The organism is Shewanella sp. SM23, from assembly GCF_025654295.1.
GTDB lineage: Bacteria > Pseudomonadota > Gammaproteobacteria > Enterobacterales > Shewanellaceae > Shewanella > Shewanella oncorhynchi.
Window position 1 is genome coordinate 288,358 of sequence record NZ_JAKKRM010000005.1, and the last position, 46,710, is coordinate 335,067.

General features: G+C 46.3%; 33 protein-coding genes, 8 tRNA genes, 1 pseudogene and 1 riboswitch (1 of these 43 only partly in view). Of the genes and pseudogenes, 24 read left to right on the forward strand and 18 right to left on the reverse strand.

The window, feature by feature from the left end; all coding sequences use genetic code 11:
• On the reverse strand, positions 1 to 2,348 hold the 5' portion of the coding sequence (mutS, locus tag L5L98_RS09340) for a DNA mismatch repair protein MutS (protein ID WP_263140255.1). 223 nt of this gene lie to the left of the window's left edge; the window shows 2,348 of its 2,571 coding nt (coding positions 1-2,348); its start codon is at positions 2,346 to 2,348; its stop codon lies beyond the left edge, outside the window.
• A 402-nt stretch (positions 2,349 to 2,750) separates the two neighbouring features.
• Here mutS and recA point away from each other — a divergent pair, with 402 nt between their 5' ends.
• The 13 genes from recA to L5L98_RS09405 all read left to right on the forward strand — a co-directional run bounded on the left by recA (position 2,751) and on the right by L5L98_RS09405 (position 10,078).
• Positions 2,751 to 3,818: a recombinase RecA gene (gene recA, locus L5L98_RS09345; RefSeq protein ID WP_263140258.1), complete on the forward strand. Its 1,068-nt coding sequence runs from the start codon at positions 2,751 to 2,753 to the stop codon at positions 3,816 to 3,818.
• A gap of 17 nt (positions 3,819 to 3,835) precedes the next feature.
• A complete protein-coding gene (locus L5L98_RS09350) occupies positions 3,836 to 4,306 on the forward strand; it encodes a regulatory protein RecX (protein ID WP_371135013.1) in 471 nt (156 codons plus the stop codon).
• 319 nt (positions 4,307 to 4,625) lie between these two features.
• Positions 4,626 to 7,250 (forward strand): alanine--tRNA ligase, encoded by a 2,625-nt coding sequence (alaS, locus tag L5L98_RS09355; RefSeq protein WP_263140261.1) that lies wholly within the window; start codon positions 4,626 to 4,628, stop codon positions 7,248 to 7,250.
• Positions 7,251 to 7,259: 9 nt separating this feature from the next.
• Positions 7,260 to 8,516 carry an aspartate kinase gene (locus L5L98_RS09360; protein ID WP_259540932.1) on the forward strand — a complete coding sequence of 419 codons (1,257 nt, stop codon included), beginning with the start codon at positions 7,260 to 7,262 and terminating at the stop codon, positions 8,514 to 8,516.
• A gap of 118 nt (positions 8,517 to 8,634) precedes the next feature.
• Positions 8,635 to 8,832, forward strand: a complete 198-nt coding sequence (gene csrA, locus L5L98_RS09365; RefSeq protein WP_006082602.1) for a carbon storage regulator CsrA — start codon at positions 8,635 to 8,637, stop codon at positions 8,830 to 8,832.
• Between the two features lie 205 nt (positions 8,833 to 9,037).
• Positions 9,038 to 9,129 (forward strand) — tRNA-Ser (locus L5L98_RS09370).
• 22 nt (positions 9,130 to 9,151) lie between these two features.
• Positions 9,152 to 9,228 (forward strand) — tRNA-Arg (locus tag L5L98_RS09375).
• 43 nt (positions 9,229 to 9,271) lie between these two features.
• Positions 9,272 to 9,348: transfer RNA gene (locus L5L98_RS09380), tRNA-Arg, on the forward strand.
• An 86-nt stretch (positions 9,349 to 9,434) separates the two neighbouring features.
• Positions 9,435 to 9,511, forward strand: a tRNA-Arg gene (locus L5L98_RS09385).
• Positions 9,512 to 9,560: 49 nt separating this feature from the next.
• Positions 9,561 to 9,637 (forward strand) — tRNA-Arg (locus tag L5L98_RS09390).
• Positions 9,638 to 9,686: 49 nt separating this feature from the next.
• Positions 9,687 to 9,763, forward strand: a tRNA-Arg gene (locus tag L5L98_RS09395).
• 45 nt (positions 9,764 to 9,808) lie between these two features.
• Positions 9,809 to 9,900 (forward strand) — tRNA-Ser (locus tag L5L98_RS09400).
• A 101-nt stretch (positions 9,901 to 10,001) separates the two neighbouring features.
• A tRNA-Arg gene (locus tag L5L98_RS09405) sits at positions 10,002 to 10,078 on the forward strand.
• 590 nt (positions 10,079 to 10,668) lie between these two features.
• Here L5L98_RS09405 and L5L98_RS09410 read toward each other — a convergent pair.
• The 3 genes from L5L98_RS09410 to pepA all read right to left on the reverse strand — a co-directional run bounded on the left by L5L98_RS09410 (position 10,669) and on the right by pepA (position 15,933).
• Complete coding sequence (locus L5L98_RS09410) at positions 10,669 to 13,557, reverse strand: valine--tRNA ligase (protein WP_263140267.1); 2,889 nt, start codon at positions 13,555 to 13,557, stop codon at positions 10,669 to 10,671.
• 20 nt (positions 13,558 to 13,577) lie between these two features.
• A complete protein-coding gene (locus L5L98_RS09415; protein WP_263140268.1) occupies positions 13,578 to 14,081 on the reverse strand; it encodes a DNA polymerase III subunit chi in 504 nt (167 codons plus the stop codon).
• 343 nt (positions 14,082 to 14,424) lie between these two features.
• A complete protein-coding gene (gene pepA / locus L5L98_RS09420) occupies positions 14,425 to 15,933 on the reverse strand; it encodes a leucyl aminopeptidase (protein ID WP_006082597.1) in 1,509 nt (502 codons plus the stop codon).
• Positions 15,934 to 16,176: 243 nt separating this feature from the next.
• Between pepA and lptF the strand changes: the two genes are divergently transcribed.
• Both lptF and lptG read left to right on the forward strand, forming a co-directional pair.
• Entirely contained in the window at positions 16,177 to 17,289 is a 1,113-nt protein-coding gene (gene lptF, locus L5L98_RS09425) for an LPS export ABC transporter permease LptF (RefSeq protein ID WP_113939369.1), read from the forward strand.
• The gene (gene lptG, locus L5L98_RS09430) at positions 17,286 to 18,344 is read left to right on the forward strand and encodes an LPS export ABC transporter permease LptG (RefSeq protein ID WP_105251819.1); all 1,059 of its coding nucleotides are present in this window, start codon (positions 17,286 to 17,288) and stop codon (positions 18,342 to 18,344) included. Before lptF ends, lptG begins: the two co-directional genes overlap by 4 nt.
• A gap of 119 nt (positions 18,345 to 18,463) precedes the next feature.
• Here the strand turns inward: lptG and L5L98_RS09435 are convergent, their stop codons facing one another.
• From L5L98_RS09435 to L5L98_RS09460, 6 genes are all read right to left on the reverse strand, one after another.
• Positions 18,464 to 18,973, reverse strand: coding sequence for an RDD family protein (locus L5L98_RS09435; RefSeq protein WP_263140270.1), 510 nt, complete (start codon positions 18,971 to 18,973; stop codon positions 18,464 to 18,466).
• Between the two features lie 54 nt (positions 18,974 to 19,027).
• Positions 19,028 to 19,285 (reverse strand): DUF2960 domain-containing protein, encoded by a 258-nt coding sequence (locus L5L98_RS09440; protein ID WP_259527021.1) that lies wholly within the window; start codon positions 19,283 to 19,285, stop codon positions 19,028 to 19,030.
• Positions 19,286 to 19,314: 29 nt separating this feature from the next.
• Positions 19,315 to 19,665 (reverse strand): DMT family protein, encoded by a 351-nt coding sequence (locus tag L5L98_RS09445; protein ID WP_006082592.1) that lies wholly within the window; start codon positions 19,663 to 19,665, stop codon positions 19,315 to 19,317.
• Positions 19,662 to 20,159 carry a GNAT family N-acetyltransferase gene (locus L5L98_RS09450; protein WP_006085767.1) on the reverse strand — a complete coding sequence of 166 codons (498 nt, stop codon included), beginning with the start codon at positions 20,157 to 20,159 and terminating at the stop codon, positions 19,662 to 19,664. The genes L5L98_RS09445 and L5L98_RS09450 overlap by 4 nt, the downstream gene beginning before the upstream one ends.
• A 506-nt stretch (positions 20,160 to 20,665) precedes the next feature.
• Positions 20,666 to 22,171, reverse strand: coding sequence for a carboxypeptidase M32 (locus L5L98_RS09455; protein ID WP_226059014.1), 1,506 nt, complete (start codon positions 22,169 to 22,171; stop codon positions 20,666 to 20,668).
• Positions 22,158 to 22,325, reverse strand: coding sequence for a hypothetical protein (locus tag L5L98_RS09460; protein ID WP_263140275.1), 168 nt, complete (start codon positions 22,323 to 22,325; stop codon positions 22,158 to 22,160). Before L5L98_RS09460 ends, L5L98_RS09455 begins: the two co-directional genes overlap by 14 nt.
• A gap of 284 nt (positions 22,326 to 22,609) precedes the next feature.
• On the opposite strand from L5L98_RS09460, the gene L5L98_RS09465 reads away from it, so the two are divergent.
• Both L5L98_RS09465 and L5L98_RS09470 read left to right on the forward strand, forming a co-directional pair.
• Positions 22,610 to 23,245, forward strand: coding sequence for a YqiJ family protein (locus tag L5L98_RS09465; RefSeq protein WP_028761348.1), 636 nt, complete (start codon positions 22,610 to 22,612; stop codon positions 23,243 to 23,245).
• Between the two features lie 36 nt (positions 23,246 to 23,281).
• On the forward strand, positions 23,282 to 25,060 hold the full coding sequence (locus L5L98_RS09470; protein ID WP_263140276.1) for a flotillin family protein: 1,779 nt from the start codon (positions 23,282 to 23,284) through the stop codon (positions 25,058 to 25,060).
• Between the two features lie 158 nt (positions 25,061 to 25,218).
• On the opposite strand, the gene L5L98_RS09475 is transcribed toward L5L98_RS09470, so the two are convergent.
• A complete protein-coding gene (locus L5L98_RS09475) occupies positions 25,219 to 27,588 on the reverse strand; it encodes an OmcA/MtrC family decaheme c-type cytochrome (RefSeq protein ID WP_263140278.1) in 2,370 nt (789 codons plus the stop codon).
• 355 nt (positions 27,589 to 27,943) lie between these two features.
• On the opposite strand from L5L98_RS09475, the gene L5L98_RS09480 reads away from it, so the two are divergent.
• Genes L5L98_RS09480 through L5L98_RS09490 form a run of 3 tightly spaced genes read left to right on the forward strand, consistent with a single transcriptional unit; the run spans position 27,944 to position 31,268 of the window.
• Complete coding sequence (locus L5L98_RS09480; RefSeq protein WP_105251824.1) at positions 27,944 to 28,588, forward strand: 4Fe-4S dicluster domain-containing protein; 645 nt, start codon at positions 27,944 to 27,946, stop codon at positions 28,586 to 28,588.
• A 16-nt stretch (positions 28,589 to 28,604) separates the two neighbouring features.
• The gene (locus L5L98_RS09485) at positions 28,605 to 30,728 is read left to right on the forward strand and encodes an aldehyde ferredoxin oxidoreductase (protein ID WP_105251825.1); all 2,124 of its coding nucleotides are present in this window, start codon (positions 28,605 to 28,607) and stop codon (positions 30,726 to 30,728) included.
• An 18-nt stretch (positions 30,729 to 30,746) separates the two neighbouring features.
• Entirely contained in the window at positions 30,747 to 31,268 is a 522-nt protein-coding gene (locus tag L5L98_RS09490; RefSeq protein WP_028761343.1) for a hypothetical protein, read from the forward strand.
• An 80-nt stretch (positions 31,269 to 31,348) separates the two neighbouring features.
• Here L5L98_RS09490 and L5L98_RS09495 read toward each other — a convergent pair whose 3' ends face one another.
• From L5L98_RS09495 to L5L98_RS09505, 3 genes are all read right to left on the reverse strand, one after another.
• Positions 31,349 to 32,101 carry a substrate-binding periplasmic protein gene (locus tag L5L98_RS09495; RefSeq protein ID WP_263140282.1) on the reverse strand — a complete coding sequence of 251 codons (753 nt, stop codon included), beginning with the start codon at positions 32,099 to 32,101 and terminating at the stop codon, positions 31,349 to 31,351.
• 145 nt (positions 32,102 to 32,246) lie between these two features.
• Positions 32,247 to 32,882 (reverse strand): DUF2913 family protein, encoded by a 636-nt coding sequence (locus L5L98_RS09500; protein ID WP_263140283.1) that lies wholly within the window; start codon positions 32,880 to 32,882, stop codon positions 32,247 to 32,249.
• 99 nt (positions 32,883 to 32,981) lie between these two features.
• Entirely contained in the window at positions 32,982 to 33,629 is a 648-nt protein-coding gene (locus L5L98_RS09505) for a peroxiredoxin-like family protein (protein ID WP_263140285.1), read from the reverse strand.
• Between the two features lie 361 nt (positions 33,630 to 33,990).
• Between L5L98_RS09505 and L5L98_RS09510 the strand changes: the two genes are divergently transcribed.
• Positions 33,991 to 34,881, forward strand: a complete 891-nt coding sequence (locus L5L98_RS09510) for a hypothetical protein (protein ID WP_219254073.1) — start codon at positions 33,991 to 33,993, stop codon at positions 34,879 to 34,881.
• Positions 34,882 to 35,082: 201 nt separating this feature from the next.
• Here L5L98_RS09510 and L5L98_RS09515 read toward each other — a convergent pair whose 3' ends face one another.
• Together L5L98_RS09515 and L5L98_RS09520 are read right to left on the reverse strand one after the other, a co-directional pair.
• The gene (locus tag L5L98_RS09515) at positions 35,083 to 36,384 is read right to left on the reverse strand and encodes a DEAD/DEAH box helicase (RefSeq protein ID WP_028761337.1); all 1,302 of its coding nucleotides are present in this window, start codon (positions 36,382 to 36,384) and stop codon (positions 35,083 to 35,085) included.
• A 361-nt stretch (positions 36,385 to 36,745) separates the two neighbouring features.
• The gene (locus tag L5L98_RS09520; RefSeq protein WP_263140287.1) at positions 36,746 to 38,314 is read right to left on the reverse strand and encodes a methyl-accepting chemotaxis protein; all 1,569 of its coding nucleotides are present in this window, start codon (positions 38,312 to 38,314) and stop codon (positions 36,746 to 36,748) included.
• A 531-nt stretch (positions 38,315 to 38,845) separates the two neighbouring features.
• On the opposite strand from L5L98_RS09520, the gene L5L98_RS09525 reads away from it, so the two are divergent.
• Complete coding sequence (locus L5L98_RS09525) at positions 38,846 to 40,111, forward strand: HD-GYP domain-containing protein (RefSeq protein WP_028761335.1); 1,266 nt, start codon at positions 38,846 to 38,848, stop codon at positions 40,109 to 40,111.
• A 173-nt stretch (positions 40,112 to 40,284) separates the two neighbouring features.
• On the opposite strand, the gene L5L98_RS09530 is transcribed toward L5L98_RS09525, so the two are convergent.
• On the reverse strand, positions 40,285 to 42,072 hold the full coding sequence (locus L5L98_RS09530) for an aminopeptidase P family protein (protein WP_263140291.1): 1,788 nt from the start codon (positions 42,070 to 42,072) through the stop codon (positions 40,285 to 40,287).
• 393 nt (positions 42,073 to 42,465) lie between these two features.
• Here L5L98_RS09530 and L5L98_RS09535 point away from each other — a divergent pair, with 393 nt between their 5' ends.
• Positions 42,466 to 43,251, forward strand: coding sequence for an ROK family protein (locus L5L98_RS09535; RefSeq protein WP_028761333.1), 786 nt, complete (start codon positions 42,466 to 42,468; stop codon positions 43,249 to 43,251).
• A 350-nt stretch (positions 43,252 to 43,601) separates the two neighbouring features.
• A riboswitch (cyclic di-GMP riboswitch) is annotated at positions 43,602 to 43,690 on the forward strand.
• Between the two features lie 113 nt (positions 43,691 to 43,803).
• A complete protein-coding gene (locus L5L98_RS09540; protein ID WP_263140293.1) occupies positions 43,804 to 46,410 on the forward strand; it encodes a glycosyl hydrolase family 18 protein in 2,607 nt (868 codons plus the stop codon).
• A 63-nt stretch (positions 46,411 to 46,473) separates the two neighbouring features.
• Here the strand turns inward: L5L98_RS09540 and L5L98_RS09545 are convergent.
• Positions 46,474 to 46,710, reverse strand: a pseudogene (locus L5L98_RS09545) (IS4 family transposase); the annotation flags it as partial.

Consider the following 46,710-nt stretch of genomic DNA (forward strand, 5'->3'; position numbering starts at 1 on the left):
GCAAGCGCCGCAACTTGTAAGCCGTAGCTTTTACTGGCGGCGCCTTCTTGTACTGCATGCATAAAGGCGATGGTATCATCGTGCTCTATGGCATCAAGGTGCACATTGTAAACACCTGCCATTAAGTCAGGTAATTGAGTTAGCTCAAAATAATGGGTGGCGAATAGGGTCATAGCCCCGACTTGCTGGGCTAAATACTCTGCTGCCGACCAAGCTAGCGATAAACCATCATAGGTGGATGTTCCACGGCCGATTTCATCCATTAACACTAAACTACTGGCAGTGGCATTGTGCAGAATGTTGGCAGTTTCAGTCATTTCTACCATAAAGGTTGAGCGGCCAGAGGCCAGATCGTCTGATGCGCCAATACGGGTAAATATACGATCAATCGGGCCAATCAGGGCGCGATCTGCTGGAACAAAACAACCAATATGGGCCATCAGCGTGATCAAGGCGACTTGGCGCATATAGGTCGATTTACCGCCCATGTTAGGTCCAGTCACAATCAACATATGTCTTTGATTGTGCAAGGTCACGGGGTTAGCGATAAACGGTGTTTGACTGACACGCTCCACCACTGGGTGACGACCAGCCTCTATCTGTACGCCGATATCTTGGCTCAGCTCTGGGCAAGTGTAGCCTAAGGTTTCGGCGCGCTCAGCAAAGTTACTCAACACATCAAGCTCAGCCGCCGCTCGAGCAAAAGCTTGTAATTCATGCAATTTTGGCAGAATAAGATCGAACAACTGTTCCCATAACTGCTTTTCGAGTGCCAGCGCTTTACCTTGGCTCGAGAGCACTTTTTCTTCGTACTCCTTAAGTTCGGGCGTGATATAACGCTCCATATTCTTAAGGGTTTGACGTCGTTGATAATTGAGCGGTACTTGTGAGGATTGCAGGCGGCTTACTTCGATGTAATAGCCGTGTACGCGGTTATAGCCGACTTTAAGTGTGTTAATACCAGTACGTTCTTTTTCCCTAGCTTCGAGTTGTACTAAGTAATCACTCGCTCCTTCGCTCAGACCGCGCCATTCATCTAGTTCGCTGTTGTAGCCTTCACGGATCACCCCGCCATCGCGGATAAGCATAGGTGGATTATCGACTATCGCGCGCTCAAGTAGGGCTTGCTCAGCGGGGAACTCACCTAAGTGTTGACGCAACTGGGTCGTGTGCGGTGCGCTCAGTGTACTTAAACTCAGTTGTAATTCAGGCAATAAGCCCAGTGCTTGACGTAAACGTGCAAAGTCCCTTGGACGGGCAGTGCGCAGGGCTAACCTTGCCATGATACGTTCGATATCGCCAAGTGCCTTTAACTGCTCATGCAAACCTTCGTGGGCTGCGGTATCGAGGAGTTCAGTCACCGCCTGTTGGCGCGCCTTGATTTGCTTAGGATCTCGCAGAGGCTGATGGATCCAGCGTTGTAACATACGGCTACCCATAGGCGTTGCCGTATTATCCAATACTGCCGCTAAGGTATTATCGCGGCCACCGGCTAGGTTTTGAGTTAATTCTAAATTTCGGCGAGTTGCCGCATCGAGTACTATGCTATCGGTTTGATTGAAGCGGATAATGGCATTGATATGGGGCAGTGCCGTGCGCTGTGTGTCTTTGACATATTGCATCAAGCAACCCGCAGCCTGCAGTGATAAACGTGCATCTGCGATGCCAAAACCATGTAAGTCTTTAGTGCCGAACTGGGCCAGTAGTAACTTGATACTCGTATCGTAATCAAATTCCCACTCGGGGCGACGGCGTTTGCCTTTAAAACCGTTAAGTAGACCTAGTTCGCCAAAGTCTTCACTGTAGAGAATTTCAACGGGATTAGTGCGTTGCAATTCTGCTTCTAATGACTCTCGGGTGTCTAGCTCAGCAATCACAAAACGTCCGGATGAAACATCTAATGTGGCATAACCAAAACCGACTTTACCTTGATAAACCGCGGCTAACAGATTGTCTTGGCGTTCTTGTAGCAACGCTTCGTCGGTTAAGGTGCCTGGTGTGACAATCCGCACCACTTTACGTTCTACGGGCCCTTTAGATGTCGCGGGATCGCCAATCTGTTCGCAAATCGCAACTGATTGACCAATTTGAACTAATTTTGCAAGATAGCCTTCCACAGCATGGTAAGGAAGTCCCGCCATCGGAATAGGATCGCCACCACTTTTACCGCGCGCAGTGAGTGAAATGCCTAACAGCTCAGAAGCGCGTTTAGCATCGTCATAAAACAACTCGTAGAAGTCACCCATGCGATAAAACAGCAACATATCGTGATGTTCTGCTTTCATCGTCAAGTACTGACGCATCATAGGAGTATGTTTTTCTAAATCATCGGTATCAATTACATTCATTAAATCGTTATCGTCCGTTGTGACTGCCTAAAGGCGATACAGTTTGTGTGGTTAAAGGTGATTAAGCGCTATGGAAGCGGAAGACTGCTGTACAATTTTCAGCTAAAAAGACCACGCAAAATTTGTTGCGCCAATCTTAGCAATAATTTAGTGAAAATTGAGCCCTTAACGATGGATATTGATCAAAGGGAGCTATTATCTGATTTGATATTCGCTAAAACCTTGGCCATATTAAAAATCCTATCAGCTAAAAATAATTCAGTCACAGGTCTTGATACTGTATGATTGTACAGTATACTAGTCAGCAGAATTAAGACAAAAAGCGCGGCTTTTTGAATTACCCGTTTGTAAATTGAATATCACTTTTGACAGCTTAATGCTTGTCTTGATGAGGGAACAGGAATGAAGGTCGATCCAAATAAAGAGAAAGCACTTGCTGCGGTATTGATCCAAATTGAGAAACAATTTGGTAAAGGCTCCATCATGAAGCTGGGCGAAGATCGCTCTATGGATGTTGAGACCATTTCTACCGGTTCTCTGTCTCTGGACGTTGCTTTAGGTGCTGGCGGTTTGCCAATGGGGCGTATCGTTGAGATCTATGGTCCTGAATCATCAGGTAAAACAACACTGACTTTAGAAGTGATTGCCGCAGCGCAACGTGAAGGCAAAACCTGTGCCTTTATCGATGCAGAGCATGCGTTAGACCCTATTTATGCTAAAAAATTGGGCGTAGATATTGATAACCTGCTGTGTTCACAACCGGATACTGGCGAGCAAGCGCTTGAGATTTGTGATGCTTTAACTCGCTCAGGCGCTGTTGACGTTATCGTAGTCGACTCAGTGGCGGCATTAACGCCTAAAGCTGAAATCGAAGGCGAAATTGGTGATTCTCACATGGGCCTAGCGGCGCGTATGATGAGCCAAGCCATGCGTAAACTTGCGGGTAACTTAAAGCAATCTAACACCTTACTTATCTTCATCAACCAAATTCGGATGAAGATTGGTGTGATGTTCGGTAACCCAGAAACTACAACCGGTGGTAACGCGCTGAAGTTTTATGCTTCTGTTCGTTTAGACATTCGCCGCACTGGTGCCATTAAAGACGGCGATGAAGTGGTCGGTAACGAAACTCGCGTTAAAGTGGTGAAAAACAAGGTTGCAGCGCCGTTTAAGCAGGCCGAATTCCAAATCCTTTATGGCCAAGGTATTAACCGTACTGGTGAGTTAGTTGACTTAGGCGTAGCCCATAAGTTGATTGAAAAAGCGGGCGCTTGGTACAGCTATAAAGGTGATAAAATCGGCCAAGGTCGTGCTAATGCTGGCAAATATCTGACTGAAAACCCAGCTATTGCTGCTGAAATTGACAAGATGCTACGTGAGTTGCTTTTGAGTAATCCGAGTGCCTTGGCTGCCAAAGCTGATGATAGTACTGAGGACAATATTGATTTAGAGACAGGCGAAGTATTCTGAGTCAGTCAGCCCATCAAATTGCGGTCGCGCTGTTAGCGCGCCGCGATTATTCCCGTTTACAAATCCGCGATAAATTGCTCGAAAAAGGTTTCGAACTTAACGATATCGAACCTGTACTCGATGCTTGCGAATCCTCCGGTTTTATTAATGATGCTCGTTATGCCGAACTGTTAGTGCGTAGCCACATCAGTCGAGGTCACGGTGCAATACGCATCCGCCAAGCAATCGCACAGAAAGGCTTATCTAAAGATTGTATTGAAGCCGCTTTGGTTAATTGTGATTGTGACTGGTTTGAGCTAGCAAAAGATAAAGCCACCAAAAAGTATGGCGTTCCCCGTGTGACAGAAGTGAAGGGCTCTAAAGCTCGGGATCTCATCGCAAAGGAAAAGGCCAAACGAGTGCGTTTTTTAATGGGCCAAGGCTTTAGCTACGATCAAATCACTTACGCACTAGATTCAGATCCCAATGATCTCGATGAAGATTATTAAATTTGAAGCTAATACTGTAAAAGCTCATCTAAATATCATCAATGAGTCTTGTCCATTTCGTACTCCACATTAGACTCACTTGCTTAAATATTGTCCGTGCCGCGATAAACTTACACCGTCTTTATTTGTGCTTTATCCTGTCGTTTTGCTTCTAGTGACTCTGGTGTGGGCGATTCACGCTAAAATATTAAATTCCTGATGTGTATATCACCAATCAAGACTGGTCGTCCTTCCTTAGTCTGCTTATAATGCTGGGCAAATAGAAATACGGCTAGCCTAAGGCGTAGCTGGTAATGCTTACCCAATTCAGGATGATTTCATGTATCAAACTACAGCAGAGCTCAGAAGCGCTTTCCTCGAATTTTTCCGCAGCAATGGTCATCAAGTTGTGGACAGTAGTTCATTAGTGCCAGGCAACGATCCCACACTTTTATTTACCAATGCAGGCATGAACCAGTTCAAGGACGTGTTTCTTGGCATGGACAAACGCAATTATACGCGTGCGACCACTGCTCAACGTTGTGTACGCGCCGGTGGTAAACATAACGATTTGGATAACGTTGGCTACACAGCACGTCATCACACCTTTTTCGAAATGCTAGGTAACTTCAGTTTTGGAGATTATTTCAAAGAAGAAGCGATTCGTTTGGGCTGGACTTTTTTAACTGAAACGTTAAAGCTGCCGAAGGAACGTCTGTGCGTCACTATTTATCAGACAGATGATGAAGCCTTTGAAATCTGGAATAAAAAAATTGGTGTCGCTGCCGAGAACATCATACGTATCGGTGACAATAAAGGTGCTGCCTTTGCGTCAGATAACTTCTGGCAAATGGGTGATACCGGTCCTTGTGGTCCATGTACTGAGATTTTTTATGACCATGGTGATCATATTTGGGGCGGACGTCCTGGCAGTCCTGAAGAGGATGGTGATCGTTTCATCGAAATCTGGAACATCGTTTTCATGCAGTACAACCGTCAAGCATCGGGTGAAATGTTACCTTTGCCTAAGCCCTCGGTTGATACAGGCATGGGGATTGAGCGTATTGCTGCGATTATGCAGGGCGTACATTCTAACTACGAAATCGATATTTTCCGTACTTTGATTGCTAAAGCCGCAGAGGTCATTGGTGTTAGTGACTTATCTGAAAAGTCGCTGCGAGTCATTGCCGATCATATCCGTTCATGTGCATTTTTAATTGCCGATGGCGTTATGCCGTCGAACGAAGGCCGTGGTTATGTGCTGCGCCGTATTATTCGCCGCGCAGTTCGCCATGGTAACAAGTTAGGTGCGACCGAAGCTTTCTTCTACAAGCTGGTTTCGTCTTTGATTGCGGTGATGGGCGATGCAGCAAAAGGGTTAGCTGAGACTCAAGCGATTGTTGAAAAGGCACTGAAAGCGGAAGAAGAGCAATTTGCCCGAACGCTTGAACGTGGTTTAGGTATTTTAGATACGGCCTTAAACGAGTTGAAAGGTGACACCTTAGACGGCGAAACTGTATTTAAGCTGTATGACACCTATGGCTTCCCAATGGATTTGACCGCTGACGTCTGCCGTGAGCGCAATATCATTGTCGATGAAGCAGGTTTTGAAGTCGCCATGGCTGAACAACGTAGCCGCGCACAAGCTGCCGGTAACTTTGGTGCAGATTATAACGCTGCGCTGAAAATTGATACTGAAACTGCATTCAGTGGTTACACCGAATTAGCGGGTCAAGCTAAGGTCACCGCGATTTATCAAAATGGTGAGTCAGTGACGGCGATCAAAGCGGGTGATGAAGCCGTTGTCGTGCTCGATGTAACACCTTTCTACGCGGAATCTGGCGGTCAAGTAGGCGATAAAGGCCAATTGGTTGCAAACGGTATTGAGTTTACGGTAAACGATACGCAAAAGTATGGTCAAGCAACGGGCCATCAAGGTGTTTTGGCTACAGGTAGCTTGAGCGTTGGCCAAGTTATTGAAGCGAAAGTTGACAAAAAACTGCGTCACCGTACTCAGTTAAACCATTCTGTTACGCATTTACTGCATGCCGCACTGCGTCAAGTGCTCGGTACTCATGTCTCGCAAAAAGGTTCTTTGGTTGATCCTGAGCGTTTACGTTTTGACTTCTCCCATTTCGAAGGTGTAAAAGCTGCTGAATTAAAAGAAGTTGAAGAATTAGTTAACACTCAAATTCGTCGTAACCATGAGCTGAAAACCGCTGAAATGGGCATAGATGAAGCTAAAGAGAAAGGCGCTATGGCACTCTTTGGTGAGAAATATGATTCACAAGTGCGTGTTGTGACTATGGGCGATTTTTCTATCGAATTGTGTGGCGGTACACATGTCGGTCGCACTGGCGATATCGGCTTGTTCAAAATCACCTCTGAAGCGGGTATTGCTGCGGGTGTACGTCGCATCGAAGCCGTGACTGGCGCTGCTGCTATGGCTTATGTGGCGCAGCAACAAGCTGAACTGGAAGAAGCCGCTGCCTTATTGAAAGGCGATGCCAACTCAGTGGTGGCTAAGTTAAAAGCGCAGCTCGATAAGATGAAGCAACTCGAAAAAGAAATGGCGCAGCTGAAAGATAAGCTAGCGGCCGCAGCGAGTGCAGACTTAGTGGGCGATGCCGTTGTAGTTAATGGCGTTAACGTACTGATCAAAAAATTAGACGGCGTTGAGGCAAGTTCATTACGTGGCTTGCAAGATGAATTAAAACAGAAATTGAAATCGGCCATTATCGTTCTTGGTACCGCGCAGGAAGGGAAAGTTAACCTGATCGCGGGTGTGAGTAACGATCTGATCGGTAAAGTCAAAGCGGGTGAGCTAGTCGCTATGGTCGCTGCACAAGTTGGCGGTAAAGGCGGTGGTCGTCCTGATATGGCTCAAGCGGGCGGTAGCCAGCCAGAAAATCTGGATGCGGCATTGGCTCAAGTATTACCTTGGATTACTGAGCGTCTAGCTTAAGAGGTTGCTGTGCCCCAAAAACGAAAGCTTAGTGGTAGCAAGCTTTTTGTGAAAAAGTTCGGCGGCACTTCGGTGGGTTCTATTGAACGTATCGAAGCGGTCGCTGAGCAGATTACAAAGTCAGCTCACAATGGTGAGCAGCAAGTTTTAGTCTTATCCGCGATGGCGGGTGAGACGAATCGCCTGTTTGCACTTGCAGCACAAATTAATCCGCGCGCCTCGGCGCGCGAGTTAGACATGCTAGTCTCGACGGGTGAGCAAGTGAGTATTGCTTTGATGTCGATGGCGCTACAACGTCGCGGCATAAAAGCGAAATCCCTTACGGGCGATCAAGTGCAAATTCATACAAATAGTCAATTTGGCCGCGCCAGTATCGAGCGCGTCGATACTGAGTATTTGCAATCCCTGTTAGCCGACGGTGTTGTGCCGATCGTTGCAGGGTTTCAGGGCATCGATCCTCAAGGTGAAGTGACCACCTTAGGACGCGGTGGTTCAGATACCACAGCAGTAGCTTTAGCTGCAGCGTTAGAAGCCGATGAATGCCAGATTTTTACCGATGTGGCAGGGGTATTTACCACAGATCCGAATATTGATAGCAGTGCACGTCGCCTCGATGTGATTGGGTTTGATGTGATGCTCGAAATGGCAAAGCTCGGCGCTAAAGTGCTGCATCCCGATTCTGTTGAATACGCCGAGCGTTTTCGCGTACCGCTGCGAGTATTGTCGAGCTTTGAAGCTGGGCAGGGGACGTTAATTCAATTTGGCGACGAGTCGGAATTAACGATTGCCTCGTTAGTGCAAGGTATCGCGATTAATAAGGCGCTGGCAACGCTGACGATTGAAGGGCTGTTTACCACCAGTGAACGCTATCAAGCGTTGTTAGGCTGTTTAACTCGATTGGAAATCGATGTGGAATTTATTTCTCCATTGAGGATCCATGAGGATGATCCTTCGGGTCGCGTCAGTTTTATGCTCGCAGAAGCTAAGGTTGATACTCTGCTTAATGAGCTCGAAGGCTTAAGTGAAAGCCTTGCTCTCGGGCCATTGATTATCGAACGTCAACGTGCAAAAGTATCTTTAGTTGGCAAAGGTTTACAGGCAAAAATGGGATTATTGACTAAGATGTTAGAAGTCTTGGGTAATGAAACTATTCATGCTAAGTTACTCACGATGTCAGAGAGTAAATTATCAACCGTTATCGATGAAAGGGACTTACACAAGGCGGTTCGGGCGTTACATCACGCTTTCGAGCTAAATAAGGTGTAATTAAATAACCGTTTGAGTATTGAATACTATTAATTTGTACTAAGCTGACCTTATAATAAGCCCATCTACCGGATGAGTGCCGTGTGTAAGCTGAATTAAGAAATAAAGGAGCTATCGAATGCTGATTTTGACTCGTCGTGTTGGCGAAACACTGATGATTGGTGATGAAGTCACAGTTACAGTGCTAGGGGTAAAAGGCAATCAAGTGCGTATTGGTGTGAATGCACCAAAAGAGGTTTCTGTTCATCGCGAAGAAATCTACCAACGCATTCAATCTGAAAAATCAGGTACACCATCGGAAGGTGGTAACTTTTAGTACCTTGTTTTGGCAAGCGTACTACGGCAACAGAAGAGTCAGTTTTTTAACTGGCTTTTTTATTTTTTAGACCGAAAGATTGGCGTAAATCAATACATTGGCTTGATATAACAGCAATGTGATTAAAAACAGTTCAAATGGAATCTGTTTCGGAAAAAGGGTTTGACTTATTTTCGTCAAACAGTAATATGTGCGCCAAGAAAACGGAGAGGTGGCCGAGTGGCCGAAGGCGCTCCCCTGCTAAGGGAGTATGGGCTTTAACTCCCATCGAGGGTTCGAATCCCTCCTTCTCCGCCATTTCTTACTGATAGAAAACAGTGCGCGTGTAGCTCAGCTGGATAGAGTACCTGGCTACGAACCAGGCGGTCGGAGGTTCGACTCCTTCCACGCGCACCATTTTTATTGGTGTTTGATGTAAAAGTAAATTTAGATACAAGTCGCGCGTGTAGCTCAGCTGGATAGAGTACCTGGCTACGAACCAGGCGGTCGGAGGTTCGACTCCTTCCACGCGCACCATCTCTGCATTAGTTAATCTTTAACTCATCAGTTTTGAATTTCATAAGAAATTTTGTAGATAATTGCTTATAGCAAAGAGTTAAAATGCGCGTGTAGCTCAGCTGGATAGAGTACCTGGCTACGAACCAGGCGGTCGGAGGTTCGACTCCTTCCACGCGCACCAATTTAGATTAATATGATTTAAATCGTATTAATGTTTTACCTTTTAACATGCGCGTGTAGCTCAGCTGGATAGAGTACCTGGCTACGAACCAGGCGGTCGGAGGTTCGACTCCTTCCACGCGCACCAATTTAAATTAATATGATTTAGGTCGTATTAGTGTTTTACCGTTTAACATGCGCGTGTAGCTCAGCTGGATAGAGTACCTGGCTACGAACCAGGCGGTCGGAGGTTCGACTCCTTCCACGCGCACCAATATAGTTAACGAGATACGTCTTGTTGATTTAAAGCGTTAAACGCGGAGAGGTGGCCGAGTGGCCGAAGGCGCTCCCCTGCTAAGGGAGTATGGGCTTTAACTCCCATCGAGGGTTCGAATCCCTCCTTCTCCGCCATTCTATTCTTTTAGTCGAGAAGAATAGAATAAATTTGCTAGATAAAAGTGCTTATCCTAGACTCAATCTTGATTGGATCTTAGAAGTACAAAAACGAGTTTGCGCGTGTAGCTCAGCTGGATAGAGTACCTGGCTACGAACCAGGCGGTCGGAGGTTCGACTCCTTCCACGCGCACCATATAGATAAGCCCTGCAAGCAATTGCAGGGCTTTTTTATTTTTTAATTTGTATGGTTTAACTCATTATATTTTTACCCGCTTAGGTTTAACCTTAACTTTGCATCATCATCTTTTGCCTTACCTTAGTATCTTCGGTGTCGCTATCTTTAGCCATTTCGCTTTAAACACTTCTCTTTCTTAGGTTCAACTCACTGAAGAATCTGCTTTTGCCTGTGTTGAGAGTCTAAGACGACATTGGATACCCATATCAGTCTCTCAGCGCTGTCTCTAGAGGTATTAGCTGTTCTTTAGCCTACATGTGTGCAGTTTACTCATGTAGGCAGCGATGGGCTACGTGTGAGCTCATGAGCGATAGATCACGGGGAATGATGAGGATGAATGGTGAGGTGGTTTCAATACTGTGCCGTAGGTTAAATGGCAGTGTTTAGAATTGACTCGGGTTCAATGCGGCATCTGGCCCAAGAGCGTAGATTAAGGCTCATAATTGCTCATAGATTGCAGTGATATAGATACAAGAAGGGCAGCCAAGTGGCTGCCCTTCATTCAGTTAGAACTAATCATAACAAGTGAATCAGAGTAAATGAGAAGCTTAAGCTTCTAACTTAGCAAACTCAGATTTTTGTTCATTGAGTTTGTCCATATCTCGCTTGAGATCGGCCATCTTGGCGCGCTCTTTGTCGATAACCTCGGCAGGGGCTTTTGCCACGAAGCCTTGGTTCGACAATTTGCCTTCGATGCGAGCGATCTCTTGGCCGAGCTTTTCAAGCTGTTTGTCGATACGGGCCATTTCGGCGGCGACATCAATTAAGCCTGCCATAGGGATCAGTAGCTCCATTTCGCCAATCAAACCTGTGGTCGACATAGGCGCAGTTTCGCCATCGGCTAAAATGGTCATGCTTTCTAAGCGGGCAAGCGTAGTGAAGAAGGTTTGGTTTGCTTCTACACGGGCTTTATCCTGCGCGCTAACACCACGAAGTAGGGCATTTAGCGGTTTAGATGGGGCAATGTTCAGTTCGGCACGAATGTTACGCACCGCGACGATTACTTGCTTAACCCATTCTAAATCGGCCATTGCTGCGCTATCGACTTTAGCGGCATCAAATGTTGGGAACGGTGCCAGCATAATGGTATCACCAGCGACACCGGCTAACGGTTTAACGCGCTGCCAAATGGTTTCAGTGATATACGGCATCATAGGGTGCATCAGGCGTTGCATCGCTTCGAGCACTGTCACTAAGGTGTGACGGGTGCCGCGCATTTGCGTTTCACTGCCGTTTTGCAATACCGGTTTGGTTAACTCTAAGTACCAGTCACAGAACTGGTTCCAAGTGAACTCATACAGGGTATTGGCCGCTAAGTCGAAACGGTAGGCTGTCATGTGATCGTCAAAGGTCTTAACGGTTTGATTGAACAAGCCAATAATCCAGCGATCGGCCAACGACAATTCCATCTCGCCGCCATTCTCTAAACCACAGTACTCTGGAGAACCAGGGCCGCAATCTTGATCTTCTGTGTTCATCAGCACGTAGCGTGAGGCGTTCCATAACTTGTTACAGAAGCTACGGTAACCGTCTAAGCGCTTCATGTCCCAGTTGATGTCACGACCCGTTGATGCCATTGCCGCAAGCGTAAAGCGCAGTGCATCTGTGCCGTGGGCTTCGATACCGTCGGCAAACTCTTTGCGAGTGCTCTTTTCAATCTTGGCGGCCAGTTGTGGCTGCATCATGTTGCCGGTACGTTTTTCAACTAAATCTTCAAGTCCGATACCGTCGATCATGTCTAATGGATCGAGTACGTTGCCCTTAGATTTTGACATCTTGTTACCCGCTTCATCGCGGATAAGACCGGTTACGTACACGGTTTTGAACGGAACTTGTGGTTTACCGTCTTCATCTTTGATGAAGTGCATGGTCATCATGATCATACGGGCAACCCAGAAGAAGATGATGTCAAAACCTGTCACCAACACGTCGGTTGGGTGGAAGGTTTTTAAATCTTCTAAATTGTCAGGCCAACCTAAGGTCGAGAAAGTCCACAGGGCTGAGCTGAACCAAGTGTCCAGTACGTCTTCGTCTTGGCGTAATGTCATCGAGTCGGCGATATTGTGCTTAGCACGTACATCGGCTTCGTTGCGGCCGACATAGACTTTGCCATTTTCGTCGTACCATGCAGGGATGCGGTGACCCCACCACAATTGACGTGAAATACACCAGTCTTGAATGTCACGCATCCACGAGAAGTACATGTTCTCATATTGCTGTGGTACAAATTTAATGCTGCCATTTTCAACGGCTTCGATAGCGGTTTTCGCCATTGGCGCAACAGCTACATACCATTGGTCGGTCAGCATAGGCTCGATAACCACACCAGAGCGATCGCCGTAAGGCACTTTCAAGGCATGAGGCGCGATTTTTTCGAGCAACCCTAACGTGTCAAATTCGGCGACGATAGCATCACGGGCTTTAAAACGGTCAAGTCCGGCAAAGCGTTCAGGCAGTCTGCCATCGAGCGTTTTGTTAAAGGTACCGTCAGAGTTCACCACTTCGGCGCTCACGCGAATAGCGGCATCTAAGGTCAGCACGTTGAACATGGGCAGGTTGTGACGTTTACCGACTTCATAGTCGTTAAAGTCATGGGCTGGGGTGATCTTCACGCAGCCAGTACCAAAGGCCATGTCGACGTAATCGTCGGCCACGATAGGAATGCGGCGGTTAACAATCGGCAACAGAATAAACTTACCGACTAGCGCTTGATAGCGTTCATCATCGGGATGCACTGCAACCGCACTGTCGCCGAGCATGGTTTCTGGACGCGTGGTAGCGACTTCTAAATAGTCTTTACCATCGGCAGTCAGTTCACCGTCGGCCAGTGGATAACGCAGATGCCACATGTGGCCCTGTTTTTCTTTGCTTTCCACTTCTAAATCAGAGATAGCCGTGTGCAGCTTTGGATCCCAGTTGACCAAACGCTTACCGCGATAAATCAACTCGTCTTCGTACAGACGTACAAACACTTCTTGTACGGCCTTAGATAAGCCTTCGTCCATAGTGAAACGCTCGCGGTCCCAATCAACAGAAGCGCCCATACGACGTAGCTGCTTAGTGATAGTGCCGCCCGATTGCGCTTTCCATTCCCACACTTTATCCATAAAGGCATCGCGACCTAGGTCATGGCGATTTTTGCCTTCTTCGGCTTCAAGCTTACGCTCAACCAACATTTGGGTGGCGATACCCGCATGGTCAGTACCGACTTGCCATAGGGTATTTTTGCCTTTCATCCGTTGGTAACGGGTCAAAGTATCCATAATGGTGTCTTGGAAGGCGTGGCCCATGTGCAAGCTGCCCGTCACGTTTGGTGGCGGGATCATGATGCAATAATTGCCTTGGGATTCATCACCGTGTGGCTTGAAGTAACCTTGCTCTTCCCAGTTTTGGTAAAGCGTTTGCTCGATGGACTGCGGATCGTATGTTTTTTCCATGGGAACGTGTCTGTCTCAAACTAATTAAGTGGATGTGTTGCTAAGTCTTGGGTCTGTAAATTGACCCCTAAGCCGCGATACTGTCGATAACGTTCGCGAGCGACCGCTTTATGCTGATCGTCATTGGCAACAAAATCGATAATGTGGCCAAAGTTTACCGCAAATGGGGGCGCTTGGTCTGCAAGATTAATCAGAACTTGGCGACTTTTGTTGGCGCCGAGGCGATCAAAACCGATTTCAACCGGCGATCCCGTCATCGGGCCTTCACCTTTGAGGTTATGGGGTACAAAGGCACTTGGCTCAAACTGCCATAAAAGTTCATCAATTGCATGGGCTTGCTGTTTATCTTGGCAATGGATATAGACCCATTGTTGCTTCACAAAAGCCTGCTGCGCCAGTTGGCATGCCAGAAGATGCATCTCGCAAAGTGCAGGGTTCGCATTCGCGGTTGCAACAGGTGAATCAGCCTTGGTTTTGGCAGGCGATGCCACTGGCGGCATAAGATAAAACAGCACTTGAGTCATGATTTCAATGCCTTGCTTCACTTGTTTTAGTGGCGAACGAGAGCAGCAGTTTACACTAAAAGTCAGTATGGGTTAATGCTTAGGGCAAACCTTACGGTGAGGTTTTATCTATCACTGTCTGGCGGGACTTAATGGGATGCTTTCAAACCGTTGGAGATGAAGAGGGTAGAACTATAACTCTTTGAAAAATGATTCTAAAACCATTAGTTGTTCAGTTTTTTTATTTTCTTAATTTATTCAGGAAATCGATTTTCTGATTAAATTAAGAAAATAAAAAAGGCGAAGATTTTCATCTTCGCCTTTCATTTATCGAGCCTTTAACACACTAAGGCCGGATAGTTGGTTATTCGCCGAGTTCGACGCCAGCACGATTGATCAGGAACTGAGTCAATAGTGGCACTGGACGGCCCGTAGAACCTTTGTTAGCACCGCTATTCCAAGCTGTGCCTGCAACGTCTAAGTGAGCCCAGTTGTACTTTTTAGCAAAGCGCGAAAGGAAACATGCTGCAGTGATAGCTCCAGCAGGACGGCCACCTAAGTTGGTCATGTCAGCAAATGGGCTGTCGAGCATATCTTGATACTCATCCCACAATGGCATGCGCCATGCGCGGTCACCACTTTGCTCACCGGCACTTAATAGCTCGTGTGCCAGAGGGTTATGCGATGAGAACAGACCCGATGCGTGTTTACCAAGGGCAATCACACACGCGCCAGTCAGGGTTGCAGTATCGATAACTAATTCAGGATCGAAACGCTCAACATAGGTTAATACGTCACATAGGACTAGACGGCCTTCCGCATCGGTATTTAACACTTCAACGGTTTGACCTGACATAGTGGTCAGAATGTCACCTGGACGGTAAGCATTACCCGATGGCATGTTTTCACAGCCAGCCAGAATACCCACAACGTTGATAGGTAACTTCATATCACAGATGGCTTTCATGGTGCCGATAACACCTGCTGCGCCGCCCATGTCGTACTTCATTTCGTCCATGGCTTCGCCAGGCTTCAATGAAATACCACCCGAGTCGAAGGTTAACCCTTTACCGACTAATACGATGGGTTTTTCTGTGCTATCGACAGCGCCCTTGTATTCCATCACAGTCATGATGGATTCATTGGCACTGGCGCGACCGACTGCAAGGTATGAGTTCATGCCCAGTTTGGCCATTTGCTCTTCACCGATAGTGGTGACATGCAGAGTGTCGTGTATTTCAGCCATTTGGCGAGCTTGAGAAGCTAAATAGGCTGGATTACAGATGTTCGGTGGCATGTTTGCTACATCGCGACATAAATGCATGCCAGCAGATACTGCCATACCATGCTCGATGGCGCGCTCACCTAAGGTTAATTCACGGCGAGTCGGGACATTGAATACTAATTTACGCAGTGGACGGCGAGTTTCACCTTTGCGGGTCTTCAGGGCATCAAAGCTATAAAGACTGCTATTAGTGGTTTCAACCGCTTGACGTACTTTCCAATACGTATCGCGTCCTTTCACGTGCAGTTCAGTTAAGAAGCAAACGGCTTCCATTGAACCCGTTTCGTTAAGGGTGTTGATTGTCTTAGTGATGATTTGTTTGTATTGGCGTTCGTCTAATTCTCGTTCTTTGCCACAACCTACTAATAATACACGTTCACTCAATACGTTAGGAACATGGTGCAGCAATAACATCTGGCCAGGTTTACCTTCCAGATCGCCGCGACGCAGTAGGTTACTGATATAACCTTCGCTAATTTTATCTAATTGCTCCGCGATACCCGACAGACGACGGGGTTCATAAACACCGACCACGATACAGGCTGAGCGTTGTTTTTCGGGGCTACCGCTCTTTACGCTAAACTCCATGAGCACTCCTAGATTCTTAAAGACAAATTTTTATATTTATTGGATAATGTCTGCTTGTCCCGAAAAGGGCCTAAGTTATTACTCCAAAGGTGATTTATTCTCGGCGCTTGAGTCACGCATTTCGTGACGTTAAGTTTACCAAGAACCCCTGAAGCTGGTCAGAAAACTATCAAAAGTAAACAGTTTACATGAAAGTTAGTCTGTTACCAGCAAAAAGATAAGTTTAGAGACCGGATCCTGCCTGTGATTGTATTTAAATACCTTATTCGAGAAGTTTTAAAGGCACAAATTGCGGTACTTTTAGTGCTGTTAACTATTTTTATTAGCCAGCATTTCGTGCGTATACTGGCCGATGCCTCCGACGGCGATTTTCCCGCCTCTTTAATCATGACTCTGATTGGGCTTAACTTGCCTTATCTGGTGATCTTAGTGCTGCCGCTAAGTTTGTTCTTGGGTATTTTACTGGCCCACGGCCGTATGTATTCCGAAAATGAAATGGTCATTCTCCACGGTGTTGGGGTTAGTGAGTGGTATGTCACCCGCGTGACGCTGATCCTCGCCGTGATCAATATGCTGTTCACTGGCTATTTATCCCTTTATGTTGCTCCTTGGGCAGAAGAACAGCAAAACCAAGTGCTCGAAAAAGCCCAGTCCGAAGCGGGTCTTGCCGCCTTAATCCAAGGGCGTTTTCAGGCGAGTCCCAATGGTCGCGCGGTATTATTTGTTGAGCGTATTGGCAAAGATAACGAGTTAGATAAAGTGTTTGTAGCCCAACTACCTGATCCTGATGATGAAACTGGCGTGACCAATGTCGTGGTGGCTAAAGGTGGACGAGTACAGGAAGATAGTTCAGGTGCTCAACAATTGAACTTGAATGACGGCGTGCGTTATCAAGGCAGCCCGAAGGCAAAGGACTACCAAATGATCGAATTTGGTGGTTATAAAATGCAAATTAAAGAGCAGCAAGTTGATGAGCGTCGCCGTAAGTTATCTGCACTGCCCGTTGATGAACTCGTTAAAATTGAAGGTGCTGAAGCTGCGGCTGAATTCCACTGGCGTCTTGCTATCCCGCTCGCGATTCCAATTATGACCCTGATTGCTGTGCCGTTAGCGCGGGTGAATGTGCGCCAAGGTAAGTTTGCTAAGATGTTCCCAGCAGTACTTTTGTACCTTGGCTATTTTGGACTGATGGTCGCGGGACGTAAGGCATTGCAAGATGGGATTATTCCACTGTATTTAGGTATGTGGTGGATCCATGTTTCTGCGCTCCTGATGGGGTTATTTTTGCTTGGCAAAGATAGGCCTATTTTCAGTCGTATATCGTCCTTGTTTGCCAATAAGAAGGTGGCAGCATGAAGATATTAGACCTTTATATCGCCAGAATATTGTTAAGCACTTCAGCGCTTTGTTTGCTGGTGTTGACTGGTTTGTCGGGCATCATCAAATGGGTTGATCAGCTGCGTTTAGTTGGCCGTGGCACCTACAGCATGATGGATGCTGGCATCTATGTTTTATTTTTAGTGCCACGGGATATTGAAATGTTTTTCCCTATGGCCGTCTTGCTTGGCGCTTTGATTGGTATGGGAATGTTGGCATCGAATTCCGAACTTGTGGTGATGCAAGCTTCTGGCATGTCACGTTTGCAGATCACTATGTCAGCGATGAAAACTGCTGTGCCTTTGATGTTATTGGTGATGGTTTTAGGGGAGTGGGGCGCACCGATTGCTGAGCAAAAAGCCAATGAGTTGCAAGCTGTTAAACTCTCTGGTGGGAGTTTAATTAAGTCCCATCGTGGAATTTGGGCAAAGGATGGTGATTTGTTCGTTAATATTGGTGAAGTTGAAAACATCAATAAACTCAGTAATATCACTCTTTATAAATTCAATAGCGAACTTAAGCTCACCAATGTAGTTCACGCAGACCGAGCGGTATTTTCCCAAGATCGCTGGCGTTTATTTGACGTTAAACGTACTGATTTAAGCTATGAAAAAGTCGTGCTTGAGTATCTTGAAGAAGACCAATGGCAATCAAGTTTAACGCCAGATAAGCTCAGCGTAGTGTCGATTAAACCCGAGGCGTTATCTATACGTGGTCTGGTCGGTTATCTTGATTACCTTAAAACTAACAGTCAAGATCCCAGCCGTTATGAGCTTGCTTTATGGCGCAAGGTGATGCAGCCCGTGACGGTAGCAGTGATGATGTTAGTGGCACTGTCGTTTGTATTTGGTCCGCTGCGGACTGTGACTATGGGTGCGCGCGTATTACTTGGGGTCGTAGCAGGTTTTAGCTTTTATATCAGTAATGAGATTTTTGGTCCCATGAGTATAGTGTATGAGCTACCTGCTTATGTGGGGGCTGTTGCGCCAAGCTTGTTGTTTACTGGCGTTGCCTTCTACTTTATCCGGCGATGATACGCAGCTTATTACTCCTTACTCCGGATTTCGTCAATTAAGAATAGTCCATAAAAATAGCCATAAAAAACGACGCTTTTGCGTCGTTTTTTGTATTTCGGATTTACTTAAGAATAAACTTATGCCCCATGCCAGTTACGCATTTGGTTGGCTTCTTTAGACAGCACGACCACTTCTGAGCGAGTCATCATATCCTGCAGTGCGCGCTTATCATCATTGATTAAAATCCATAAATTGCCAATGCCGAGCAGTGACCAAATGATGCGAGCGTAGGCAGTGATTAGACTTAAGTTTTGGCCATTAGGATGTTGAATTTTAAGCCGCCAAGCGCGCATCCCTAAGGTTTGACCGCCCTTACTCCAGAATAATGCGTAGAAAGTGCCGACACACAAGACGAGCCAGAGTTGATAAATACCATGGTAAATCGGCGTGCCATTGAGCGCGTCAGAGACATGCTCAAAGCCATTCATGCCAGCCAATCCTGAAGCTGTGAGGCCGTAGAAAATCCCAAAGCCCATTGCGCCCGCAACCATATAGACGGCAACGGCTAACAGCGAATCGTAAACGGCAGCACCTAAGCGGCGAAAGAATCCTGCACGGGGAAAGTTAGCATGTTCGGTATTGAGCATCACAGTGTCCTGTTTTTAAAGTGCTTAAAGCGAATACAAAAATGAATAACCTGCCTAGGCTTCGGGTTCTTCGTCTCTAACAAAGTGGATATTGCTAAAGCCAAAGCGGGCAAATTCTACTTTTCTGAATTCTTTTTCAGCCTTAGCACCCTTGCGCGACGTCATGGCGACTTGTTGCTCCATGGCCAAAAAATTGGTCAGATCGATGCCTTCGGCTTCGGCCACGGCTTCATATAAATCATGGTGTTTATCGTAGCTAAAGGCGATGGTTTTAGTCTTACCTTTGAAGGTATAAGTGACTTGACGGGCCATGGGTGAGCTCTCCTGAAATAAGTCTGAAATTAATTAAATTCACTTCTAAAAATAAAATACACAGCACCTAATATGCACAATCCTGCCCACAAATAATCGAGCTTCAATGGCTCTTTCATATAGAAATAGGCAAAGGGGACGAACAGACTTAAGGTGATGACTTCTTGTAAAATTTTTAACTGGCCGACATTCATAACCGTGTAACCTATACGGTTAGCGGGCACTTGCAGCAAGTATTCAAATAGGGCGATGCCCCAACTCACTAAGGCGGCGATAATCCAAGGCTTTGAGCCTAAGGTTTTCAAATGCCCATACCAAGCAAAGGTCATAAAGATATTGCTCAAGCAGAGTAAACCAATAGTGGTCAGGGTTGGATTCATCTTTCATCTCTATGATTAAATTTATAAATCATATACATGGCATCGTCGGTATAGCTGCCAAGGCACTTGTCTATGGTCTGAGGCTTAAAGCCCATTTTTAGCCAATAACTGTCGGCGCCTTGAACGGCAACGAGGGACAAGGAATTGAGATTATATCGATCTGCCAGCAGTGTTAAGCGGGTTAGTGCTTTAGCACCGGCGCCTAAACCTTGGGCTTTGGCTGAAAGCGCAATATCGTGCAGATATAAAGTATCAGCCTTAGGTAAATGGGTAATGGGCTGATAGAGCGCTGGCGGCATATTGGTGGTCCAAGGGTGAGCCAAGCAATAACCGACAACTGAGCCATTTACTTCGAACACAAAACAGGACTGTGGCGATACCTGCCATTTACTTTGCAGCACGTGCAATGGCTCAGGGTCCAGTTGTGAGTAACACTCATCTTGGATTGCTAAAATGGCATCCCAATCCTGTGGGGTGATTGCTCGCAGTAACATGGCCGACAATTATCCTGTTTCAAAAGTCCTGTTGAAGGAACTCCGTTGAAAGAGTCCTGATTCAAATAAGCTCGGCATTATAACCTCAAGCGGCTTCAAAATGCAGGCTCCAACGGCAATATAAAGCGCTTTAAAACCCGTATAAACTGAGCTTTCAGCGCTTGTATACCCAAATAACCTGAAGATGCAGGATTCAGCGGGAGTTTAACGCACTTTAGGCAAGGCCATTTATTGCTCCTGCATAAATGGCATTCACGCCATCCATGGCGATTGCGGTTATTTGCAGACCTAGCGGGCTAAGTTAAAAATAACCAACGCAGCATAAAGTGCGTTACCCCGTGGTTAACATCAGCCGCCGGGACGGAGCACCTAGGGCACTTCACTTCCGTGTTGCATCAATTCAAAAGGTGGCCGACATTCTGTCATTGATGCGCCTTGAATTGATGCACCCTAGGCGCTCTGAAACTCGACTCTTCAGGTAGCTTGGGTATAAGCGTTCGCAGCGGTTAAATGCCCAGATATCGTTGGCGCAGGTGACGCTCAAGATATTGACCATTCAAGGTTTCGCCCGTTGCTTGGCGGATCAGTTCATCGGTCGTGAGCAAGGATCCCTTAGACCAAATGTGCTCGCGCAGCCACTGGAATACCGAGTCCAACTTGCCTGCATCGATTAGGGCTTCAATCGGCCCTAAGGCTTTTTCCATCGCAAAACGACATTGGGCGGCATACATGGCGCCTAAGGTGTAACTTGGGAAATACCCTAGCTCACCGACAGCCCAATGGATGTCCTGCATGCAACCGTCGCGGTAATTGCCATCAGTATTGATCCCCAGTAATTGTTGCATCTGCGTCGACCAAAAATCAGGTAAATCATCGACGGTTAAGCTGCCATCGACAAAGGCTTTTTCCGCCTCAAACCGCAGTAAAATGTGGCAGGGATAAGTGACTTCATCGGCGTCGACGCGAATAAGTCCGGGATTTACGCGAGTGTAATGCTGGGCTAATTCTTGGGCGCTGAAATGACAGTTAAGATGCTGCGCGATTTTAGGCTGCAACTGACGTAGAAATGCCGGATTTGCCCCAAGCTGCATTTCGCAAAATAGACTTTGGCTTTCGTGGACGCCCATAGAACGTGCAAGCCCAGCGGGTTGACCGCGCCACGCTTGAGGTAAACCTTGCTCGTATCTGGCATGGCCTGTTTCATGAACTATGCCCATGATTGCGCTACTGAAATCGGCCTCATTGTAGCGGGTCGTTATCCGCACATCGCTTGGCACGCCGCCACAAAATGGATGGCTACTCATATCCAGCCTGCCGTGATTAAAGTCAAACCCTAAAAACGCCATGACGTCACGGCCAAGGGCTTGCTGCGCGCTGATATCGAAGGGGCCATTGAGCACAAGCTTAGGCTCGTTTGCCTGCTTAGCCAGCACTTCTTGGATGAGTGTCGGTAGCCAATCTTTCAGACCGCCAAAGGTTTGTTCCAGCTTTGCCGTGGTCATTCCCGGTTCAAATTTATTGAGCAGGGCGTCATAGGGCGTGATATTTTGCGCTTCGCCGCGGATCTGCGCTTCTTCCTTGGCAAGGTCGATGACCGCTTTTAGATTGGGCTTAAAGCCCAGCCAATCATTATTTTTACGTTGCTCGCGCCACGCATTCTCACATTGATAGGCCATCTTGGTTTTGGCTTGTACTAGGTCGCCGGGCACTAAGTTGGCCTGTTGATACTGGTACAGTATTTCCCGCAGATTGGCTTCTTGCTCTGTTGAGAGTGATTCATCCGCCGCGCCGTGTAAGTGCTCGGCTAAGGCGGCTGAGGTTTTGAGACCGTGGATATGCAGCGCCAGTTCTGCCATTGCATCGCCGCGATCTTGACCACCGCCCATTGGCATCATGGCCGCTTGGTCCCAGTCACCCAAAGCGCTGAAATGTTCAAAGTGAGAAATTTTCTGGAAATGTGCCGTCAGTTTGTCGTAACTTGGCGTTGGTACTTTAGTCTTAGGTGTGCCCATGGGATTTCCCTTCTGGCGCATAAAACCTGCGCGAATAAATAACAATAACAGGATGATAATACAATGACGTCAACAGTATACTCAAACAACCTAAAGATGCAGGACTCAGTGGGCTGACCTTAACGCTATAGTAACGCACTTGAGGCAAGGCCATTTATTGCTCCTGAATAAATGGCATCCACGCTATGTATGTCGATTGCGGCTATTTGCAGCGCTAGCGCGCTAAGTTAAAAAGAGAGTTGCAGTGTTAAAGTGGTTTTCGATAGGGTACTCGTAGCGAAGATGGCCACGCGATTTTGGCGCAGCAGAGTGATAGTCAAAATCTATTTTAGGGACAATTTTTAGTTTGGAAATTGTGCTTGCCTTGCTATTCTGTTGTGGTTAAGTCGATAATTACAGTGAAATAAATGGAATGCTGTATTGTTCAAGGAGATGACTATGTGGGCGTTTTTAGTTGAACAGCCTAATTTACCTTACACCATAGCTTTTGCCTGCGTACTGGCCCTTGGTGTGTTTGAAGTCTTCGCATTATTCATAGGTTTAAGCATGTTAAGTGCGTTAGACCAATGGGTGCCTGCTGATGTGGAATATGATGCTGATGTGGGCGCGGGTGGACTCACGGGCATTGCCGGTTGGCTGTGTCTAAATAGACTCCCATTACTTATTTGGTTTGTGCTTGCGCTGACCAGTTTTGCGATTGCGGGTTATATCGTCAATTTTATCAGTGTTAGTCTTGCCGGTTTTTTACTGCCGCAACTGTTCACTTTACCCATTGCTATTGTCGCTAGTGCATTTTCTTGCCGTTATTTTGGCCGAGTACTTGCTGATCATTTGCCTAAAAATGAATCGAGTGCGATCTCGCTAGATGATCTTAGCGGCTATGTCGGCACTATCACCTTAGGTTGCGCAATTAAAGGCATGCCCTCTGAAGCTGTCGTTCGCGATAAACATCAACAAAAACATTACGTTTTAGTCGAGCCCGAAACTTCGGATATCGAGTTTGCCTCAGGCACTCAAGTCGTGCTGCTTAAGCGAGAAGGCCGCGTCTGGTCTGCTACGCGTTTTGATAATTAATCTTCCCAAGCCATAAATCAATTGAAAGGAAATCAAATGGATGTGTTAACAAACGTAGGTTCATCCGGTAGTTTTATTTTGCTCGTTGCGGGTATGGTGCTACTCGGCCTGATTGTGATCGGGTTAATTTTCGCCAAGTTATATAAACGTGCAACTAAAGAAATGGCCTTTGTGCGTACCGGCTTTGGTGGTGAGAAAATCATTAAAGATGGCGGCGCTATTGTGTTGCCTGTATTACATGAAACCATCTCGGTAAACATGAACACTCTGCGTATCGAAGTGGAGAAAACCCAGAAAGATGCGCTGATCACTAAGGACAGAATGCGTGTCGATGTGAAGGCCGATTTCTACTTGCGTGTAGCCCCACATTCCGATGGTATTTCAATGGCAGCGCAAACCTTAGGCACGCGTACAAACCGCGTTGAAGAGCTTAAAAAGCTGATGGAGTCTAAGTTTGTCGACGTGCTGCGTGCCGTGGCCGCCGAAATGACCATGACAGAAATGCATGAGCAGCGTGCCGATTTTGTGCAACGGGTGCAAAATAACGTCGCCAACGATCTGGAGAAAAACGGTCTCGAACTCGAATCGGTTTCATTAACGGGTTTCGATCAAACTGATTTGCAGTTTTTTAATGAAAACAACGCATTTGACGCCGAAGGTCGTGCGCGTCTGGCGAAGATTATCGAAGAGAAACGCAAAGAAACCAACGATATTCAGCAGGAAAACCGCATTAAGATCGAGCAGCGTAACCTCGAAGCTGAAAAGGAATCCCTAGAGATTGAAAAGTCGGAAGAAGAAGCGCGCTTGATCCAGCAACAGTCACTCGAATTTAAACGCGCCGATCAAAAAGCAGAGATTATTAAGCAGAAAGAAAACAAGGCCCGTGAAGAACGCGAAGCCGAGATTGCTAAAGAGCGCGCCATTGAAACCGCTGAAATCGAAAAGACCAAAGATATCGAAACCCGTGAGATTGAAAAGTATAAGTCGATTGAGCAATCGCGCATTCAACAGCAAAGGGATATCGAAGTTTCTGAGCAGGAAAAACGCATTGCGGTTGCGGCCAAATCTGAAGAAGAATCAGCAGCTCGTGCCCGTGCAGCTGAAGCCGAAAAACTGAAAGTTGAAAAAGAAGAAGCGGTAATCACAGCGCGCCAAGTGGCAGAAGCTAATCGTCGCAAAGAGATTGAAGTGATTGATGCTCGTAAGGAAGCTGAGCGTGATGCAGTCGGCGTAACAGTGCAGGCCGAAGCTGAGAAACGTGCAGCTGAAGACAGATCGAGTGCGATTCTGATTGAAGCGCGCGCCAGTGCCGATGCGAAAAAACTGCAGGCCGAAGCGGATGAAAAAGTGTATGCCGTTGAAGCTGCGGGTAAACAAGCGCTTTACGAAGCTGAAAACGTCTTGAGTGATGAGCAGATTGCCCTGCAAAAATCCCTCGCCATTTTGAAGGCCTTGCCTGAAATCGTGGCTCAAGCGGTTAAGCCGTTAGAAAATATCGAAGGTATTAAGATTCTTCAAGGTTATAGTGCAGGTCATCAATTTGCTGCGGGTGGCGAAGGTGCTCACCATCAAGGTGGTATCGCAGAGCAAGTGACCAGTGCAGCGTTAAACTATCGCGCCAATGCGCCTGTTATCGATGCCATGCTCAGGGAGTTAGGGTTAGTGAATGGCGACTCTGGAACTTTGAATGATTTATTGAACGGCAATAACACCTTAACCGCCGAAGCCTTAAGTGGTGTGACCTTGTCGAACTCTAGACCTAAGGACTATAGCCAAACGCAGGTAGTAGAGAGCCAAAGTGTGCTCAAGCCTTAATCTCAACGACATTAAACTAAGTCAAATCAAGTAAAGCGCTCGCCGTTGCTCTTTTGAGCCTTGTGCGGACAAAAGATTGATAAATAGGACGAATGAAATAAAACCGCTCACCATTATGGTGAGCGGTTTTTTTTTTGCATTAAATCAAATCTAACGGCTTATTTGTGTACCTTGTCGACCCCCGATGAGCGACCTTCGGCATGACAGGTTGCGCATGACTCCTGTCCTGATTGGTAAATTCGACCACCGCTGGCATCGCTTTGGTAAACTCCGCCAAAGCTGCGTGCATGGACGACTAAACTATCGATAAGCGTGTGACATGCCGTGCAGGTTGCTAAGGTTGGTGAGTACTCGGCAATTTGCCCTATGTTGGCTGCATCGGGTGTCGCAACTAACAGGGATTGCTGTGCACTTAGCCCCTCGAGACTGAGCTGTCCTGCGCTATGGCAAACACTACAGTTATTTTTTGCATTAGGGTAAGTGAGTTCGGGACGTGGGTTATCAAAACCCACTACAGTGCGGGTTCCCGCATGCAGTGAATGCACCATTTCCCTGTAGCTCAAAGTATTGTTGATGGTGCGATAGGGCTTGATTTGGCTGGCCCCAGGAGTATGCATCACATTGGCATTGAGATACATAATCGCATCATTACTGTGGCAACTTTGACATTGCCCATCGGTCAGTGCGGTTGCTGTTTGCGGTGCATGACAGGTGCCACAGCTGCTATTGGGTTCAAAAATTCCTTTCATTTGATGCGCCGACAGAACTCTATCTTCTAATCCTTGATCATGACATTGGCGACAGGCCTGTTCATCGACCTTAGCTTTTGCTGTAACAGCTTGACCTTGCAGGCTTAGCGAATTAATGGCACTGAGACTCACCTCTTGATTTGCGATATTACAGTTAACGGCAAAGCCGGTATTTTTATCGGCACAGAGCACCAGTTTACTGTAGAGTTTTGACTGACTCAGATCGCCAAAATCGGCAGCCGACAGGTTAGATATAGTGACTGTTAGCTGATTGGGCGCGGTAATTTTTAAGGCGACGTCGCTCGTGTTTGCTAATAAATCCCACACTTTACGCTGGCCGTTATTGATTGGCATGTTCGCGCTATTTGTTTCACCTGTGGCAATCAACCAGAAGGATTTTATCATAGGTTGACTGGCGGGCAGTTGCTCCATTTGCTGCACTTGCAATGTCACTGCAAGGGTCTTAGCTTCAACGCTTAGCTGCGAACTCAGTAACTTAACTTGGTAATCGCTCACCAGCTTAGTGGCTGTTTTAACGGCGGCATTGTGGAAAAGCCCGACACCTTCAGGATTAGTGCTATCAGGGTGGCAGCCGCTACAACCCAGTGCCCATGGGTTGGCAAAAATTTCCCTGTTGTGGAATAAACCCGCTACAGTGCCATTCCAATCTGCGGGAATTTGCGCTTTGTGACAGTCAAGGCAAGCGGTTTTACTGGGGATATTATTACTGCCACTTTGCGCCGTTGCGCCGGGAATATGGCATTGCTGACATTGGGTCATATCACCGGGAAAGGTCACATTGGCGTAGTCATATAGCTGTCCCTTGTAACCGATAATTTGATATTTGGCTTGGTGGATCTGGTGTGTCAATGTCGCCATATCAAGGCTATTACCCGTTTCAGGATCGCCAGAGTAAGTCGTGTGACAGACAACGCAGCCCTCAAAGGCAAAACGTTTATTGCCGTGCATCAAAAGGCGAGTATCGGTATTGGCTAAGTCTGGGTTATGGCATCGAAAACAGGCTTGTTCCGGCGCGATCACTTTACGGCCCATATCCGCCGCGACGGTCTGTCCTGTGGCGGGCACAAAATCGTACACGCTGTTGATCAACTGAGTGTCGATTGGGCTGTTTGCTAACGGTTTTAACTCTAGGTAAATCCTGTGGGTGAGCTCAGGCGAGTACTGGGTATCTATCCCCGTAAATTGGGAGTAACCCGTGAGTGGTTTACTTAAAGTGTAACGGTATTGGCCCGCGCCTAAGGAGGTTAGACAAGCCGTTTTACAGCTGCTTTCAATGCCTGCTTGCCACTGAGTTTGTGCATTCGCTTGGGCATTTGTGGCGGGTTCTATTTGATTATTGATGTAACTGGTCCATTGCAACGCAGCATCTGTCGCGCTTGCTGCAGAGTTAGTGACTTCAGCGCCAGTTGTTGCCATAGCATTAGCCGCGGTTTGGGTGATTTGATAGTGCTCCTGCGGCGGTGCTAATTTGGCAATACCGACAGCTAAGGTATCTAGCTCCTTCAGGTTTTCTAGTCCTGTGACCGCAATACCATTGGCATTGCTGAGGAAGAAATCGACCTGAACATGAGTTTGTGCATCGATAACCACATTTTCTATTGTCGCTTTGAGTGTATCCGCTTGTTCAATGCTGATACTCACAATCCCTGGTGGTCCTTCTTTCCCATCGTCACCATCGGAACAGGCTGTCATCAGACAGACTGCGACTGCCATTGGCGTAAAGATTTTCCATTGAGAACGGGTATTCGTTTTCATCATTTTCCATTCCTTTTTAATTAGATTCTGTCGGGACTCTAATCGGAATGTATGCGGTATAGATATTAGCTTAGTTATGAGTCGAGTTGCACTTAATTAACCAAGTTTAAAAGTTATTTGTTAATTATATTAAGGTAATTTGAAGTGAGGCATTATTTAAATTTGCTAGATGTTTAATTGTTAATTCTTGAAAGCGTTACTCTGATGCATGTCGTGTAACTTGATCTAATAATGCCCCAATATGGGTAATTGTGACGCAGGTTAAAAATCAAAGACATAATTACTTTAGCATAAATTGTCGGGAATCAAAGTGTATGCATATTTTAATTATATTGCTTTGACTAATAAAGGATCAAATATGATTACCAGAAGAGGAATGCTTAAAGGCGGTATGGGCGTTGCTGTCGGTACAGTTTATAGCGGAACATTAATAAGTTTTCTGACCGGTTGTGGCAGTGACAGTAATAGCCAAGAGATAGTAGAAGTCATGCCTGGTGGACTCATGGTGGTGAACCCTACGGTTTGTGTTAGCTGCAGACGCTGTGAAATTGCCTGTGGTTGGAACCATGAAGGGGATAGCAGTCCGACACTTGCCCGCGTCAAAGTAGAAAGAAATATGAACTATGGCCCACATGGTGTGCAATTTGACTATGAAATACAACGAGGAGAATGCGGCGATAAAACCGTTGTTCCTTCCACTTGTCGCCACTGCGAAGTTTGCACTGAAGTTTGTCCACAGCAAGCTATTTCAACGAACGAACAAACTGGCGCCAAAGTGATTGATGAAGAACGTTGTGTCGGATGTGGTTATTGTGCAGATAAGTGTCCTCAGCAAGTCATTAAAGTTGTTCGCAGTAAAATGAAAGCCGTCAAATGTGATTTATGTAACGGTAAACCTGCCTGCGCGCAAGTTTGTCCTACAGGTGCAATTAAATTTTATAACTGGGAAGAGGCTGAAGCTGCATTAGAACAATATGAAAAATATACCGGCTTAGTTTCTTAAATTCAGGAGAAATAATATGAGTGATAAAATAGGTGGTTGGGCGGGTAAAGTCCTCAGAGTTAATTTAACAACTAATCATATATGGTATGAGCCAATCAATAAATATTATGACTACATCGGTGGTATGGGGATTGGTTATAAAATATTGTGGGATGATCATAAGGATAATATTACAGCAATCGACCCAGATAATATTATTGTCTTTTCTGCCGGACCATTAACGGGTTCAGGCGTTATTTGTACTGGACGAACAACCATTACTTCCCGTAGTCCCGTCATTGAAAAACATCTGATTGCCGATGGTCACTTTGGTGGGCATTTTTCACCCGCAATGAAATTTGCGGGTTTCGATGCGATTGCAATAGAAGGCAAAGCGAGCAGTCCTGTGTGGCTTAAAATTGTGGATGATAAGGTCACGATTGAACCTGCTGACGCCCTATGGGGTAAAGGTATATTTGATACCCACGCCATGATTGCGCAAATGATGGGACCTAATGCACAAGTCGCTGCGATTGGCCAAGCGGGTGAAAACCAAGTGCCTCTTTCTGTCATTATGACTCAGGGCGGGCACTCAGCAGGTGGTCATGGCTCGGTAATGGGGTCAAAAAATTGTAAAGGGATCGGCATTATCGGCACTGGCGCCGTTAAAATCGCCGCCAATAATGAAAAGATGCGTGCCTTAGATGACCATATTTTAGGTATTATCGGTGCCAACAATAATGGTGTCGTTCCTTCAACGCCGCAATCTTGGGCTGAGTACTCAGCACCCATCAGCCGCTGGAAATCTCGGCCCGGTTTGAAGTGGGGCGCTGCCGATCAAGAAATCGATTTAGGCGAAGTGCCATGGAATGAACGCAATCGTATTGGGTTTCGAACTTCGATGGCAGAAAGTTACATAGGTGTGGAATACGCCAATAAGTGGATGAAGCGTACGGGAGGCTGTCATTCATGCCCAATACGTTGCTTCTGCGAGCTAAAAGTCCCTGAATTGAAAAGCAAATACGGTCGTAAAACCGAACATATATCTAACGTCTGTATGGGATTCCTCGTACCACAGTATTTAATGGGCACCAAAAATGGTACAGAAGCACATGCGATGGCGGGCGCTTTAGGGGCTCATATTCTCGATGACTATGGTATTTGGTGTAACTATGGCTCCATTTCTCATCTATTTAAATTCCTAAAAACAAAGGATATGTTTAAGCATTTATTACCTGAAGATGAATTTAACAGTATTCCTTGGGCGCTTTGGGATAACCAAGATCCCGCTTTCTTACTTGATTTTTATCGCCGAGTGGCGTTTAAAGAAGGTGAAATCTCCCATATGGCCGACGGCTTATATGATTTGATCAAGCGTTGGGGGTTAGATGGAACCAATCCCAAGTTAGGTAATTGGGATATTCATAAAGAAAGTGCCACTAAGGTATTCAACAAGAAAACCAATGCTGCCGTGCACCATGCTAGTGAAACCGCGGGTCAGGTGGGTACGTTAATCAACGTCGTCTTTAACCGTGATGCTCAGTGCCATTCCCACATCAACATAGTTAACAGTGGTTTGCCACACGATATGACAGTGGCGATTGCCGAGAAAAAATGGGGTGAAGGTGCATTCGATAAGGTGAATTGGTATACCCCAATCAATGCGGCTAAGATCCGTTTTGCAAAATGGTCGCTGGTGAAAAACGTATTACATGACTCTCTGACACTGTGTAATTGGATGTTCCCACTGCTGGCATCACCGGATAAAAATCGCAACTATGAAGGCGATAGCACCATTGAATCGCAGATGTTCAGTTTAGTGACTGGGATTGAAACTACAGAAACGGAATTGGACTTTAAGGCAGAAAGAGTGCTGCATTTACACCGTGCCTTAACCGTATTGCAAATGAATGAAAGCAATATGCGCGAAGAGCATGATGTCCTCAGTGACTGGGTTTATGATTTGAATCCAGATAAAAACTTCGGTCAAGAGGGCACCATCAAGATGGACCGCGCTGACATGCAAACGGCGCTGGATATGTTCTATGAAGCCTTTGGTTGGGATATTCAAACCGGTGCGCCAACTCGGGCCACGCTCGACAAGTTTAGCCTAGGTTTTGTTGCCGATAGATTGGCGGCGCGAGGCCTGTTACCCAGTTGAACACTATAGTTGGACACTATGATTGAACTTGTCGGTTATATCAGGGTATTTAGCCAACACGGACGCTTAGTCACGGCGGAGCAAATCGCCGCCGTGGCAGGGCTCGAGTGGGATAGTGAGCAAACGGTTAACAGTTATATTCGCCTGATCCTCAATGAGGCTTACAAGGATGTGCAGATGCGTTTGTCGGATAAGCGGTATTTCTTCTATTCCGACAGAAGCATAGTTGAACGTTACGCTGAGCAATGGTTAGCATTGGAGCGGGGTGAAGCGTTTGAGGCGATTATTGCCCAGATCCGTCGCAATAGTTGCCGCCATACTGAGGTCTATCTGGAGAGTGTACTGACGTTTGCCCCCTATCTTTATGATGAGCCTACATTAGCCAATGTGCGTGAGCAATTGCCGCAACAGCTTGGGGCCGAGGATATCCATTATGCAGTGGACAATCAGGGGAAAGGTTATTACTACTCTACTCTGGGATTGAGTCACAGCTATGCGGCCGTCCTCGCTAATTATGATCCTTGTGAATGGTCAAACTGAGATTCTGCGACCTTATTGATATTGATTAAGCGCCTTCGGGCGCTTTTTTATCGCAAATATTTCATATAGCTAGCGTAAGATTAGCTTGCCAGCGTTTGAGTGTACTTTTTGATGATTTCGTCAATTTTACCATTGGCCTTCAGTGTCGCTATGGCTTGATTGATGGCAGGAAGCAAATCGGCATGTTCCTTACGTAACCTAAACACTAAGTCCCCATCGGAATGCACCGCCGCAAGGGCGACAGGGATCCGCAACTGAGTCGACCAATACAAGGCTGGATAATTACCGGAAATAATCGCATCGACTCTGTGTTTATCTAAGGCTTTGACTAACTCTTGCTCAGAGGTAAAGTCGGCACGGATAAAGTCCTTATCGTCGTGGTATAAATAACCGCGCACTGTCCCGATTTCTTGCCCTTTTATCTGGCTGATATCCTTATATTTACTGACATTCTCTGGCAATGTGACCACATATTCAGTGATTTGCATTATGGGGGCCGATTTGACAAACAGCGGCCCTAAATCCTGCTTTTCAAACCAACTAGGGCTGACGATATCAAAGTCGAGTTGACCGGTTTCTAGCGCATTATTGGTGCGCTTTGGCGGCAGGGCGAGGATTTCACCTTTGATTTCAGCCATAGATAAAATCATCGGAATAAGCTCAGTGATCATCCCCGGCGCCTCGGCTTGATCACCGATAAAATACGGATACCAAGAATAGGAGCCAGTGATATTGTATTTGAGCTGTTCCGCAAAGGCATGCTGTTGAGTCAAGCAAAGGGTGAACAAGGCAAATCGAACTAAGTGTTTATACTGCAAACATCGCTTAACCATATTGCTTTTATCCTTGTTATCTCTGCTTTAGCCAAGACCTATCCGATGGTCATTCTATCTAAACTGTGTGAATGAATTGTTTATTGGATCACAATCAGTCACATCCGTCATATTCAAGCTATTTTCTGCTTTTCGCTATTACACCTTAAGCCAATAGCTGACACAAAGCTGGCTGCTGATTATTAGGGAAAATTTGATAGGTTTTATGGTGCTTAATCAAACTGGTTTTCTTGTTGCCTTGGCTCAGTAATAACCCATGGGACAGGGCGATACGCGTTAGTGTCTGTTCATCGGCGCGGACATATAAGTTGATTGGTTTGACCAATTGATTGTCTTTAATATGTTGGTTAAATTCTTTTGCATCAATGACTAAGCTAGATTGACCATCAGCATCGAGTTTGGGCTTGGCGCTGATTTCAGTGTCAGTAAAGACCAACCATTCGGCTTGCTTTAAAGTTTCTATCATAGCATTTAATGCCGTACCCAACGCTTGCTCTGATGTCTCAACTGATTGATATTGATACACTATCTTTTCTAGTAAACGCTTGAGTTCGGCGCCCGCACCTTGGCTGCGAGCCAAACGTATCCAAGCCGTGAGATCGTCGGCTACCAGTTTAGAAAAGCGTTTTTCCTTTAAGGACTCGACCATCCAATTACACAAAAAATGACTTTCCTGCGCGGAGGTGCGCTGGGCTTTCTTGGTCTGTGCTGAAGCGGTTAAATCGGCAAGACCCGCAAGGGCGAGTTCGAGCACAGCTTGGTTATAGGTTTGAGAATTCATTATGACTCCGCCGCGGGCTGAAGTGATGTTATCTATTTGAACTTGGACGATATTGATTGCGGCGGAGCTAGTTTAGCAAAGCGGTCGTTAAACCGATATTTATTCTTGCGATCCCACCAAACTCGCGGCGGTTAAAATCAGCTTTGGCGCGGGCCTCACTTTGTAGTTAGGGTTGATATATTGAAAATGAATCAATCCTTTGTCGTCGCTGATATAAATGGCGGGTACAGGTAAGACTAAACGTTTGGCACCTTCAGGGGTGATCCATAAAGGATTCTCGAGCTTAAGGCGTGCGGTATAGGTTTCAGTCACTTTTTCGCTAGTGTAAAAAGCTAAACCAAAGGCTTGGGATGCCAGCATTTTTTCATCGGAAAGCAGCAGATATTTAAGCTCATTTTTTGCCGCCGAAGCCTTAAGTTGAGCTGGCGTATCGGGTGAAATTCCCACTAACTGAAAGCCCATTTTTAATAACTCAGGCTCAATCGCTTTTAGTTGCCCCATTTGATTGTTACAAAATGGGCACCAGCCACCACGGTAAAAGAAGAAAATGGTTGGTTTTTTCTGGGTTAATTCTGCTAAATCAACGCTTTGGCCATTCATATCTTGTAAGGTAATTGCGGGAATTTGTTCGCCATTGAGCAGTGGGCTAACCGAATATTCATCCTTAGCGATAGGTTGAGCTAGCGTGGTAAAACTGCCAAGCAGTAGGCTGGTGGTCAATAAAAAGCGCTGTAGTAGGGACGGCATAAGTAATCTCTCTTAGTTATGGGTTATTCTATCAATTCAAGCGATTGGCTCTGGTTTGTACGCTTGTTGGGTCGTGAATGGGGATGACAGCTATAAGAACGGCGAATGCTGCAATTTATTGCAGTGTGTATCCAGATATCGTGGTGTTTTTAAAGCAATGATTGCTCAATCACCCAAAAGCTCGTTTTAGTCTCATATGAGTCAATGGTGTGAGCCGATAACATGGGCTAATTGAGTAAGCTAATCGAGTCTGCTAATTAACTGAGATAAGGTGGGGCGCTGAACGCGAAAGTGATAGTATTGCCACAGCCTTGAAAGGCTGAAGTGATGTTTGGTAATTTTTTCAATAGGAAAGTGGTAAATGGATAAGGGATTATTTAAGGCGTTAAAGAAAGTCTATTATAAAAAGTCGTACCGCAAAGACGAGCATGGTTATCAACAAAGAATCGATAATGGCGATGTGTTTGATGTCGATACGGGAACTTATATCTACTCCTATCAAGGCCTATCTGATGCTGAAATCGCATTGATTGAACAGAGTGGCTATCCGGTCAACGACCGAGTTAAGCTGAGTCATGATGATGTGGTGCTCGGCTATAAAGCGATACTAAAGCAGCCGAATCTTGCGCTGGAGAATTTACTGGCGGCCTATTTATGTGGTTTTTCAAGCTTCCCTCGCGGTCGTCAACCCATTCTCAGTTATTTGTTTGCTAAGGCGCTACCAGAACATTCGATGGCAACCGATAGTGACATTTGTCCTGTGTGTTCCATCAAGCGCGTTAACTGGATTGAGCAGGGACAAGAAATCTTTTCCTGTTACGCTGGCAGTGTGTGGAACGAGCGCTGGGCGCACAATCTCATAGAATTACAAGAGTTTTGTACGCTATCGCCTTGTAAACCCAGTATAGAGGATGTGGCCATCTTCAGTGCGTTAATTGAAGCTATCCGTCAGGCTCCTTTAGATGAAACACCCGGAAAACTCGAGCAAAGGGTGAAGAAAGCCAAGATTATTCCTCAATTTAAAAAGTACAGTTTCCGTGGCCAACTGACGGTGTTAGCTGAGCTTGGCATCATGCCAAATTCCTATGTTACGCCGCTTTATGAAGCATTTACGCCATTTGAAGCGATCTGCAATATCAAATACCCGGGCAGTATCCGCTCTGACATCATCTTACCGCTAGCGGGTTGGCGCGGCGAAAATCCCATTGATGAGCAAAGGCTTAAACAGTTATTTGGTGGTTTTTTCGAATAAGTGATCGGCCTCAGTTATGTAGGCTAAGTATTGACTTCGTCACAGAGTTCGGACTGAGATAAGCCATCTTTGAGAGCGAGTCACTCTTATAGCCTATGGTTTATAGCTCATTAATTCGGCTCAATAAAAAAGCGTCCCTTGGGACGCTTTTTGCTTTAATAACGAGACTGATAGGCGAGGTGCATTGCCTATGTTAGTTGTTTATTTCAGCTTTTTCGCTTTGCTCGGTGCTTGACCAACCTTCATTTTTACGCGGCGGCCCTGCATGTTTTTCTCAGCAGCAACTTGAGCGCCGACGTTGTCGGTTCTTTGTTGCTTTTTGGCAAAACTGCGGCGGGTTTGTAATTGCTTTAATAGCAATTCGCGGCTGCCAACTTCATAACCTGGCACAGTGACGCGGCGAATCTGTTGGCCAATCAATTTTTCGATATCGGCTAACGTGCGCTCTTCTTCGCGGCTCACAAATGAAATGGCTACGCCTGTTTTTCCTGCACGGCCTGTACGACCGATACGGTGTACATAATCTTCTGCGAGGAAAGGTAAGTCATAGTTGACTACGTATTCAAGGCTTGGGATATCCAGACCTCGGGCGGCGACTTCGGTGGCAACCAGCACCCGAACATCACCCGCCACAAACTCACGCAGTGCGCGGCGACGACTGCCTTGGCCTTTTTCACCGTGGACCACTTCAGATGGGATACCATCTAAGTTTAATTCTTTGACTAGCGTATCGGCGGCTTCACGGGTCGCAGTAAATACCAATACCTGTTGCCAGTTTTTCTTGCCGATAAGCTCAGAAAGCAGTTCGCGTTTACGGCGTTGTTCAACCGGATAAACTACTTGGCTAACGGTGTCGGCTGTAGTGTTTTGTTTATCAACGCTGATCACTTGCGGTTTAACCATCATGTCGTTGGCAAGTTTTTTCACCGCACTTGAGAAAGTGGCCGAGAATAACAAGTTTTGACGTTTCTTATTTACCGCTTGAAGGATTTTTTGGATATCGGCGCTAAAGCCCATGTCGAGCATGCGATCGGCTTCGTCTAGCACTAAAAAGTCGACGTTCGACAGGCTTAAGTTACAGGCGGTAAGGTGCTCAAGTAAGCGACCTGGGGTGGCAACAATCACATCGGCGCCGCGTTTCAGCTTTTGCGCTTGAGTCTCAATCTTTACGCCGCCGTAAATGGTTAAGACGCTGAAGTTTAAGTATTTGCAGTAAGCCGTAACGTTGTCAGCCACTTGAGCTGCAAGCTCACGGGTCGGCGTAAGGATCAATACGCGGGCATTTGACTTTAGCGTTTCGCTTGGCTTTTCAACCATCTTTTGCAGGATCGGCAGCGCGAAAGCGGCGGTTTTACCCGTACCGGTTTGGGCGCTGGCTAAGACATCTTGGCCGCGGCGGATAGCAGGTATCGCTTGCTGCTGAATAGGCGTCATTTGTTGATAACCGCAATCTGAGATAGCGCGCAAAATCTCGGGGGAAAAACTAAAAGATTCAAATCTCATTTTGGATTCCTATCGTTCACTTATTCAAACATTCAAGCGCCACTAGCCTCTTTATCACTCGTCTAAAGGAGAGAGGTGTACCGGCTGGCTCATTCTTCCACACAGATTTTATAAGAAAAATGGCGGGCGCGGATTATAGCAAAAATTTCGGTTAAAACCTGTACTTTTTAGTGTTTTGGCATTTTATCTGCATCATTTCATCAGGAGGGGATAAAAGGCTTGGCACTGGTTCAGGTGGGCTAGGTCTTATTGATCTATACAAGGGTTGAGTAAAATATGGACTCAACAATACGGATTAAAGCTCGCTACATTAGAAAATACCGCAACCTAGGCTGCGGTATTTTGGATCTTGTACTTATGTTTAACCGAAGGTGCGCCTCAGGCCAAGGGCTTTTTCGGCATTGTGTTTAAGAAGATGGGCTGCATCACCAATCAGATGGGTTGCGGCTAAGTTCTCGGCGCTGGCATGGGTGATGGAGTGAATATTACTGGCGATCTCATTGACCACTTGACGCTGTTGATCGGCTGCCACTGCATTTTGTTGGGCAAAGGTGTGGATATCACTCACTTCTTGGTAAATGGTGTTTACATTGTCGGCGGACAGTTGAATATCGCTGGCACAACGCTCCGCATGTTGACGGCTTTGTTCCATTTCTTTGGCCCATGCGTTGAGCATAGTGAACATCTTATCGACACTCTTAGAAATACTGTTGGTCGATAGCTGGGTTCTGCTCGATAGGGCGCGTACTTCATCGGCGACCACGGCAAACCCACGGCCTTGTTCACCCGCACGGGCAGCTTCAATTGCGGCATTGAGGGCGAGGAGATTCGTTTGCTCGGCAATAGAGTCAATTTCGCCCATCGCATTAGCGACTTGCTCGGCTTCTTTATTTAATTGATGGGCATTGTTGGTGGCATCGGCAACAGACTTTGCCAGTTGCTCCATTTTTTGAGTGTTGGCCTTCATGTTGGCACTGCTTTTAAGGCAGAGATCATAGGCGGTATTGATGCTGGTGGACGTGAGATGTGTATTCTGCGCCACTTCTGTGATGGTTGAACTCATTTCTTCCATCGCGCCAGAGAGCTGTTCTAGCTGACTTTTCTCTTGATCTAGGCTGACATAGGTTTGCTCGGTCGCGACCACTAATTGATCGGCAATGGCATGTAATTGATTGGCTTGATCTTGGGTGCGCCCAAGTACGCCATTCATTTTGGCCTGTAGCATGATGAGCTGGAAATCGAGAATAGAAGAGGTATCTGCACCCGAGTAAATGTAACGACTGATAGAGTCATATTTGGTTTGCATTTCAATCAGTTTAGCGGGAATACGAAAAGCCTCATCGTAGAAAATGGCGAGGTTTAAACTCATCAGAATCGCCCCTGCGATAATCACGCCCCAGCCCCAAAAGTAGCCAGCGATCAGTAAACCTGTGGAGGCGACAACCGCAGATACGATACGTTTTTGCATTAAACTTAAGGGTTTAGGAATGGATTTGTCTAATTTGAGTCTTTGGTAAATCTCATTAGCTTTCGTGACGTAGGCGGCTTGAGGCTGAATGCGCACCGATTGGTAACCGACAATAGTGCCGTTTTCAAACAAGGGCGAAACAAAGGCATCGACCCAATAGAAGCCACCATTTTTACAGCGGTTTTTGACTATGCCGCGCCAAGATTGGCCTGACTTAAGTTTTTCCCACATTTCTTTAAAGGCGGCGCTCGGCATATCCGGATGGCGCACCATATTATGGGCACTGCCAATTAATTCTTGATCGCTATAGCCTGATACTTCGGCAAAGCGGGCATTGACGTAAGTGATGATACCGCGAGTATCAGTGGTGGAAATGAGTTCATCTTGTGGTGTTAAGCGGATTTCTTGATCTGATCTCTGTGTATTAACTATTTTATTTGCTGAGGCGTTACTCTGGCTCATTTAGTGTGTCCATTCAGGGCCGATGTGGTTCATTAGGGTTCAGGACGCGGTGTTAGGCGCGAATTTTATTGTGCTGACTCTCATCGGAGTAAGCTTGTTATGTGATAAGAGTATCATTTTTGTGTGGGTATAGGAGAGCGGTTTCTCATGGCTGACTGGTGAAAATCAATCGTTCGTCGTATTTATAAGCTATTGCAATATATAAAGTTTTTAAGTAGCGAGAATGTGGAGTTAAACGAGCGTTTATCCTGTTAAATCGTTAATTCTAGTATTTTGTATAGGGTTATTCTTTTATGTCTTGAGTGGGTATTTGTCATTCATCTTAAATATAAATTATGTTCGATGATATTGGACTAATGTCGTTGATTCGGCTTGATATCGCAGTATTCATGGAGCGCTTTATTGGCCTTAGTCTATTCTTTAATGGGCAACAAAAGATGGTTTATTTTTCCTTGCTTCAGTGGTGTATCTTGATTTTGCTCTTCTAGTTTATTAGCTCACAGCGGGAATGCTACATAAGAGGAACTTCCCATGGCGATATCACTTAGGCGTGGTGTAACTAAATTAGCCACAGCGTCCTTGGGAACAGCGGCGGCACTGCCACATTGGCGACGTTTGATTTTTGAACGTTTATTTGGCTTTCTAGCGATTCTCTGCGTGCCTGTATACATCACTAGTGTGTATTTATGCGTCATCGCCGATCTCTGGTTTATGGTGGTATTTGATACGCTGGCTTATCTGTTTTTACTGCTTTTACTGTATTTTCCTAAGCTTGCTGATAGTACGCGTTTTGGCTGTGGCTGCTTGCTGGGTTATGCAATTGGCATCGGTTTTTTAATTGCGATTGGCCCTTCGGGAGCAGGTTTTTTCTGGTTATTTATTTTCCCGCCGTTAGTCGGTATATTTTTAGGAAATCGAGCCAGCTTATATGCCCAGTGTTTGAATGGGCTAAGTTTGGTATTGATTGGTTTTGCCTATCATTTTAATTGGCTCAATTGGCCTGAAACCCAAGGTTATAGCGTCGGTATTTGGGCCGTTGTGGTGGTCAATTTTATCGTGACCAATGCCATGTTGACGTTAACTATTACTTATTTATTAGGTAAGTTGGCTGACGCACTCGATTCAACCTTAGCATCACGCCAAGCTACCGTATTAGGCTTAGCTAAACTCGCCGAATACAGAGATAACGAAACGGGCGCGCATTTGCTACGTATGCGGCAGTATTCGAAAATGCTCGCGTCGCAGCGACTACTGGCCGCCAATCCTCCTGCAGAATTGAACGAAGATTATATTCAAGACATTAGTTTGTCGGCCATTTTGCACGATATAGGTAAGGTCGGTATTGCCGATGCGATTTTGCTTAAACCGGGTAAACTAACGCCGCAGGAGTTTGAACAAATTAAAGCTCATCCTGTGATCGGGGGACAAGTGCTACGCAGTTTGTTGGAATATGCGCCCCAATGTACTTTTATTCAGATGGGCCGCGATATTGCTTCGGGTCACCATGAAAAGTGGGATGGTAGTGGTTATCCCCTTGGTTTGAAAGGTGAAGATATTCCGCTTTCGGCGAGGATAGTGGCCCTAGTTGATGTTTATGACGCGCTGACTTCTCCCCGATGTTATAAGCGGCCCTTTAGCCACCAAGAGGCTATCGACTTAATTATTGAAGGCAAAGGTCAGCATTTCGACCCTGAATTAGTCGATTGTTTTATTGAAATTCATCAGGACTTTGAAGTGTTGTCTAAAGCATCGCTGGATGATGCTTATCAGCCGATGGCACAACCTACTATGGTTTAGCGACTCATGTTTTTAAATCGTGTTTTGAAATCATGGTTTTGAAATAAGACGTGGGTTTTAAAACACACTGATAGCGCTAAAAAAACGCCCAATGCTAATTGCCTTGGGCGTTCTATTTTATAGCGCGTAAGTGACTAAAATAACGACTTAAATTGCTACTTATCAGCGGAGTGCTAAATTGCTTTAGTCACTTGAGTTAACCAAGCCAATTCATCCCCTGACATCAACGGAGAAAGTGTATTGAATACTTGCTGATGATAAGCATTAAACCAGTCTATTTCCCCTTGCGTTAACAGGCTCTTATCAATAAGGCGCGCATCCATAGGGATCATAGTCAACGCATCGAATTCATACATTTCACGCTCAGCCCCTTTAAGTGCTTCACAGTGTTGCACTACGACGAGGTTTTCTAGGCGAATACCGAAATCGTCGGTGCGGTAGTAACCCGGCTCGTTGGAAAGCACCATGCCGGGCATCAATGCGATACCGTTGACATTTTTACCTATGCGCTGCGGACCTTCGTGCACACTTAAAAAGTGACCCACGCCATGGCCTGTGCCGTGATCGTAATCAAAACCATGTTGCCATAAATATTGGCGGGCGAATGCATCGAGCTGCTGGCCTGAGGTGCCTTTCGGGAAGCGAGCTTGGTCGAGGGCAATATGACCTTTTAGCACCAGCGTAACCATTTTTTTATGCTCATCGGTCACTTCACCTATCGCAATGGTACGGGTCACATCTGTCGTGCCATCAATATACTGAGCGCCAGAATCCACTAAGTAGATGCTGTCCATTGTCATCATGGCTGGTGTGCCATTGTTGTGATTGTAATGGCACATAGCGGCATTAGGACCGGCAGCTGAAATCGTGTCGAAACTTGGCTCGCGGTAACGCTCATCTTCTAGGCGAAAGCTTTCCAATTTATCCGCAAGGGTGCCTTCATCGTGCATACGATTGGCTGCCACTTCGGCATCGAGCCATGCAAGGAATCGACTCACTGCGACGCCATCGCGGATATGACAGGCACGCATGCCGGCCAGTTCTGCGGCGTTTTTCTGCGCTTTAGGTAAAGCGACAGGATCGATTCCAGCAATTAATTTTGCTCCTGCCTCACGGGCAATGTTTTGTGCCCAAGCGTTTGCAGAATTCGGATCGGCAAGTAGTTTTACATCCTGCATGCTGGCGAGTGTATCGGCAAGAGATGCCTCGTCCTTAAAGCTTACGCCAGCACCAACATGCTCCTCAATGCCCTCTGGGAGTTTGCTTAAATCGGTGAAAAGCTGCATATCGCCATTGGCGTGGAGCAGGGCACTGCTGAGTACAACGGGCAGGCGTGGTACATCATTGCCGCGAATATTGAGTAGCCAGCAGAAAGAATCTAAGGCGGCGATTAAGGCGACATCACCACCGGCTTTTTTTACTAATGCACCAATTTCAATGCGTTTTTGCAGGCTGGTTTTACCAGCACTCTCGTTGCTAAACAAAGTGATAGGCGCGTTCGACTGTGCTGGCCGATTCTGCCAATGCAAATCGATAGGGTTTTGTTCAACTGCAACTAATTCGATTTGGGATTTATTTAAGGTTGCTTTGGCATTTTCATACCAAGCTAAGGTGTGTAAGCGCGCATCGAAACCAACGCGAGACCCTGCTGGTAGCGTGTCACATAACCACTCAATTTGTGGTGTATCGGTTAGGCTTTCATAACTGAAAAGTGTGGCATCGACTTGCAAACGAACTTGAACCGTATAGCGGCCATCGGTAAATATTGCGGCTTTATCTTTCAATACGATAGCCATACCCGCCGAACCGGTAAAGTTGGTTGCCCAGTACAAACGTTCGTTATGTGCTGGCACATATTCGCCCAGATATTCGTCGGCACGGGGAATAATAAAAGCATCGAGATTAGCAGATGTTAATTCGTTACGAATAGCACCGAGACGGTTAGCGATTGATTGTGACATAAGGGCTCCAATAGAGACTGGCATGCTATGCGAGTCGGTAGGCGAAGATCGCCTAAGGATGAGTAGGTTTATGTTGATTTGAGTTTTAACCGGCTCGGATTATCGCAAGTCTAGCGCGCTAGATGCAAGGGTAGCGAATAAAGGATTTTGTATACAATCGTGAATTTGTGCAGGTAAGACGCTTGAGGTTATGGGGTTTGTTGTTAATTTATTTATGTGATTTTGAGCATGAAAAGTGAATTAAATAAAAGGTTGGTCATGTTTTAATTAGGACTTGTTCCTTACAAATTAGCAACTTAAGTTTTATTCAATCGCTAACATTTGGACCCTATGCTAACATTTGCCATCTCCACTCGGGGTCAGAGTGGAGCACATGTATCAGTGGAGTAAGCGATGCAAATACTAACAATAGATGTGGGCGGTACCAAAGCCCTGTTCGAACTTCAGCTCGCGGGACATACAGAACAATATAAAATCCCCACAGGTGAAGGTTTTAAAATTGAAGAGTTAAATAATCAAATTGCGGCGTTTGAACGTGATTATGATTTACAGCATTACCAACTAGCGATTGCCGTACCTGGACTGGTACAAAATAATCGTTTGGTTTCTTGTAAATCTTTACCTGGACTCAATGGATTGAGCTTCGATACAGTCAAAACCCAGGGTGAGCTTAAGTTTATCTGCAACGATATCGATGCGGGTATGCAAGCGACTTGTGATGCTAAATATGCCTGTGAGTTATTGGTCATGTGCGGCACTGGGATCGGTATGTCTATTGCCTTTAATGGACAAGTCTTTACGGGAGCGACGGGCGTGGCGGGGGAGTTGGGGCCTTGTCGCGTGATGACAGAATCTGGTGAGTTTAGTTTAGAGCAACTGGCCAGTGGCGATTCAGTGCGCAGCCGCAAAATCTCCACTCAGGATGATTTATATCGCGCGGGCAGTTATCTCGGCATGGGATTAGCGTGGGCGGTTAATTTATTTAATCCTAATCGAATTTGGCTTGCCGGCGGTATGATGAATAGCGCTCCTTACTACAAAGGCTGCCTCGAAAGCTTAAAGCAAATGGCATTGAGCGCGCCCTTAGCTGAGATGAAAATCAATCGTGTCGATGATATGGAAACCTTGGTTTGCCGCGGTTTATCAGTGATGCTCGCAAGGGACTATCCCCGCGCATAAGGATCATAAATACCCCGCGCATAAGGATAATAAATATTGCTCGACTATGGTTTGCGCTATGAATGTTTAGTGATTGAGTTTTAGCTGCATAAGCGACGTAAATTGTGAAATATAAAGCAGGACTTATGATGCCTTTGGCATATCGAGTCCTGTTTTTTTATTCTTAAAGTATTCAGATGATCCTCATTACCCAAAGTAAATATTAGCGATAGTTTAATTTGCATAATTCCTTTCTTATCAGATGACTAGTTCTATTTACGATTTTAGCCAATAACACAGTTGATAATATTTTGTTGCAATTTTATTGCGCTTACGCTTATGCTGATATTTGCAATGACAACGTTGTCATTGTGTGTAAAAGGCAAACCAGTTGAAAAACTGGGACGCAAAGCCTCCGGTCTAAGGGTTCGTCTGTACCTATGATAGCGGGGATACCACAGGTTTTTCTTCATGCAGTTGTCAGTCGTTTTGCATGGTTTTAAGAGAGTGCTGTTTCCTGTCTACGCTTTGTTTGCCTTATTGATTCATATAAAAATTCAATAGGGATATCTCATGTTCAAGACTCAAATTTCAACATCAGCCTTGCTAGTGGCATCAGCGCTGGCATCTACCATCAGTGCCAGCGTTTTTGCAGCGGCGCCCGGTAAACCGACTTTAGGTTGGGGCGAAACTAAGTTCGCTATTATTGAAGTGAATCAAGCGGCTACCGCTTACAATCAATTAGTTACGGTGAAAGATGCCGCCGATGTCTCCGTTAGTTGGAACCTTTGGAGTGGCGATGTGGGCAATAGAGCCCAAGTGTTACTCAACGGCAATGTAGTTTGGGAAGGCCCATCTGGCGCGTCGGGAACCGCTAACTTTAAGGTGAACAAGGGTGGCCGTTATCAGATGCAAGTACAACTGTGTAACAGTGATGGCTGTACGGCGAGCGATGCTAAACAAATCCTCGTGGCTGATACCGACGGCAGCCATTTAGTGCCACTCAATGCTCCCCTAAAAGAAAACAACCGTCCCTATGCTAATAAATCAGGCAAAGTGGTGGGTGGTTACTTTGTCGAATGGGGCGTATACGGCCGTAAATTCCCGGTCGATAAGATACCTGCGCAAAACTTAACCCATATTTTATATGGCTTTACCCCAATTTGTGGTGGTGATGGCATCAATGATAGCTTGAAAGAAATCGAAGGCAGTTTCGAAGCGTTGCAACGTGCCTGTAGTGGTCGTGGTGATTTTAAAGTTGCGATTCACGATCCTTGGGCAGCGATTCAAATACCGCAGGCGGGAGTGAGTGAGCATTCAGATCCTTACAAAGGTAACTTCGGTCAATTGATGGCACTTAAGCAAGCACATCCAGATTTGAAGATTTTACCTTCGGTCGGTGGTTGGACCCTCTCGGATCCCTTCTTTTTCTTCGGTGATAAAACCAAGCGCGATATCTTTGTCGCTTCGGTGAAAGAGTTTCTACAGACCTGGAAATTCTTCGATGGCGTGGATATCGACTGGGAATTTCCAGGGGGAAATGGCGCTAACCCAAATTTAGGTAATGCCAATGACGGTGAAACCTATGTGACTCTGATGCGTGAACTGCGGGCTATGCTTGATGAACTAAGCGCCGAAACGGGTCGTACCTATGAGCTGACCTCAGCGATTAGCGCTGGTGACGATAAAATTCAAAAAGTCGATTATCAGGCTGCTCAGCAGTACATGGATTACATCTTCTTGATGAGTTACGACTTTAATGGTGGTTGGACTAATACTGAACTCGGCCATCAAACCAATCTGTATGAAGCGAGTTGGGATCCCAATACCCGTTACACCACAGCTAATGGCGTTAATGCGCTGTTAGGCCAAGGTGTGACCCCTGGGAAAATTGTGGTCGGTGCCGCTATGTATGGCCGCGGTTGGACAGGTGTCAATGGCTACAGTGGTAATAATCCTTTCACGGGGACGGCAACGGGCAAAGTAAAAGGTACTTGGGAAGCTGGTGTGGTGGATTATCGTCAGATAGCGAACGATTACATGGGAAGTGGTTGGACTTACAGCTATGACGAAACGGCCGAGGCGCCATCTTTGTTCAAGGCATCTACTGGCGATTTAATCACTTTCGATGATGCTCGTTCAGTTAAAGCCAAGGGGCAATATGTGCTTTCTAATCAACTTGGTGGGCTTTTTGCGTGGGAACTTGATGCCGATAATGGTGACATTCTGAATGCCATGCACGAAGGTTTAGGTCATGGTGAAGGCACCACTCCGCCAGTGAATAAAGCGCCCATTGCCAATGCGGGCGCGGATGTGAATGTCACCGGTCCCGCCGATGTTACGCTCAATGGTAGCGGTTCGCGCGATCCTGAAAACGCTGCCTTAAGCTATCTCTGGACTCAAGTCTCTGGGCCAAGTGTTGCCATCGCGAATGCGGATATGGCGAATGCGACTATTCAACTGGGAGCAACCCAAACCGATGTCGCCTATGGTTTTAGCCTTAAAGCCACCGATCCTGAAGGGTTATCTGCCACAGATTCAGTGACAGTAACCAACAAGGCTGATACGCCTAATCAAGCACCTGTAGTGACTCTGGCTCCGACTGCGACAGTTGAAGCGGGTAAAACCGTCAGTATAGTAGCGAGTGCCTCCGATGCAGATGGTGATGCCTTAACCTACGCTTGGACTGTGCCCGCAGGCGTGTCGGCAACCGGGCAAAATAGTGCCACGTTAGTGGTTACTGGCCCCAATGTTACCGAAGCGACCCTCTATGGTTTGAGCGTGCTGGTTTCCGATGGTGCCTTAGATGCAAGCGCATCGACTAATCTGACTGTGACGCCAAAAGTGGTTGGTGGTGGGTGCGATGCAACCGATCCCAATGCCGGTAACTATCCTGCTTGGCAAACCAGTGTGGTGTATAACACGGGCGATACTGTGAGTCATAGTCAGTTGGTATGGAAAGCAAAGTATTGGACGCAGGGTAATACGCCATCTCGCACCGCAGACCAATGGCAGCTACTCAGCCAAGTTGATCTCGGTTGGGATGCGGGTGTGGTGTATAACGGCGGTCAAACTACTAGCTATAACGGTCGTGTGTGGAAGGCGAGTTACTGGACTAAAGGTGATGTACCGGGTGTTGCAGCAGTATGGGTTGATATTGGCGCGGCAACCTGCCAGTAATTATCCCAAATTTTGATATTATTGGTTAAAAAATAAAGCCCTGCGAAGTTTCCTGTCTCTTGATCACATCTTTTGCTCAAGAGACAAGGCTAGCTGGTAACCTTCAAGGATGGTTTGCAGTTTAAACCATCCTTGCCATAACCTTTCCCAGCCTACAATTCCGCTTCGTTTGCTGTCATTCCAGCCCGCGAGTTTTCCTAATCTTAGATAAGCCCAATGCACACTGGGGACTTGTTCGGGCGGTTGGCTTTTTTCCGTCTTTAGCCATAACAACTTCCAGGCCAATGGGCTTAACAGGCT

Bases quoted from the DNA above. Each gene is read 5' to 3' on its own strand.
- pepA (WP_006082597.1), bottom strand. From the start codon at position 15,933: ATGGAGTTTAGCGTAAAGAGCGGTAGCCCCGAAAAACAACGCTCAGCC.
- L5L98_RS09435 (WP_263140270.1), bottom strand. From the start codon at position 18,973: ATGCTCAATACCGAACATGCTAACTTTCCCCGTGCAGGATTCTTTCGC.
- L5L98_RS09515 (WP_028761337.1), bottom strand. From the start codon at position 36,384: ATGAGATTTGAATCTTTTAGTTTTTCCCCCGAGATTTTGCGCGCTATC.
- L5L98_RS09455 (WP_226059014.1), bottom strand. From the start codon at position 22,171: ATGGGCACACCTAAGACTAAAGTACCAACGCCAAGTTACGACAAACTG.
- csrA (WP_006082602.1), top strand. From the start codon at position 8,635: ATGCTGATTTTGACTCGTCGTGTTGGCGAAACACTGATGATTGGTGAT.
- L5L98_RS09520 (WP_263140287.1), bottom strand. From the start codon at position 38,314: ATGAGCCAGAGTAACGCCTCAGCAAATAAAATAGTTAATACACAGAGA.
- L5L98_RS09530 (WP_263140291.1), bottom strand. From the start codon at position 42,072: ATGTCACAATCAATCGCTAACCGTCTCGGTGCTATTCGTAACGAATTA.
- L5L98_RS09465 (WP_028761348.1), top strand. From the start codon at position 22,610: ATGTGGGCGTTTTTAGTTGAACAGCCTAATTTACCTTACACCATAGCT.
- L5L98_RS09505 (WP_263140285.1), bottom strand. From the start codon at position 33,629: ATGCCGTCCCTACTACAGCGCTTTTTATTGACCACCAGCCTACTGCTT.
- L5L98_RS09415 (WP_263140268.1), bottom strand. From the start codon at position 14,081: ATGACTCAAGTGCTGTTTTATCTTATGCCGCCAGTGGCATCGCCTGCC.
- L5L98_RS09540 (WP_263140293.1), top strand. From the start codon at position 43,804: ATGTTCAAGACTCAAATTTCAACATCAGCCTTGCTAGTGGCATCAGCG.
- L5L98_RS09510 (WP_219254073.1), top strand. From the start codon at position 33,991: ATGGATAAGGGATTATTTAAGGCGTTAAAGAAAGTCTATTATAAAAAG.
- L5L98_RS09450 (WP_006085767.1), bottom strand. From the start codon at position 20,159: ATGTTACTGCGAGCAATCACCCCACAGGATTGGGATGCCATTTTAGCA.
- L5L98_RS09460 (WP_263140275.1), bottom strand. From the start codon at position 22,325: ATGGCCTTGCCTCAAGTGCGTTACTATAGCGTTAAGGTCAGCCCACTG.
- L5L98_RS09535 (WP_028761333.1), top strand. From the start codon at position 42,466: ATGCAAATACTAACAATAGATGTGGGCGGTACCAAAGCCCTGTTCGAA.
- L5L98_RS09495 (WP_263140282.1), bottom strand. From the start codon at position 32,101: ATGGTTAAGCGATGTTTGCAGTATAAACACTTAGTTCGATTTGCCTTG.
- alaS (WP_263140261.1), top strand. From the start codon at position 4,626: ATGTATCAAACTACAGCAGAGCTCAGAAGCGCTTTCCTCGAATTTTTC.
- L5L98_RS09485 (WP_105251825.1), top strand. From the start codon at position 28,605: ATGAGTGATAAAATAGGTGGTTGGGCGGGTAAAGTCCTCAGAGTTAAT.
- lptG (WP_105251819.1), top strand. From the start codon at position 17,286: ATGAAGATATTAGACCTTTATATCGCCAGAATATTGTTAAGCACTTCA.
- L5L98_RS09525 (WP_028761335.1), top strand. From the start codon at position 38,846: ATGGCGATATCACTTAGGCGTGGTGTAACTAAATTAGCCACAGCGTCC.
- recA (WP_263140258.1), top strand. From the start codon at position 2,751: ATGAAGGTCGATCCAAATAAAGAGAAAGCACTTGCTGCGGTATTGATC.
- L5L98_RS09480 (WP_105251824.1), top strand. From the start codon at position 27,944: ATGATTACCAGAAGAGGAATGCTTAAAGGCGGTATGGGCGTTGCTGTC.
- L5L98_RS09490 (WP_028761343.1), top strand. From the start codon at position 30,747: ATGATTGAACTTGTCGGTTATATCAGGGTATTTAGCCAACACGGACGC.
- L5L98_RS09440 (WP_259527021.1), bottom strand. From the start codon at position 19,285: ATGGCCCGTCAAGTCACTTATACCTTCAAAGGTAAGACTAAAACCATC.
- L5L98_RS09475 (WP_263140278.1), bottom strand. From the start codon at position 27,588: ATGATGAAAACGAATACCCGTTCTCAATGGAAAATCTTTACGCCAATG.
- L5L98_RS09445 (WP_006082592.1), bottom strand. From the start codon at position 19,665: ATGAATCCAACCCTGACCACTATTGGTTTACTCTGCTTGAGCAATATC.
- L5L98_RS09410 (WP_263140267.1), bottom strand. From the start codon at position 13,557: ATGGAAAAAACATACGATCCGCAGTCCATCGAGCAAACGCTTTACCAA.
- L5L98_RS09500 (WP_263140283.1), bottom strand. From the start codon at position 32,882: ATGAATTCTCAAACCTATAACCAAGCTGTGCTCGAACTCGCCCTTGCG.
- L5L98_RS09470 (WP_263140276.1), top strand. From the start codon at position 23,282: ATGGATGTGTTAACAAACGTAGGTTCATCCGGTAGTTTTATTTTGCTC.